This window comes from Halococcus saccharolyticus DSM 5350, from assembly GCF_000336915.1.
Taxonomy (GTDB): domain Archaea; phylum Halobacteriota; class Halobacteria; order Halobacteriales; family Halococcaceae; genus Halococcus; species Halococcus saccharolyticus.
Genome location: NZ_AOMD01000002.1, coordinates 108,746 through 153,638 on the forward strand (window position 1 = coordinate 108,746; position 44,893 = coordinate 153,638).

The 44,893-nt window shown below is 62.3% G+C and carries 63 protein-coding genes and 1 pseudogene; 27 read left to right on the top strand and 37 right to left on the bottom strand.

Annotated elements, in window-relative coordinates:
- Nucleotides 1-26: 26 nt before the first annotated feature.
- Both C449_RS00725 and C449_RS18770 read right to left on the bottom strand, forming a co-directional pair.
- Complete coding sequence (locus C449_RS00725; protein ID WP_006075946.1) at nucleotides 27-233, bottom strand: hypothetical protein; 207 nt, start codon at nucleotides 231-233, stop codon at nucleotides 27-29.
- A gap of 259 nt (nucleotides 234-492) precedes the next feature.
- A complete protein-coding gene (locus C449_RS18770; protein WP_006075947.1) occupies nucleotides 493-621 on the bottom strand; it encodes a hypothetical protein in 129 nt (42 codons plus the stop codon).
- 138 nt (nucleotides 622-759) lie between these two features.
- Between C449_RS18770 and C449_RS00730 the strand changes: the two genes are divergently transcribed.
- Nucleotides 760-957, top strand: a complete 198-nt coding sequence (locus C449_RS00730; protein ID WP_006075948.1) for a hypothetical protein — start codon at nucleotides 760-762, stop codon at nucleotides 955-957.
- Here C449_RS00730 and C449_RS00735 read toward each other — a convergent pair.
- Nucleotides 954-1,211: a hypothetical protein gene (locus C449_RS00735; RefSeq protein ID WP_241430048.1), complete on the bottom strand. Its 258-nt coding sequence runs from the start codon at nucleotides 1,209-1,211 to the stop codon at nucleotides 954-956. The genes C449_RS00730 and C449_RS00735 overlap by 4 nt on opposite strands.
- A 176-nt stretch (nucleotides 1,212-1,387) precedes the next feature.
- On the opposite strand from C449_RS00735, the gene C449_RS00740 reads away from it, so the two are divergent.
- The 9 genes from C449_RS00740 to C449_RS00765 are packed head-to-tail and all read left to right on the top strand — an operon-like array spanning nucleotide 1,388 to nucleotide 4,408.
- Nucleotides 1,388-2,308 carry a hypothetical protein gene (locus tag C449_RS00740; protein WP_006075950.1) on the top strand — a complete coding sequence of 307 codons (921 nt, stop codon included), beginning with the start codon at nucleotides 1,388-1,390 and terminating at the stop codon, nucleotides 2,306-2,308.
- Nucleotides 2,308-2,643 carry a hypothetical protein gene (locus C449_RS00745; RefSeq protein ID WP_006075951.1) on the top strand — a complete coding sequence of 112 codons (336 nt, stop codon included), beginning with the start codon at nucleotides 2,308-2,310 and terminating at the stop codon, nucleotides 2,641-2,643. The genes C449_RS00740 and C449_RS00745 overlap by 1 nt, the downstream gene beginning before the upstream one ends.
- Nucleotides 2,640-2,789, top strand: a complete 150-nt coding sequence (locus C449_RS17990; protein ID WP_161606415.1) for a hypothetical protein — start codon at nucleotides 2,640-2,642, stop codon at nucleotides 2,787-2,789. Before C449_RS00745 ends, C449_RS17990 begins: the two co-directional genes overlap by 4 nt.
- Nucleotides 2,789-2,926 carry a hypothetical protein gene (locus tag C449_RS17995; RefSeq protein WP_161606416.1) on the top strand — a complete coding sequence of 46 codons (138 nt, stop codon included), beginning with the start codon at nucleotides 2,789-2,791 and terminating at the stop codon, nucleotides 2,924-2,926. Before C449_RS17990 ends, C449_RS17995 begins: the two co-directional genes overlap by 1 nt.
- Nucleotides 2,923-3,108, top strand: a complete 186-nt coding sequence (locus C449_RS00750; RefSeq protein ID WP_049913788.1) for a hypothetical protein — start codon at nucleotides 2,923-2,925, stop codon at nucleotides 3,106-3,108. Before C449_RS17995 ends, C449_RS00750 begins: the two co-directional genes overlap by 4 nt.
- Nucleotides 3,092-3,268, top strand: coding sequence for a hypothetical protein (locus C449_RS18000; protein ID WP_161606417.1), 177 nt, complete (start codon nucleotides 3,092-3,094; stop codon nucleotides 3,266-3,268). Before C449_RS00750 ends, C449_RS18000 begins: the two co-directional genes overlap by 17 nt.
- A 54-nt stretch (nucleotides 3,269-3,322) precedes the next feature.
- On the top strand, nucleotides 3,323-3,640 hold the full coding sequence (locus tag C449_RS00755) for a hypothetical protein (RefSeq protein WP_006075953.1): 318 nt from the start codon (nucleotides 3,323-3,325) through the stop codon (nucleotides 3,638-3,640).
- 22 nt (nucleotides 3,641-3,662) lie between these two features.
- Nucleotides 3,663-4,139, top strand: a complete 477-nt coding sequence (locus C449_RS00760) for a hypothetical protein (protein WP_006075954.1) — start codon at nucleotides 3,663-3,665, stop codon at nucleotides 4,137-4,139.
- Between the two features lie 23 nt (nucleotides 4,140-4,162).
- Nucleotides 4,163-4,408 (top strand): hypothetical protein, encoded by a 246-nt coding sequence (locus C449_RS00765; protein ID WP_006075955.1) that lies wholly within the window; start codon nucleotides 4,163-4,165, stop codon nucleotides 4,406-4,408.
- 149 nt (nucleotides 4,409-4,557) lie between these two features.
- Here the strand turns inward: C449_RS00765 and C449_RS00770 are convergent, their stop codons facing one another.
- Nucleotides 4,558-4,851 (bottom strand): MarR family winged helix-turn-helix transcriptional regulator, encoded by a 294-nt coding sequence (locus C449_RS00770; RefSeq protein WP_006075956.1) that lies wholly within the window; start codon nucleotides 4,849-4,851, stop codon nucleotides 4,558-4,560.
- The gene (locus tag C449_RS00775) at nucleotides 4,851-5,051 is read right to left on the bottom strand and encodes a ribbon-helix-helix domain-containing protein (RefSeq protein WP_006075957.1); all 201 of its coding nucleotides are present in this window, start codon (nucleotides 5,049-5,051) and stop codon (nucleotides 4,851-4,853) included. Before C449_RS00775 ends, C449_RS00770 begins: the two co-directional genes overlap by 1 nt.
- Before the next feature lie 157 nt (nucleotides 5,052-5,208).
- Here C449_RS00775 and C449_RS00780 point away from each other — a divergent pair, with 157 nt between their 5' ends.
- The 15 genes from C449_RS00780 (at nucleotide 5,209) to C449_RS00835 (ending at nucleotide 10,657) form a co-directional block, all read left to right on the top strand.
- Complete coding sequence (locus C449_RS00780; protein WP_049913796.1) at nucleotides 5,209-5,484, top strand: PadR family transcriptional regulator; 276 nt, start codon at nucleotides 5,209-5,211, stop codon at nucleotides 5,482-5,484.
- A complete protein-coding gene (locus tag C449_RS00785; RefSeq protein WP_006075960.1) occupies nucleotides 5,477-5,857 on the top strand; it encodes a hypothetical protein in 381 nt (126 codons plus the stop codon). Before C449_RS00780 ends, C449_RS00785 begins: the two co-directional genes overlap by 8 nt.
- On the top strand, nucleotides 5,850-6,146 hold the full coding sequence (locus C449_RS00790) for a hypothetical protein (RefSeq protein WP_006075961.1): 297 nt from the start codon (nucleotides 5,850-5,852) through the stop codon (nucleotides 6,144-6,146). Before C449_RS00785 ends, C449_RS00790 begins: the two co-directional genes overlap by 8 nt.
- The gene (locus tag C449_RS00795; protein ID WP_006075962.1) at nucleotides 6,139-6,366 is read left to right on the top strand and encodes a hypothetical protein; all 228 of its coding nucleotides are present in this window, start codon (nucleotides 6,139-6,141) and stop codon (nucleotides 6,364-6,366) included. The genes C449_RS00790 and C449_RS00795 overlap by 8 nt, the downstream gene beginning before the upstream one ends.
- Nucleotides 6,359-6,529 (top strand): hypothetical protein, encoded by a 171-nt coding sequence (locus tag C449_RS18005; protein ID WP_006075963.1) that lies wholly within the window; start codon nucleotides 6,359-6,361, stop codon nucleotides 6,527-6,529. Before C449_RS00795 ends, C449_RS18005 begins: the two co-directional genes overlap by 8 nt.
- The gene (locus C449_RS00800; protein WP_006075964.1) at nucleotides 6,522-7,232 is read left to right on the top strand and encodes a DNA cytosine methyltransferase; all 711 of its coding nucleotides are present in this window, start codon (nucleotides 6,522-6,524) and stop codon (nucleotides 7,230-7,232) included. The genes C449_RS18005 and C449_RS00800 overlap by 8 nt, the downstream gene beginning before the upstream one ends.
- A 28-nt stretch (nucleotides 7,233-7,260) precedes the next feature.
- A complete protein-coding gene (locus tag C449_RS00805) occupies nucleotides 7,261-7,593 on the top strand; it encodes a hypothetical protein (protein ID WP_006075965.1) in 333 nt (110 codons plus the stop codon).
- Nucleotides 7,586-7,933: a hypothetical protein gene (locus C449_RS00810; RefSeq protein WP_006075967.1), complete on the top strand. Its 348-nt coding sequence runs from the start codon at nucleotides 7,586-7,588 to the stop codon at nucleotides 7,931-7,933. The genes C449_RS00805 and C449_RS00810 overlap by 8 nt, the downstream gene beginning before the upstream one ends.
- On the top strand, nucleotides 7,926-8,111 hold the full coding sequence (locus C449_RS00815) for a hypothetical protein (protein WP_006075968.1): 186 nt from the start codon (nucleotides 7,926-7,928) through the stop codon (nucleotides 8,109-8,111). The genes C449_RS00810 and C449_RS00815 overlap by 8 nt, the downstream gene beginning before the upstream one ends.
- 22 nt (nucleotides 8,112-8,133) lie before the next feature.
- Complete coding sequence (locus C449_RS00820; RefSeq protein ID WP_006075969.1) at nucleotides 8,134-8,358, top strand: hypothetical protein; 225 nt, start codon at nucleotides 8,134-8,136, stop codon at nucleotides 8,356-8,358.
- Nucleotides 8,348-8,665 carry a hypothetical protein gene (locus tag C449_RS00825; protein ID WP_152415613.1) on the top strand — a complete coding sequence of 106 codons (318 nt, stop codon included), beginning with the start codon at nucleotides 8,348-8,350 and terminating at the stop codon, nucleotides 8,663-8,665. Before C449_RS00820 ends, C449_RS00825 begins: the two co-directional genes overlap by 11 nt.
- A 73-nt stretch (nucleotides 8,666-8,738) precedes the next feature.
- A complete protein-coding gene (locus C449_RS00830) occupies nucleotides 8,739-9,299 on the top strand; it encodes a hypothetical protein (RefSeq protein ID WP_006075971.1) in 561 nt (186 codons plus the stop codon).
- A gap of 227 nt (nucleotides 9,300-9,526) precedes the next feature.
- A complete protein-coding gene (locus tag C449_RS18010) occupies nucleotides 9,527-9,682 on the top strand; it encodes a hypothetical protein (protein WP_161606419.1) in 156 nt (51 codons plus the stop codon).
- The gene (locus C449_RS17650; RefSeq protein WP_152415615.1) at nucleotides 9,675-9,956 is read left to right on the top strand and encodes a hypothetical protein; all 282 of its coding nucleotides are present in this window, start codon (nucleotides 9,675-9,677) and stop codon (nucleotides 9,954-9,956) included. Before C449_RS18010 ends, C449_RS17650 begins: the two co-directional genes overlap by 8 nt.
- Nucleotides 9,957-10,327: 371 nt before the next feature.
- Nucleotides 10,328-10,657: a hypothetical protein gene (locus tag C449_RS00835; protein WP_152415616.1), complete on the top strand. Its 330-nt coding sequence runs from the start codon at nucleotides 10,328-10,330 to the stop codon at nucleotides 10,655-10,657.
- Between the two features lie 225 nt (nucleotides 10,658-10,882).
- Here the strand turns inward: C449_RS00835 and C449_RS00840 are convergent, their stop codons facing one another.
- Entirely contained in the window at nucleotides 10,883-12,091 is a 1,209-nt protein-coding gene (locus C449_RS00840; protein WP_006075973.1) for a hypothetical protein, read from the bottom strand.
- 2 nt (nucleotides 12,092-12,093) lie between these two features.
- Nucleotides 12,094-12,645 (bottom strand): hypothetical protein, encoded by a 552-nt coding sequence (locus C449_RS00845; RefSeq protein ID WP_006075974.1) that lies wholly within the window; start codon nucleotides 12,643-12,645, stop codon nucleotides 12,094-12,096.
- A gap of 76 nt (nucleotides 12,646-12,721) precedes the next feature.
- On the opposite strand from C449_RS00845, the gene C449_RS00850 reads away from it, so the two are divergent.
- A complete protein-coding gene (locus tag C449_RS00850) occupies nucleotides 12,722-14,044 on the top strand; it encodes a right-handed parallel beta-helix repeat-containing protein (protein ID WP_049913789.1) in 1,323 nt (440 codons plus the stop codon).
- A gap of 8 nt (nucleotides 14,045-14,052) precedes the next feature.
- Here the strand turns inward: C449_RS00850 and C449_RS00855 are convergent, their stop codons facing one another.
- Nucleotides 14,053-15,756, bottom strand: a complete 1,704-nt coding sequence (locus C449_RS00855) for a hypothetical protein (protein ID WP_006075977.1) — start codon at nucleotides 15,754-15,756, stop codon at nucleotides 14,053-14,055.
- Between the two features lie 117 nt (nucleotides 15,757-15,873).
- Nucleotides 15,874-18,549: a right-handed parallel beta-helix repeat-containing protein gene (locus C449_RS00860; RefSeq protein ID WP_161606420.1), complete on the bottom strand. Its 2,676-nt coding sequence runs from the start codon at nucleotides 18,547-18,549 to the stop codon at nucleotides 15,874-15,876.
- A gap of 63 nt (nucleotides 18,550-18,612) precedes the next feature.
- On the opposite strand from C449_RS00860, the gene C449_RS18015 reads away from it, so the two are divergent.
- The gene (locus tag C449_RS18015; protein ID WP_161606421.1) at nucleotides 18,613-19,407 is read left to right on the top strand and encodes a hypothetical protein; all 795 of its coding nucleotides are present in this window, start codon (nucleotides 18,613-18,615) and stop codon (nucleotides 19,405-19,407) included.
- Here C449_RS18015 and C449_RS00870 read toward each other — a convergent pair.
- The 28 genes and pseudogenes from C449_RS00870 to C449_RS01000 form a co-directional block, all read right to left on the bottom strand.
- Nucleotides 19,377-20,981: a hypothetical protein gene (locus C449_RS00870; protein WP_006075980.1), complete on the bottom strand. Its 1,605-nt coding sequence runs from the start codon at nucleotides 20,979-20,981 to the stop codon at nucleotides 19,377-19,379. The genes C449_RS18015 and C449_RS00870 overlap by 31 nt on opposite strands.
- 179 nt (nucleotides 20,982-21,160) lie before the next feature.
- The gene (locus C449_RS00875; RefSeq protein ID WP_006075981.1) at nucleotides 21,161-21,466 is read right to left on the bottom strand and encodes a hypothetical protein; all 306 of its coding nucleotides are present in this window, start codon (nucleotides 21,464-21,466) and stop codon (nucleotides 21,161-21,163) included.
- A 93-nt stretch (nucleotides 21,467-21,559) separates the two neighbouring features.
- Nucleotides 21,560-22,192 (bottom strand): hypothetical protein, encoded by a 633-nt coding sequence (locus tag C449_RS00880; protein WP_006075982.1) that lies wholly within the window; start codon nucleotides 22,190-22,192, stop codon nucleotides 21,560-21,562.
- Nucleotides 22,193-22,195: 3 nt separating this feature from the next.
- Nucleotides 22,196-23,716 (bottom strand): baseplate J/gp47 family protein, encoded by a 1,521-nt coding sequence (locus C449_RS00885; protein WP_006075983.1) that lies wholly within the window; start codon nucleotides 23,714-23,716, stop codon nucleotides 22,196-22,198.
- A gap of 37 nt (nucleotides 23,717-23,753) precedes the next feature.
- Nucleotides 23,754-24,263, bottom strand: a complete 510-nt coding sequence (locus C449_RS00890; RefSeq protein ID WP_006075984.1) for a hypothetical protein — start codon at nucleotides 24,261-24,263, stop codon at nucleotides 23,754-23,756.
- A gap of 3 nt (nucleotides 24,264-24,266) precedes the next feature.
- Nucleotides 24,267-26,354 carry a Kelch repeat-containing protein gene (locus C449_RS00895; RefSeq protein ID WP_006075985.1) on the bottom strand — a complete coding sequence of 696 codons (2,088 nt, stop codon included), beginning with the start codon at nucleotides 26,352-26,354 and terminating at the stop codon, nucleotides 24,267-24,269.
- A gap of 2 nt (nucleotides 26,355-26,356) precedes the next feature.
- The gene (locus C449_RS00900; protein ID WP_006075986.1) at nucleotides 26,357-26,896 is read right to left on the bottom strand and encodes a hypothetical protein; all 540 of its coding nucleotides are present in this window, start codon (nucleotides 26,894-26,896) and stop codon (nucleotides 26,357-26,359) included.
- A gap of 2 nt (nucleotides 26,897-26,898) precedes the next feature.
- Nucleotides 26,899-28,041, bottom strand: a complete 1,143-nt coding sequence (locus C449_RS00905; RefSeq protein WP_006075987.1) for a hypothetical protein — start codon at nucleotides 28,039-28,041, stop codon at nucleotides 26,899-26,901.
- Nucleotides 28,041-28,373, bottom strand: coding sequence for a hypothetical protein (locus tag C449_RS00910; RefSeq protein ID WP_152415617.1), 333 nt, complete (start codon nucleotides 28,371-28,373; stop codon nucleotides 28,041-28,043). The genes C449_RS00905 and C449_RS00910 overlap by 1 nt, the downstream gene beginning before the upstream one ends.
- A 210-nt stretch (nucleotides 28,374-28,583) precedes the next feature.
- Nucleotides 28,584-29,789, bottom strand: coding sequence for a hypothetical protein (locus C449_RS00915; protein WP_006075989.1), 1,206 nt, complete (start codon nucleotides 29,787-29,789; stop codon nucleotides 28,584-28,586).
- 132 nt (nucleotides 29,790-29,921) lie between these two features.
- Nucleotides 29,922-30,293 (bottom strand): PH domain-containing protein, encoded by a 372-nt coding sequence (locus C449_RS00920; RefSeq protein WP_006075990.1) that lies wholly within the window; start codon nucleotides 30,291-30,293, stop codon nucleotides 29,922-29,924.
- 32 nt (nucleotides 30,294-30,325) lie between these two features.
- Complete coding sequence (locus C449_RS00925) at nucleotides 30,326-32,833, bottom strand: hypothetical protein (RefSeq protein WP_006075991.1); 2,508 nt, start codon at nucleotides 32,831-32,833, stop codon at nucleotides 30,326-30,328.
- A 30-nt stretch (nucleotides 32,834-32,863) separates the two neighbouring features.
- Entirely contained in the window at nucleotides 32,864-33,037 is a 174-nt protein-coding gene (locus C449_RS18020; protein ID WP_161606423.1) for a hypothetical protein, read from the bottom strand.
- A complete protein-coding gene (locus tag C449_RS00930) occupies nucleotides 33,027-33,632 on the bottom strand; it encodes a hypothetical protein (protein WP_006075993.1) in 606 nt (201 codons plus the stop codon). Before C449_RS00930 ends, C449_RS18020 begins: the two co-directional genes overlap by 11 nt.
- A gap of 44 nt (nucleotides 33,633-33,676) precedes the next feature.
- Entirely contained in the window at nucleotides 33,677-34,066 is a 390-nt protein-coding gene (locus C449_RS00935) for a hypothetical protein (protein ID WP_006075994.1), read from the bottom strand.
- 51 nt (nucleotides 34,067-34,117) lie between these two features.
- Nucleotides 34,118-35,587 carry a hypothetical protein gene (locus C449_RS00940; RefSeq protein WP_006075995.1) on the bottom strand — a complete coding sequence of 490 codons (1,470 nt, stop codon included), beginning with the start codon at nucleotides 35,585-35,587 and terminating at the stop codon, nucleotides 34,118-34,120.
- Nucleotides 35,588-35,688: 101 nt separating this feature from the next.
- Entirely contained in the window at nucleotides 35,689-36,027 is a 339-nt protein-coding gene (locus tag C449_RS00945; protein ID WP_006075996.1) for a hypothetical protein, read from the bottom strand.
- A gap of 11 nt (nucleotides 36,028-36,038) precedes the next feature.
- Entirely contained in the window at nucleotides 36,039-36,677 is a 639-nt protein-coding gene (locus tag C449_RS00950; RefSeq protein WP_006075997.1) for a hypothetical protein, read from the bottom strand.
- Nucleotides 36,677-37,156, bottom strand: a complete 480-nt coding sequence (locus tag C449_RS00955) for a hypothetical protein (protein ID WP_006075999.1) — start codon at nucleotides 37,154-37,156, stop codon at nucleotides 36,677-36,679. Before C449_RS00955 ends, C449_RS00950 begins: the two co-directional genes overlap by 1 nt.
- Before the next feature lie 2 nt (nucleotides 37,157-37,158).
- Nucleotides 37,159-37,533, bottom strand: coding sequence for a hypothetical protein (locus C449_RS00960; RefSeq protein ID WP_006076000.1), 375 nt, complete (start codon nucleotides 37,531-37,533; stop codon nucleotides 37,159-37,161).
- A gap of 39 nt (nucleotides 37,534-37,572) precedes the next feature.
- Nucleotides 37,573-37,947: a helix-hairpin-helix domain-containing protein gene (locus tag C449_RS00965; protein ID WP_006076001.1), complete on the bottom strand. Its 375-nt coding sequence runs from the start codon at nucleotides 37,945-37,947 to the stop codon at nucleotides 37,573-37,575.
- A 4-nt stretch (nucleotides 37,948-37,951) separates the two neighbouring features.
- Entirely contained in the window at nucleotides 37,952-38,383 is a 432-nt protein-coding gene (locus C449_RS00970) for a helix-hairpin-helix domain-containing protein (protein ID WP_006076002.1), read from the bottom strand.
- A gap of 4 nt (nucleotides 38,384-38,387) precedes the next feature.
- The gene (locus C449_RS00975; protein WP_049913790.1) at nucleotides 38,388-39,476 is read right to left on the bottom strand and encodes a major capsid protein; all 1,089 of its coding nucleotides are present in this window, start codon (nucleotides 39,474-39,476) and stop codon (nucleotides 38,388-38,390) included.
- Nucleotides 39,476-39,961 carry a hypothetical protein gene (locus C449_RS00980; protein ID WP_006076004.1) on the bottom strand — a complete coding sequence of 162 codons (486 nt, stop codon included), beginning with the start codon at nucleotides 39,959-39,961 and terminating at the stop codon, nucleotides 39,476-39,478. Before C449_RS00980 ends, C449_RS00975 begins: the two co-directional genes overlap by 1 nt.
- Complete coding sequence (locus C449_RS00985; RefSeq protein WP_006076005.1) at nucleotides 39,961-41,886, bottom strand: DUF2213 domain-containing protein; 1,926 nt, start codon at nucleotides 41,884-41,886, stop codon at nucleotides 39,961-39,963. The genes C449_RS00980 and C449_RS00985 overlap by 1 nt, the downstream gene beginning before the upstream one ends.
- Nucleotides 41,887-41,890: 4 nt before the next feature.
- Nucleotides 41,891-42,817, bottom strand: a complete 927-nt coding sequence (locus C449_RS00990; RefSeq protein ID WP_006076006.1) for a hypothetical protein — start codon at nucleotides 42,815-42,817, stop codon at nucleotides 41,891-41,893.
- A complete protein-coding gene (locus tag C449_RS00995) occupies nucleotides 42,814-44,442 on the bottom strand; it encodes an anti-CBASS protein Acb1 family protein (protein WP_006076007.1) in 1,629 nt (542 codons plus the stop codon). The genes C449_RS00990 and C449_RS00995 overlap by 4 nt, the downstream gene beginning before the upstream one ends.
- Before the next feature lie 19 nt (nucleotides 44,443-44,461).
- Nucleotides 44,462-44,893: pseudogene (locus tag C449_RS01000) on the bottom strand (hypothetical protein); the annotation flags it as partial.

Sequence of the window (44,893 nt, forward strand, 5' to 3'; positions counted from 1 at the left end):
TTGAATTATTCCAGTGGATCGTTCCGCTAGGCCTCTTCGAGTACGTCGTGGTGGTTGACGGTCTCGCCAGTCCGCTTGTCGTGGAGTTCCCAAAACTCCGGATCGACCTCGGGATCGGAACTCCGCGAACACGTCGCACACCAGAGATGGTTGTTCGTCGGTTCCCAGCTCGTATGACCGCGCGGGCAGGTGTACCGCCACGGCTGGCGTCGTGGGGCGCTTGCCAGTGACATCCCATCACATCCCACGCACATCCGCCCATAAACTGTTGTTCTGATCCGGAGTGAAAGTAATACAGTTCTGGAAATCGACATCCGGCGACGGTGTTCGACTCGAACCGATCGGGGGTTAGATGAACGGGCACGGGGTAGTGGCCCGAAGCAAGCCACGGTGATTCTTCCATCATCCTCCGGGCCAAGTCAACAGTACGCATGATAAAAATTGTGGCCGAAACGGGGGAATTACCCGGCTTCCGGAAATCGACGGAACTGTCTACTCCAGTTCGTCGAGGCCGGCCGAAAGCACCTCCTCGTAGGCGGCGTCGAGATCGAGATCGTGAGCTTCGGCATAATCTTTGACACGCCCGTGCGTGGCATGGCTAATATCGATATACGGTCTCATCGTCCCAATGTCCCACGCGACGTTTATCTTACTTACTGACGTTTAGACAATTATGCCATTCCGTCGTCTCAGACGATCCGGCAATAGCGGCAATATCGGCGGAAGTCTTTCACGAAGAACTGCCTAAGTATGGTGAGGATGTCGAGCGATAATCCCACACTCGAAGGCAAGTCCCGCCACGAGGTCACGATCACGGAAGAACACCGCGAGCGAATGCTGGAGTTGTTCGACTCGCCGAAGATCACCGACGCGATCCGACAGTCGTCGCTGCGCGGGATGGAGTGCAAACAGCAGACTCGGGAATGCAACTGCGAGTGTGGGGGTGAAAGCGGTTAATCCTCTGGTTCAGAAACCAACTCGTAGAGTCCGTCGTCGTAGAGATTGCGTGTGTGGCCATGTTCCGTCAGCCGCTGTAACCGCTGGCTGATGTAGGTGCTGGTGATCTCTTTCCGACGGCCTTCATCAATCACGCGATCACGGGCGTACACTGGTGTCACACGTCCTTCTTTGAGATACCCGACGAGAATCGCGTCGATCTCACGGAGGTCGTTCTTCGAGAGCGCCATACCGACTCTTTCCTCGGCTTGCATTACACGCTTTTGCTACGAACCCGCCGCATAAAGTGTTTGTGTTGCAAGCGTGAGATGGTGGTTTGAGTCACAAGTTTTATTAGCACAGGGTCTAACGGTTAGGTATGAGCGGGATGCCGACGCGAGAAATCGGCCGGGCGGTAGGACGCCCGACCCCGCTCCCAGGTAATGGAAGCATGTCCACATTCGCACCCACCGCTGAAAACTCCAGCGACACGACGGCCGCACAGCCCACGACCATCCAGACGGAGCGCGCGACCCCTGTAGCACTCGACGGTGCGACGGCCATCTTCGTGCCGGCATACACCCGCACCGACGACGGCCACGCACTCGAACAGACCCGCGACGAACTCACCCACCTCGTCGGGGTCTACTCGGAACCCGATGTCCGCAAGCAGCTCGGCGAGGAGTACGAACCCTACGAGATTGAGCGAGCGATCGAGCGCGGCGAGCGCATGACTCAGGAGCACCAGGAAAACGTCTTGGCGGCGATCCGAGTCGCAGAACAGAACGAAGAGCGCGATCTCGACCGCGGCGAGGGCGTCATGGCGGACGGTGGGGCGCTCACGGTCCACGACGGCGACACCGACACCACCGAAACCATCGAAGCGGACGGTGGCGAGGGCGACTCGGACAACGCCGAACGCCTCGCCCGCGGCGAGGCTCCACTCCCCGACGCCGTGAATGGCTGTCAGTATTGCGGCGCGGATCGAGACGCCATGCACTGCACGGAGGAGGACAGCCACGTCGCGCCCCACAGCCACCACGGGGCGCGGCACACTGTCATCTCGTGCGACGAGTGCGACGGCGCGCACATCACGGTCTCGCAGGTTCAGACGCGGGTCAACCGCCCATCGCGGCCGACGCACACGAAATCGATCTGGGTCATCCCCGACGAGTTCGTCCTGTGCGTGTGCATGGACGGCCACATCGTCGACCGCGTCGAGAAGGTCGGCCGCGGCGAAGAGTTCTACACCGCGTTGCTCGACGGCGAACTCAACTGTGAGTGTGGCGCAACCGTGACCCACGTCGAGGGGCGCTTTGAGCGCAACGCGGACGGAACGCCCGTCGAACCCCTGCCGGAGCCCGATCACTGATGACGGACCCTCTCAACGCCCGACAGGCCTTGGAGGGCATCGAACTCCCGCAGCCGACTCGCTGCCGTGACTGCCACGTCAAACAGTACGAGACGACTCCGATCTCGGTCGTCGCGGAACGACCCCACGACGCGGCGGAGTGGCATGTCGTGTGCGCGATGTGCGTTGCCTGCGCAGGCACCACAGTTCGACCCTCGCCAGCGGCCGATCGGATCCTCGCGGAGGGCGAGATCGCCATGACGGCTGACACTGGTGCGCAAGAACATTGGCCGGTGCTCATCCGCGTGGACGTCGTCGAGACGCACGAGCTGGCGGCGCGAGGGGTGGAGGTATGATGCCCACCTCGCTCCAGCGCACGCGCGATGAGTGCCCCGACTGCGGCGGCAGTACGAACGTCTGTCGCCTGCGCGACCTCGTGACGCCCGAGACGAAAACCGTCACGTACTGCGAGGATGGGTGCACCTGGACGGAGGCCGCGTGATGGACGACATCATCGAAGGGAACGGCAACCGTGACATGACGGTGGCCGACGCGGTGCTCGATCCCGACGGCCGGCTGTTGATCGATACGGACGCCCGCCGAGACGGGAACCACGACCTGCGGGAGTGGTCGGAGTGAGCCAGCGCGTCACGTCACCGGACCCGTGTGACAACTGCGGTGAGAACGACAACATCACCGTGTCGCGGTACGTGCCGTGGCTCGAAGCCCACCGGATGGTCTGTGAGTCGTGCCTGTTCGGCAACTGCGACCTCTTCGGCCGGTCGCGATCGGGTGCGCACTGGAATGGAGCGGAGCACTGATGACTGCGAGACCATCGACTGGTGCGGCTCGGCGTGGGCGATCGTCGGCCGCGAAGATGGTCTCATCCGACTGCGGCGCACGCACGACAAGAACGCCCTCGCCCGGCAGGGCGACGAGGTGCTGGTCCTGCCGGGAATGGTTGGTCTCGACCCCGACTGACGACATGCCCCTCCAGGCACCAACAATTATCCCGGCACGACACGGAGTGAACCCATGACACAGACGACACCATTCGAGAGCGGAGACACGAACGAAGTGCCCGCGGCGGTGTTCCGCGCGATGGGCGCGATCGTCCAGCAGATGCCGGAGTGTGAGTTTGACCGCGTAGCGTTCGCGCAGATGGCCGGCGGCGCGGAGATCGAACTGGAGATCACGTCCACCGAGAACGCGACGTGGATCACGAACGCGCTGGAGGAACACCTCACGCGGTGCCACGAGCCCGACATGACGTACACGGGTGAGTCGATTGAGACCGAGGTGCGTGGCTACCTCTCGGCTGAGGATGCCACGGCACTCATCAACGACTGCTAGATCTGGAACTCGTCTCTAGCCCATGAACACGACAATCAAAACAGAAGACTTGACTAAGACGGATCGGCCAGCGCACTACAACTATCACACAGAAACCATCTGTACCCTATACTTGGGGTTCGAGTATCGGCCCGGAGAGGGGCTTGTGCTCCCCGAGTATCAAGAGGGTACGGACGAACTCCAAAAAGCGATTGAGGGTGACGACGAGCTGACTTTCCGATTCACCGAGAATCGGCATGGCGAGCCAGCACTCAGAGTCAGTCGTCTCAAAGAGGGGTGGCGCGACTGCCCGTTTGACGGCCTACCGACCCCGGAGCGGGTTCGTAAAGCAAGGGAGTATTGGGAAGAGGGCAAGTCTCTGGAAGAGATCGACTCCAAGCCCGAAGAGGTCACACCCACGATGACGTGCAAGTGCGGGAATGAGATCGAGTACCGTGGAGACGGCGAGGTCCGCTGCGGACAGTGTGGGAAGAGACTGGCCGTCGAAACGCCGCGATAACTCCGAACTACCTCTAGAACACCATGAACGAAGAACTACCAGACCCAGAGCAGTACCGGATGATCCGGATGACCGCGCACCAGTACCTCGATCGTGCGCGTCAAGAGACGGACGAGCCGCTCGGCATGAGCATCGAGTTGAGCGTCGAAGACGACGAACTGTGGGCGTACCGCATCCACGTGTACGAGCGGGACCAGCCCGATCATGAAGGCCGTCACTGGCACGCTGAGGGAACCGAGCACGAACTGGAAGATCCGAAGCTACCCTGACGACCTCGTACATCAGACTGCTCGCGGCGAAGGGCTTTTACTAGCGAGGGTCGTTGTGTGAAACGGATAGGACTGCGGTGGGCACTTCCCCACTGCGTTCTTACTACATTCCTTAGCCGCGGCCATGCACAGTCCCGCGCCCAAGGCCGTCAGTCGAAGTACGAAAGTACCTGTTCCTGCCGCCACTCCATATCCTCGATCACCATCTCCTCGCCCTCGTCCGTGAGGGTATAGACGTTCTCCCGCTTCGAGGCGTCCGGTCTGTTTTTGTTCACCATGCCGCGGTCGACAAGCTTGTCCAGATTGCGATAATAGGCGTCTCTGCGATTCTGATGCCGGCCCTCCAGATGATCGGCAATGTCCGCTCCGGACGGATCATCGAGGCCGGCGATGCCGAAGAGGATGCTAATCTGGAGTCGTGTGGGGTCGTCGTTTCGTGGCATTAGCCGTCCTCCAGCTCGCCGATCCGTTCCTCCACTTCGTCCAGCCGCTCCTTTAGCGACTCGGCAGTAGTGGGCGAGACCTCGGGGCGCTGCGTGAGTATCTGGCGGATGTACGCCGAGCGCGTCATGCCCTTCTCGTCGGCCTCGTCGTCCAAATCCTCGATCAACTCCTCGTCCAGCCGGATCGTGGTCTCTCTCATGCCCCGCTAGTCCACAGACCGGCTACAAAACGATACGGATACGGCGGGATGACTGACACTGACGCCTCGCGGATGTATCGGTTCCCGATACGTTTATTGAGATGGAGATGTAAGCGTACTGTGTATGGCAACCACCGAGGAGGCTGCCGAACTGGCGTTGAGCGACGAAACTGGTTTTCAGCGCGACCTGCTGACGGTCATCGCAAAACTCGGCGATCCCCACGGTCTCGGGATCAAAGAGGAGTTGGAGCAGCACTACGGCAAGGAGATCCACCACGGCCGGCTGTACCCGAACCTTGACGACCTGATCCAGCGCGGGCTGGTCGAGAAGGGCGTGGTCGACCGCCGGACGAACTCCTACGAGCTGACCGAGCGCGGCCGGCGCGAGATTGAACTCGACCTGCGGTTTCGGGAGGCGTTCATCGATGAGTAAGTCCGCCGACGCGCCGATCACGGAAGACCTCGATTGGCGGGAGGTCCACGAGCGCCCCTCGCCGTCGACGATGGCGATCGAGCCGATGCGCCGCGAGGCGAAAGAGGTCACGACGGCGGTCTTTGAGAACAACTTCAACGTGGATCTTGACGACGCTCTCAGTAGCCGATCTCGGAAGCTACAGCGCGAACTGGAGCGCCGCCTGGGGATCACCTACCCGGACTGTCCACAGTGCCAGACGGAGGGTGAGTGGGGACAGGAACCCGGCGAGCCGCTAATCTGCTACGTCTGTTGGGAGGGTCCGCCCGAGGACATCCGGCACGAGGTCCACCGGCAGTGGAAGCGGATTTTTGAGGTGCGTGACGATGAGTGACTCCGCTACAGAGCTAACCGAGAGCGTTCGCGACCAGAACGTCCGGCGACCGCATGAGAGGGTGAAATGCGAGTTGCCGCGCTGGGTGCTAACTGAGACGATCGCCTTTGCGGAAGTAGTGGAGCGCGACCGGGAGAACCCCAACTCGCTTCGAGAAAGCGCCGGGGCGGTCCAGAAGGTGCTCGACCGACGTCTCACACGCTATGACGCGGACTGCACCTGTGGCCCCGACGAGGCGTGCGACAGTTGCCCGCCGGACAAATTCGGCCAGGAGTCCGCCGATGCCTGAGTCACGCGACGGTTCTCTGAACGAGAGCCGGCACGAGGAAATCGAGATCGTCAACCAGCGGTGGAAGTGGCAGGTGGTAGCCTCTGCTCTCCGCGCGCTTCTCGAAGACGAGGAGGCAGATCGGCTGCTTCAAGCGGACGCGGAGCCGGTACTCCGCACAATAGAGAACGGGCTCGAACTGGATGAGGACGAGCGCACAACGGAGACATTCGATGACTGAGCAATCGCAAAACGAGAGCCACCACTACCCGGACGGCGTACTGAAATCGTACTGTGGCGACTGTGGAGAGCGGTTCTACGCTCGCCGCCATCCGAGCTACTGTCCGTACTGCGGGCATGACAAAGTGTTCAACGAGGGGCACGGCGAGGTGGGCCATGCCTGAAACAGAGGCAGATGAGAGCCGTCACTGTCTCGATCTCTTCGCCGGACTCGGTGGTTTCTCGGCGGCGTTCGAGGACTCGCCCGACTGGCGCGTGACGACGGTCGACCTCAACGACGAGTTCGATCCGGACATCTGCGCGGACGTGATGGAGCTCCAGGCCGACGACCTCCCCGACCCCGACCTGGTGCTCGCGTCCCCGCCATGCACGGACTTCTCGGTTGCGTGCATCACGCAGAAGTGGGATCATAGCGAGCGACGGCGGCCGAAGCACCTACCGGAGTGGGAGAGTATCGCTGAATCCGTTGCGATCGTCTACCGGACGATGTGGCTGGTGCAGGAACTCTCCCCGGACTGGTGGTTCATGGAAAACCCGCAGGGGATGCTCGGGAAGTTGATCGGCCCTTCGGTCGGAACGGTCCACTACTGTCAGTACGGCAGCGAGTTCAAGAAACCGACCCAGTTGTGGGGTCGACACCCGCCGATGGAGTATCGGAAGTGCGGCGGCGCTCCTAACTGCCACGTCTCGAACGCACGGGAGGTCAACACGTTCCGGGACGAGAGTCGCACGCGCGCCGTGGGCGTCGACAACAGCGCCGAGCGAGCCAAGGTCCCGCGGGAGCTCTCCGAGAACATCCTCGACGCGGTGGAGTCGGCATACCAGAACCCCCCGCCGAAGCAGTCGCTACTCACGGAGGCAGCATGAGCGATACAGAGCCAACAGGGGGCCGTCGATGAGCTTCGAGGAGTTCGGCAAGACGATGGACAGTCTCATGGACAACATGCTGTCGTCGTTCACACGCGCGACGGCCCGCCTCAGCCGCACGATGCAGATGCTCACAAGCCCCGGTCCGTCGGCTGAGGGTCGTCGTCTCACGGAGGACCTGTGCCGCGAGGACTACGACCTCGTGGAGCGCAACAGCGTGCGCGTCGACCGCGTTGATTCCGAGCAGCACGCCGGCGACGCGGCGGCCGTGGCCTACCACGACGGCACGGACTGGTCGGACGTGACGCGGTACGACCTGAGCGAGATCGAGGACTACCTGGAGCTGGTGAACGATGAGTGACGGTGCGAACTCCGTCGAAGAGAGGCTGCACGACGGGTATCCGGTGCGAGAGCGGTGGGAAGGTGATTACGACGCCCTCGGATACCAGATCGTCGGGGACCTCTCGGGGCACGAGACCGACCCGATCACGATCCACTACGACGATGCCTACGAGCCCGTCCTCGGGACCTTCGAGGGGATCTCCAAACACAACAGTTGGCTGAGTTTAGCCAACGACGGCGACTGGGTCACGCTCAGGCCGGACGGCCACCTCAGCAGAGGAGAGCCCGACAACGAGGGATCGATGACCGTGCTCGGGGTTGCCGAAAAAGTGGTGGCGTGGGAGCATCCCGATGAGTGACGATCTCGTGAAGGAGGTGTATCTGCTGTTCCTATGGGATGGGAACAGCCAGGGGACCCACGACGTCATCGGTGCGTTCACGAACGAAGATGCAGCCAAGCAGGCAGCCGAAGACGTCGACACGTTCGGAAGCGTTCACGTCGATTCGGTCCCGTTGAATCAGGTGATCGACCTGTGACAGAGGGGACGGGGACCTACCGATGACCGAAGAGTACGCCCTCAACCAAGGCAACGACCTCGCGGACGACGACCCGGAGAACCAGTCGAGCAGACACACTCTCCGGGGCTGTCTCAAGCTTCATGACTACGAGACGACAGTGGAGTATCTGAGCACTCAGAAGGTGCAAATCAAGCTTGAGTGTCCCAAATGCCCGGACCGGCGGTTGCACTATGGGAACTGGAGGTTCGATGACGATGACGAGTGACCCTGCTACACAGCGAAGAGAGCTAGAACAGTTGGCCGCGGAAGTGGTCGACGAGAACCGCCACATGGCCAGCGGTGTGCTCACCGACGATTTGGAAGAGCGCCACGCCCACCTCGATGCCCTCGCAAACGAAGCGTTAGACATGACGGACGGATCGCCGCTGTTCCCGGTCCTCAAACGTGCGATCCGCGACGAGGTCCGCGATCGAGAGGGCGTATCGGCGTGCTGTGGCGCACTGATCCGGACGACGATGTACGGCCTGCGAGTGTGCTCGCGGTGCCGGCGGGAGGTAGACGATGCCGACTGACAACCCTTCGGCAGAGAGCCCTCAAATCCTCCGAGAGCACTGCGTGTTCGGAGAGAATCGGGCCTATCTGCTCATGGCGATCGCCCGCCGCAAGGAGAACAAGCACCTCTCCAGCTCCGGCGAGATCGTGTTTCGAGAGGTCGTCAAGGATGGGCGAGACATCCGGCGGAAGTACGACAAACTCCGCGCCCTCGCGCGTGGCTACCGTACCGATAGCGGCGAGGGGGCTAACTTCCGCCTCTACGTGACGGTGAACGCTCGGGATATGCGCTCAGGGTACTGGAACTTCCGCGAGCGCATGAACGGCTGGTCTCGGGACATGGTGGCCGGCGACGACGCCGTGGCCCGGAAGCTAAAGCGTGTAGGAGGTCACTGGATGTCGGATCTCCAGAAGTCGGAGAACGCCGATGATCCATGCCTGTTCCTGTTCGACGTCGACGACACGAGACGCTTCGCGCTGAACTCGATCACCAGCGGGCTAACCGACCACACGGAGCTGCGGCGGGTCCAAGAGACGCCCAACGGCTACCACCTGATAACGGAACCGTTCAACCACACCGAGTTCGAGAGTGGCATTGAGCACGAACTGAAGACGGACGGGATGCTATTCGTGGAGTACCTCAACGATGACTGACAACGCACAATCTCAAGAGAAGAGTCCTCGATGCGCGAGTTGTCGCGGTGATGTCGACATGAGAGCACACACGAAAATCGAGGTCGTTGGGAACGACGGAACGAAGACCGCCCGGTTCTGTCTCGACTGTCAGAACCAGGGGATATTAGTAAAAACAGCGAGCGACGTACCGGCAGCAAAAGAAGATTACTCAGGCAACCCTGGGTCCGTTGTGAGAGTGGAAAACGATGGCTGAGGACTCCCCGGGAGCTATGATGCAGTGGCGAATCTTCAACCCGCTCACCGTCGAGCTGACGCGAGAGCAAATTGAGCAGGTCGGTGTGATCGTGAAGAGCCGGAAGCCCCGACACCGCCTCGATGGGAGGCTCTACGACGATGCCTGACGGTAGCTCTCCCGAAGGGACTTTGCGAATCAATGACGAGACATGGGCGCTAATCCGCGAATCACAAACCGTCGAGAATATCGGGCTAACCCAATGGTCGCCACCTGATTACAGCCACTATCGCCACCATTTGCCCGACGATTTGACGGATTCGGAGCGTGAACTATGGGAAAACGCCGAAGGCGTGGCGAAAAAGTATGCCGCGAAGCAGATACAAGCATGGCGGAAGGTTGAACGAACGGGCGAGTACGAACCCTTCGTTCCCCCCTGTTAGATAGGACGGGCTAATATACCAATGAGTAAACAAAACGACGACTCCCCCGAAGAAATTGCTCACCGGATCAAAAAAGAGTTAGAAAAAGATGAACCGTTGTCTCACGACGAACTATCCGATAGACTGGACGTGAAGTGGTATGAAGTAACTAAAGGGATGCAACACCTTAGAACACCACTCCGTTCAAAAAAGGTTGCTATTCGGTTGGATAGGCGATACGAACTTTGCTAAATCCGACGGACTACTAGATCAATGATAAAAGATTGTCCCGAGTGTGGAGGCCCGATGGAACCAGGATCGGACTTCGGCGATTACTGCATGGACTGTAAAATATGCTGGATGGGCGACGGCGCTGGCGAATGGGAGTTCCGATGACAGACGACGATGGAATCCGAACGTTCGGCGGTGGGATGCACGAATCCGATGCCAACTACCGCGAGTGCCCGATCTGTGGCGGACCGGCACGGCGGCTCACGGGTGATGGTGTCTACACCACTGGCGAGCACATCTGGGACGAACACCAGGACGTCATCGAAGGGATCGCCGAAGCACGGTATCGCTTCCGAAAGGCTGCGAAGATGCTCAACATGCTCGGGGCGGATGGCGACGCGAGCGTGCGTGCCGCATTACTGCAAGGTCACGACGCTCTCGGTGGCGACCGTGTGGAGATCGAGCCGATTCTCGACCAAGACGATGGGTAGCGAGAACTCCGCTGAGGGCTATGTCACACCTGATAGGGTTGCTGTTTTACGTCACCTATATCCTCGTGGGGGCGGGTGTGTTGCTACTAATTGCTGAGTTGCCACGATTGATCTGAGGAACGAGGCCGTCAGTGTTGCCACTGGTTGTTAGCGCGTTCTGGAGTACCATTCTCCGGCCCAAAAGGTGGGGGTTAGACCGGGGAAGACGGGTTTGCTAAGAAGGAGTCAGCGGATGTCGACGTAGTTGCTTTCGTCCACGTTCGGGAGGTCGATCTCAGTGTCCACGACCTTCGACCCAGGCCGATTTTTGATGAGCACGCCGTCGCGGGTGGGGGCGTCTCCGTGGATGCGGGAGTCCCGCACCGTCACCGACACGTCACCCGTCCGCCGTGCCCGGTCGTCGGGCGAGAAGGCGAGCACGCCACGGGCACGATAGTCCGTCCCGCGAAGTTCGATGTCGATGTCCTCGATCTCGACGGCCGCCGAACTCGACTGGACGCGGATCGCCGACCCCGAATCCGAACCGGGGAAAGTCTTGATCGAGCCACCCGTCACGCGAGCGCCGTTGGCAGCCTTGAACCAGATGCCGCGGTGGTTGTCGAAGCCTGGCTTGGACTCGTCGACGTAGAGGGTGGGGTTCTCGATGATCGAGGGGCCGCCGACGCGGAGCTGGTCTCTATCGCTATTGTAGCCGACGTGATCGTAGACTTTTACGTACCCGTCATGGTTTTTCTTCCACGGCTCGCCGTAGAGACCATTATTCGGAAACCCGCCGAACTCGCAGTGGTGTAGTTCAAGGACACCGTTGGACTTGGCGTTCAGAAACGCACCGATCGAGTCGTGGGTCGAATCGGTGGCAGTGTTCCGCGACGCTCCGCCGGGCTGGTTGACGTTTTCGAGGACGACCTTCTGCCCCCTGGGGATCTTACAGTAAATGCCACAGCCCCAGTCGGTCGTTGCGTCGCCCTCGCCACGGACGGTGACGTCGCGCATCCGGCCGCCGCGGTTGAACGAGAAGTTGACGCCCTTGCCATCCTCGCGGGCATCGATGCCGAAGCCACGCAGCTCGACGCCCTCGGCTTCGTCCTCGGTTTGGAGGAGGCGTCCCGCCCCGGCGAAGTGATCGCCGAGCGAGAGTTCCATGTCGTCCGACGAGCGGGCAAAGACCGCGTTCGGGTCGGACATCTTCCACCCGCCGCGCACCTCGTCGTCATCGACGATGCAAAAGGCCACCTCCTTGCGGTCGTTGGAGAGGTCGGCGATCTCACTCGCCGCGACCTCCACGATTTCAAAACCACTCCTCTCGAAGTGCTTCTCGTTCGGGTCGGTCTGGCGCGGCGACCCCGAGACGCCGCCAGCGCCGCCGCTGTCCGACGTGCGCTCACCACCCAGCGCCGAGTGGGGGCCACCGATCAAGCGGTCGTTGATGGGCATCGTCAGAACTCCATCGGCGGGCTGAATACCTCCACGTCTTGCCACCCTCGCTCGGAGCCCTTGAACCGCGCTTTGGCGGGTTGATCGGCCACGACGCTCACCTGCGTGAACGGCCAGATGCGGTAGGAGTCGGCGTTACCGCCCTTGACGTTGCCCGCCGCGAGCGTGTTCGACTGCGTGAGCACGTTGTCGTTCCACTCCGCGCCGCCGCCGCGGAGGATCATGCCCGGTTCGGCGACCGAGAGCATGTAGTGACAGCCCTGCGATTTGATTTCGAACTCAGCGGCGTTGAGAAACGGCGGCACCACCCGCTCGGCACCGCCGCCCATATTGAGGCGACAGTCGAGTTGCCAGGGCTGGTCGGCCGCGAAGTCCAGCGGGACGCCATCGAAGACGATTGTGTCCTTGCCAGAGCTGACCTGTCCTTCGATCTCCGTGCCGTCGACCTCGTCGTGGTCGTTGAGTTGCGATGCCTCGGCGTCGATCTTGCCAGTGGCGCGGAATCGGTAGCTGTTCCACTCGTCGGTTCGGGTGCTAATGGTGATTTTGGGCATGATTGGATTCGTGTTTGGCCGTTGGTGCTGGCCGCCGTTCGGTAGTATTTAGTGCAACACGCACCTGTTAGGAAACATGCAACGGCGGTCGGTTCTCGCGTCGATGGGGCTTGCGGCGGGATCGCTTCTCGGCGGCACCACGATGGCGCAGTCGAGCGGTAGTGCAGACGCAACCGCAACCCCCGATCGCGTCATCACGACGCTCGATGAGTTACAGTCGACATTCCGGCCCGATGGCACCCTCAAACCGGGAGATCGCGTCCGCATCACCGACGAGAACGCCCCGTATCGTACGACGCAGTGGCTCGATATCGACCAGTCGGGCGTCACCGTCGTCTGTGATGGTGCCTTCCCACTCGTCAAGCCCGCCGGCGGGGCGAACGTTGGCGGCCTCCGCGTCGGCAAGCACCGCCGCGTCGAGGACGTGACGATCGATGGCTACTCCCACCACGGCAACCCCTCGGAACAGTCCATGTCAGAGGGTGGGTTCGGCATCGGTTCGTTCGCCGTCGATAGCATCACGATCCGGAACTGTGACATCCGACGGACGACGCCGTATCACAAACACAACGCCCGCAACTCGGGCGTCATCATCGGCCGCGATACCGACGCCTACGACGTTCTCAACAACGACTTCGACCACATCGGCGATCGAGCCATCAACGCTTGGGGGGAGTACGGGTACGTCGCGCACAACTTCTCAGAGAACGGCTTCGATCGGATGATCTCGGTCGAACCCGGCGAGGACATCGCCATCGTCAACAACCGTTGTGCCGGCAACGGCCGCGGGTCTGTGATCGGCGTTGGCCGGAAGATCTCCGCGCCCAAGCGCATTCTCATCGCCGGTAACATCGCCACCGGAACCCACCGCCGGTTCATCTACTGTAATTCGACGGCTGAGTGGACGAATACGATGGTGAGGGGGAACATCGGCGACGGGTCGGATTCGACGCACCCTGGCATCGAAGTGCGAGCGCCCCACTCGACGGTGGCGGGCAACCACCTCGCCGGGTATGGCGGGGCTGGCGTGCTCGTGAACGCCCCGCGGACGTGGGTGCGCGGGAATCGCGTCTGGGACTGTGGCGGACCGGGCGTCCAGTTCGACCCAATAGAGTCGCCGATGAGATACAAAGCGGCGGGCCTCAACGGGGCCTTCAAGTCTGTCGCGCAGAACAACCACCTCTGGCGGAACTGCCGTCAGCGCGGTGCTGCGGAACTCCAGACGGCGGCGAAGCGCACTCGGCTGCTGAACAACAACGTCATCGGCACTCGCAATGGGATCGCAGGCATTGTCGCCATTGGCCGCGGGCGATTCTCGACGGCGGCGTGGAACGTGACACCGCATGGTGCCGACGTGTTCGCTGACGGTGGGCCGACGCGAACGCAAGCCAACCTCTGAGAGCTAACTCAGATATTCCGCGCGAGAAGCTTTATCTCGCCGCCGTTGACTTCACCGCCTGACAGGAGTGTGACTATGTTGATGTCATCATATGCCTCTTCGAGATGGCCACGCACGCCCTCCTCGCGGCCGGAACCAACGAGATTGCCCTGATGCGACATCGTGATCCAGTCGGCATCGCCGCCGGTCGAGGCACTCAGGTTGACGCGGCCGGCAACATGGTGAGAGTTCTCCGCGTAGGCGAGATGCCACGTCGTCTCGGAAAACTCTCGGAGGCCCGATGTCTGCCGAGTGAGATTATAGTAGTTCTGCGTGCTGTTTAGATTTGCCCGCAGGGAGATGACTTGTGTGTTTGAGGTCGTCTCGACACGGTAGAGCAAGCGATACTCGTTCGCGCCGACGCCACCAGTCACACGCTGGTCGGCTGGCGCTCCTGACGCTAGTGACGCCTCATCAACCACACGCCACATGCCGGTATTCGCCTGCCATTGCGTCCCGCCAGAGCTGTTCGGTGTGAGAATGTCGCCCGCCGACGTGCCCGAGGAGTCCACGCCCTGAGCGGTTGTGGCCGCATCTGCCGATGCGACGGACAGAGTAGACTCGTCGGATTCATCGATGAACTGATTGTTAGCCTCCGAGCGCGGGTAGTACGCCGTATCGTGGTCGTGATCGAGCACCGCCGAGCGTCGCAGACCCGCCGCATACGTCGCGTTGTAGTCGTCGAACAGTATCGACGCATTGCCCGAGCCGACAGTACCACGCGAAGCCCACATATCGTTGTTGTCGGCAGTCTGGATGCGCACTTCAACGAAGGTCGCCTCGGCAGGCAGCGAAGCCGTATGCGTCAGCGACACCCACGTCGACCCCGAGAGACTCGTGGTGTTGCCGGCGGCGAAGTATTGCTCGGACGCTGTGGCCGAATACTGCGTCGTCGTGGCGAGCGAGAGCGGCTGAAGCGAACTGTCGTAACACCGCACGTCGATGAAGGCATCGTCCTCACCGGTGAACGTCTCACTATCACTGTGTGTCTGGCCGTCGTCGTATGCGGTGTAGTCGGCCGTCGGCCGGGCGTAGACAGACACCGAGAGATCGTGCCCGCCCGCACCCACCGCGTACTCCGTCGCAAGTGCCCACGTGCTGGATGAGATCGTACTACCGTCCGGGGCAGTCGTGTTGACGAAATCGCAGCCAAACGACTGCGTGGACGTGATTGTGTCGGGTGAGTCGGCGTAGAAGTAGCCACCCTGCGCGGCGGCCGACGCCGGCCCCGGCTCGAAGCGGAAGCCCTGCGGTGTGGCTGGGGCGTCCGAGCCAGGATCGCTGAGGGGGTGCACCTCGAAGTCCTCGCTGACGCGCTTGAGGTAGCGCGTGTCGAGGGTGCTGGTGTCGACATCGAGGTTGACACGCTTCGGGTCGCTGGCGTCCTCGGTGGCCGTAAGATACTCCTCGAAGGTGTAACTCTCGGTGTTTGCGACGGTGGTTGATTCGTCGATAATACTGTCGGGGAGATTTGAGGGGCCGCCGTGAGGACCACTCCATTGCCCGCCGATGTAGTCATAGATGCCGGCAGGGTCCGCGCCGCTGCCGTCGATCGCAACGGTGATGCCCTCTATACTTGGCGCGTCTGATAGCGCAGGATAGACTGGCGCGTAGAACTCTTCTTTCGGTCGAAGGACGATCGGCCGGCTTTCGTCAGGATCTTCAGATGGCATTGGATGGATGTGAATGAGAATCGCGTCGGTGGTTCGTGGCGCTATTCGACGGCGATCGCAGATTGATTCCAGAGAACGGCAGGACGGTTCGATTGTCAGATACGTCCCAACTATCGGTCAACGGATGATGTTGCCAACATCCTTGCTGTTCGTTCCGATTGTGCCTGTAAAATTCGTGAGAACGTTCCCGATGTAGGTCGTGTAGTCGCCAGCGCGTTTTATCCCCGCATTCGTCTGCCCTCGGATGTTGTTGAATCCAACAATGCAGTACTGGGACTCCCCGGCGAAGCCAACCCCATGCTTTCCGGTTCCGTTGATGATATTCGATGCGATAGCCAGATTCGACATTCCCAGATCAACCGTAATACCGTTTTTCCCGGCGTTTTTCACATGATTGCCTGTGACGGTCTGCCCCCCAGCAGCACATCCGAGACCATGCGCACTTGCCCCGACAACATAATTTCCAGTTATCGAAGTATCAGAAGCGGCCGACCGTATGCCATCGGACCCTGGATCTTTGACGGCATTGCCAGATATGACCACTCCTGTTGCCCCCGATTCGATCGATATTCCCCGGCCGCCACATCTACTGAGTTGATTGTTCGATACCGTGAGGTTCTGGATCTCACCACCTCCGGTATTGGTGGCGATAGCGTGGCCAGTGCCGTCGGTGCTAACATTCCCGTCGATGGTGATGTTGCGTCTGACAACCCCCGACGCGCCGGGGCGGATTCTAACGAGGGTCCGATGCGTGTCATACCCGACATTCTCAGCGATAGAAATGTTCTCTTGGGGCGAGTTTGAACCGCCGCCAGAGAGGCCTATGAATGACCCTTCGGAGTTATTATAACAAACATTACCCGTAACGATGGTGTTGGAACCACCGTAGCTATCGCCCGCCGCCCCCTCCTCCATATCGAGCGCGATTGACCTATCAAACCCGTTCGAGAGGTAGTTCCCGATGACTGAGACGTTCGTCGCCGCAGTCTGAATCCCACGGTCGCCCACGTCGTCGGTCCAGTTGTCGGCGATTGTGATACGGTCGCAATTGTGAGCGGCAGCAATGCCACTCCCGCCGTCGTTGTGGACGTGGTACGGGGAAGTTCGTGTTGCGAAGCACTGCTCAACCCGTGAGTCGGCGGCGTTGACGAGGAAAATCCCGTGAAGGTGGATTACGGTCTGGTCTTGGTTTGTGTCATTACCATGAACACCGACGCCACGGATTTCCACATCGCTCACGGCAGTCGAGTTTCCGACACGGATTCCGCCGACGTTGGCGTTATCCGCAACCTTGATGCACGGCTGTCCGTCTTCGGCAAACTGATTTTGTGCAATGACCGTCACGCCATCGACGTCGATGTCTAACCACTGTGAGGGACGATAGGGGGTTGCTGGCTGGGCGATATAGACAGTCTCGCCGTATGCGAGGTTGTTGAATGCCGATTCGAGTTCGGACGTGGAACGGACAATAGTATCTGCAATCCCGGCGAGTGTGTCGGGGTTGATCGTCTCGCCACTGTGATCATGCCCTTCCGACGAGTACGCCGTTGAGTGTGCGCCATTGTCGTGGGTCTTCGGGTCCTGAGCGTCGGCGAGATCGCCCGATAGTCCCGTGACTGAGAGTTCGTTTGCACCGCCACTCTGGAGCGACGTGGGATCGAGTTGGGTGTCCGTATCGGTGGCCGAGACTTCGATGCTCACAGATCCATCACCGTCGTCCGTGACTGAGACGGTAGCGGCGTTCGCTTCAGTAAAGTTGAGGTCAGTGGCGTTGGCAAGCACCTGAGCGCCGTCTTCGGAGACGTTTACACGGGAGTCCGTTCCAGACCCACTCCCACCAACCTGAGTTTCTGTGCCACCACTTTGTTTTTTGTAGAGGATACCGTCGTCTCGGACGTAAAAGACAGTCTCGCCAGTATCTATCTCACTGTCGGGGACTTCTGAGGAGCGGTGGCCGATAAATAGCTCCCCCGCATGAACCGACGGGCTGTCGATCGGCGCGTCGATCGTGCCGTCCTCGTCGCTGTCGTAGGTGGGGTTGGTGTGGTCGTTCGGATTTGAGCCCGCGGGCAACGGGTCGGTCCGATCACCGCGTTCGATAACGTCCACGGTGACGGGGACATCGTTGCCACTGCCAGGGTTCACGCCCCATGAGACAGTGATCTCGACATCCCATGCACTCGCCGAGTCGTCCCAGATCTGCTCGAACTCCGTCGAGTAACCGTAGTCAGCCGCAAAACCTGGCTGTGAGGGGACGCGAACCTCGACATCAAGGTTTGCGTCGCTAACGGGCGTCACTTCCTGTAGCGTGATTTTCAGAGCGGGATCAGTGCCGCCAGTCAGCGTTTCGTCGCTTGAGGTAACGACCTCTCCGAGCGTCTGGAGGTACTCCGAATAGGTGAACGGGTCGAAATTCAGATTCGATTCGGCGACGGTATCGTTGGCGTCGTTGAGATACCGTGAGTCGTGATTGTGGCCAACCTCTGCGAGGTCGCGGCCGTGCAGCCCGTCCACCATATCCGCATCGCCCGTAATATTGACCGTCAGCTCGTCCTCGTCGTTGATCGTTGCAACGGTTTGGAGTGCGTCCCAGTAATCGTGACTCGCACCGACGCCCGCCGTCCGCGAGCCGTGATCCGCGTCGTCGTTGATGACGCCCGTAATCTCGCTGTCCGTCCGCACGTCGGCGAGATCGGCGAGTGCCTGATCGTGCGTGACGCCAGCCCCATCGATGATGCTATCGGTCGTGATACCCGCCGCCACCAACTCGCGCACCCGGAGGTCGGGCGACACGCGCCGGTCGCGGAAGATGTCGTTATCGTCGATCGCCGTCGTGTTCGCGCCAACCCACACCTCGTGGAGTGGGATGACATCGTTCCGGCTGGCGAGGTCGGGCGGTGCGGGCCGGTTGGCATCGCCACGGATCGCATCCGGCGGGTCCGGTGGCTCGGCCGTGCCTGCTTCGACGGTGAGCGCGCCCGTATCCTTCAGGCAGATGAGCACCTTCCGTGGCTCATCCGCGACGTACTCTTGCAGGTTGACGTTCTTCGCGTCGGCCGAGGCTTTCGACCCCGCGAAGAACCCATCCACCTGCGTGATCGTGACTTCATACCCGCCGGCCGCCTGCGCTTCGCCACCCGAGATAACGCCGTAGCCCGCAAGCCGGAGATCGATGAGATTCGGGTCGAGTGCGTTCGCGGCAGTCTGGTCGAGATAGTCGTCGCCCATCGATTATCGGCCCCCGCGGCCCTGCTGACCGCCGTATTTCGCCTGCTGGTGGGCGATAAACAACTCACGCTCGGCTGGCTGTTCGAGAGCTTGCGAGAAGAGCCGCTCGACGGAGACGCCCGCATCGCGGAGGGCGGCGACGTGCGCCGCAGCAGGGTTATCGAACGTGAGTGTCACGGTAACGCGGTGGTCGTCGCGCTCTTGTCCGTCAGCGCCGCCGCTCTCGGCGTCGGGCTGGTCACTGTCCGCCGCGGCGTCTTCATCCGGGGTATGAATCTCGCCGTCGCTGTGCGCCTGTCTGCGCCCGCTCTCGGCGCGCGTGGTGTCATCACTGTCGGCAGCGGTGCTATCGCTCTCTGGGTCGGTAGCAGTCTCAGGAGGCATAAATTCAGTCAGGAGAAGTTGGCGAGCGTCGATTCTTGATCGCCGTCGAACGCGAAGAACCGGCCCGTTTGCATATTTATCGTGAACCCGATCGTCTGTGCTTTGTTCTGGATCGAGACCCGGCCCTCTTGGTTCACGATCTCGATCTCGTTGCCGCGCGGCGTCCCGCTCGACGAATCGTTCATGACGAGATTCGGCCGCGGTCCTTCAAGGTGGACGTTGTGCCCGTCCGTGCCGAAGCCCGGAACGTCGGACTGGATCGGGCCTTCCGGAGCGTCAACGCCAGCGGTGATCGTATAGGCTCCCGAGATATGGCCGACATGCCCGAGACCGTTGCGGTGCATGGTGACATCATCGCGGATATCGATCGTATCGCCCGCGGCCTGGAGCCCACCAACGCCCGTGAACGGATTGCCCTCCATATCGAGCGGGCCAGTCATGGAGTCGCCCTTCGCATTGACCATGTTCTGGTTGGTCCATGTCTGCGATGCGAGGCGGCCCTCCTCGCTGAATACGTGCCCTTCGTCGGCGTGAACGTTCCCACCGACCTCGACACTCAAGAGAGTCTGCGTCTCGGCGAGGTCGGTCCGGGCGATGGCGAGTGGGCGACCCATGTCGGCCCGCGAGCGCCACTCGTAGGTCTGGCCGTTATCCTCGTTGTTGTCGACGACGACGGTCTTCCTGCCGTTCGGCACGCTTCGGAGGTCAAGCAGTTTGTCGGCCGCCGCGTTCGGCGTGAGCTTGCTGATGTTATCGATGCCGTAGCCATTCCAATTGGCGTCGGCATCCATCCGGTCTCGTGTGTCAGTGCGAAGCAGATTCGGGCCAGGGATGCCACCCACCGCGTCGGCGTTGTCGGCCGCAGCGGCGTGGTCGGCCTCCGCAACGGCCCCCGAGACATTGCTGCCGGCCACCGACCCCGCCTCGCCCGACACACTCACATCGAGTGAGGTCTCGGCGTTGACGGCCGCGACTGCCTCGGCCGGCTGGAGATAGTCGTGTGGCGCGTCCGACCCGTGGCTGGCGTTCTGATTGACAGCCGTGTTGATCTCGTCGTCCGTTCGGATGTCCGCCGCGCCGGCGAGTTCGCCCGTGTGGACTCTTCCGGACGGGTCCTCGAACTGGTCCTGAACGGTGAGATTGCTAAACTCGCCCGAAGGGTACTGGTTGCGTGGTTCGGCGGTGCCGGCCTGTGGGTCGATCCGGGAAATCTCCACCGCGTCGTCAGCCGACGACCCGCCAGTCGTGACCTCGATCAATGGGTCGTCGTTGATCTCGTAATTCAGGTCGGCATAGACGTGGTTAGTCTCGGTCGTACTAGCGAGTGCGACCCCCGAGCGAGCGTCGTAATGGCTGGCGACGAGGGCGTTGTGGACGGTCTGGCTGTGAGAGGTTCCGTCATCGGCTTGCCACTCAGCTAGAGCTGTGTCAAGTATAGCGTAGACTTTTCCCTCAGTCAAATCGAAAGTACCGGCGCTAGCGTCAATGCTTGTCTCTGGGACTTTGAGGCCGAAGTCGACGTACTCGTCGATCGGCGCTGCCGCTGCCAGTACAGCAACATGTTCGGGGGCGTATAGGTCATCCCCTGATTGCAGGACGGTATAATCAACCATTGAGAACTTGTGTTTCTCGTGTCATTTTATATGATCAGTCTTGATAGTCTCTGTCCGCCGTGGATTACTTGAATTGGCCCCAAAATCGGCGCAACATCCTCGCCCGCCGTTCGCGGCGGGCCTTCCGCACAGTGGAAGTCCGGCCGGCCCGGAGGGGTTTCAGCCCCACTCCGCGAGCGTCACACTGGGCCGAGAATCGGCATCGTACTCGTGACACTCTCACCAGCACCCGGCTCCTTCACGCCGAACACATCCCGCGAGTAGAGTTGGCTCTCAGAGCCGATGATGAGTGCCGCCTCAGTAATCTGTGTTCCGGCAGGCACCTCGTCACCCCCCGTCACGCTGAGTTTTGCCTCATACCGGCCGGGTGTGTCGGGATCGTCGACCCAGTTCAGCGGCGCGTCACCCGTCGTGGCGCGAAAGACCTCGTTTTCGAGTTGGGTATCGGAGGCTGTCGGGGCCGTCGTGCCGGTCCCGATCGCCATCACATTGACATACCCGCCCACGAGGTGGTCCGATACTGCTTCTAAACCTGCGTCAGTTTCAACCATAGGAGAAGTCTGAAGGAGTGTTGATCGTCAGTCGTCAGAGAAGCCCGCGCCGTAGCCCGTCGTATCGGTCGTCACGACATCGACATCGCCCGTCCGGATGCCGAGGCGCGTCGGTGCCGTCTCGAACTCGAAACTCGTCGCCGACGCCTCGCCGGTTCGGATGCCGAGTCGTGCCGAGTCGAGTACGTACTCGATCGGGCCGGTGAGTTGTACTGTCGATGGATCGGCCAGTTCCGCGAGTTCATGCACCAACGATACTTCGTGATCGCCCCACTCGTGGACCGTCAGCGAGTATTCGTTACTCGTGAAGTTCTCGCGCACGTCCACCGTGTCGGGTTCGGCGACGAGGCCGCCCGAGACGGCGACTTTGATGTCTTGGCTCGTCCCGCGGCCTGAGTAGGCGTTGACGAGAGCTTTGAGGTACTGGCGATACGCACCGTCGCCGCGGCCGAACCGCTCGCCGAGAACGCCGAAGTCCCACGCCAACTCATCGAGATCCTGGCCATCCGCCCGCTCGATTTGCTGACTCGCGATGACGTATTCGAGGTCGTCATCGAACTGGTCGAACAGCGTCTGGTGAGCGCGTGCCCAGCCCTGAACATTCGACGGGAGTTCGGGCAACGGCCGCGGGAGGTGATCCGCATAGTCAGTGGTGAACACGGCCTACGATCCCCCACTCTCGACAGTGACGGTGATATTGCCGGGGTCGGCCACTTCACGCTGTGCGATAACTACGTCATCCGCAACGGTGTAATCGACGGTGAACGTCGTACCGTTGTCGGGATTCGACCCGCCGATGGACCAATCGATCGTGTCAATCGCGCCGTCGCCCGTCGTGTCGGTCGTGGTGTAGTCCGTCCCCGCCACGAATGTAGTCTGTGAGCCGCCGGCCGTCCCCGTCACGTCGCCGACGTTCGCTGCCGCACTATCGAGTTGGTACTGCGCCGTCCCGCTGGTGTAGGTGTGCGGTTCGTCAGATAGCGAGAGCGTGGCGTCAACGTCCGCAAGGTCCCCCGGGGCTGCATCCATCACCTCGTAGGTGATGCGGCCGTCAGCGACGTTCTCGCCGAGCGTGAGACTCGCCAGATACTCGGCCAGCGTGTTCTCAATCGCCGTCGTGTCGAGGTCGGTGCCATCGAGCGTCAGATCGACATCCACGACCCGCCGGGTGGCGCGGAGGAGGCGGTGATAGACCGTCGACGGGAATACGTCATCGCGGTCGAAGAACGTCTCGAACTCGCTATCGGTCACGTCGGGCGCATTCACGAGCACGCGGCCGTAGGGCGCGCCGTTCGTGCCACTGATGTCGGGGTCGGTCTCGGGATCGTAGGTGTCGATCTCGCTACCGGAGACCGAGAGCGTGGGCGTGCCGTCGTAATGCTGGATGATCTCTACGTCGCCGTCGTCGATCGAGGCGAACGCCGAGATGAACTGGCCTTCAATCCCGCCCGTCGTGCCGCCACCCGAGCGATTGACGAGTGCGTTGCGCGTCCGCTGGCGAAGCGACTCGTTGCCCTCCTCCCCCTCACCATCATACGTAGCGTTCGGGTTCGTGACGGTGAGAATGTCCGACGTATCCTGTTCCTGTTCGTCGGGGACGTATTCGATTATATTCGAGCCGACGTTGTACTCCGCCCCGACGGCCGCCTCGTTCTCCTCACGGTTCCACGCCGTGATGGGGAGCGTGACGGTGGTGCTCGCGCCCGTCGGCGACCCGTTATCGGTGATGCGATAGGCGAGATAGTCGCCTGCGGCATCCGGCGTTGTCCCGACGATAGTGCCTGCCTCGACGGTGGCGTCCGGGCTATCGACGGTGACGAGAATCTCGCCGATGGCCGGCGAGCCCGGATCGCGGACCACGCCGTTCTCGATCGCCTTCTGGTCGAGGTCGAAATCGACCATCAACGAGTTCAAGTATGGCAGGTCGATCCGGGCGATCTGCTCTTCGGTAAAGAGGGTGGAGAGTTTGTCCTCGGTGACGGGGCCGCCGGCGAATCTGAGCCACCCGGAGAGCTGTGCGGCCAGCATCCCGTGCTGGATGTCGCTCAGGTACTCGGCCTCACCATCGAGAAGGATGTACTCGGGCGAGTGCTGCGAGAAATTCGTGAGATCGGCTATCTCGCTGGACGTGAGACTAATCAGTCGTTTGCGGGTCGTGTCCGCAGTTTCGATTTGGAGCGGCATAGGTAGAGATGGGGGTTGAGAGCGTCGGAGCCGAGTGTTAGCCCGTCGGCTGCACTGGAATCACCACGTCGTGATACTCGTCGTCGGCCGCAAGGATCTGCATTTCCGCGCCGATCGTGTCGACACCGCTGCGATAGACTTCGGGCGGTTCAGGGACTCGATAGACTCGTGGGTCGCGGGTGACGACGTTGCTGTACTGGTTGGCGAGATCGGCAAACGTCTCCGGCGTGGGCTGGCCGATCACGGGGTCAGTCTCGCGGGAGATAGCAAACGCGAGGTCTTGGCCAAGCATCTCCACGCCCGAGGTGGTGGCGAGCGACCCCTGTTCGTTCACGACGAGATCCCATGCCACCTGCCCGTCGTCGGTTTCGCTGGGTGCCCCCGCGAGTTTTAGCCCCGCCCCGAATGCCTCGCGTGGCGTGGGCCGGTCGGCCTCCTCGCGGCCACGCTGCTCGGCGAGCTGGGCCGCGCGTGAATCTTCCGGTTCGGGGGATTCTTCGCCTTCGCCCCATCGAAACTCGCCATATCGCGTTTCGCCATAGACCATAGATTACGCCCGATTGATAGGACCGCTGTAGTCGGACCGCCCGCTCGGATAGTCAATAGAGACATCGGCAACGGCCATCTGCGGGCCGTTGTTGATGACGGCCGTCCCCGACGACGCACTGCCACTCAGCGCCGTGCTTTGGATCTGCTCACACCGGCCGTCGACGATAATGTCCGGTGCGCCGCCGACATTGCCCATGTGGACCTCGGTGTTCTTGATCGCGTGGAGAACGCCCGAACGCACGTCGATCCCGCCACCACACTTGGCGACGTTTGCGAGTTCGACCGTACAGCCGGTGATCGTGACACCGCTGCCTTTGCCCTTGTCTTCGACGGCGAAGCCCTGCACGCCGTGAGCGCCTGCATCGGCGTTCGTGAGTTCCGTGTTCTCGTAATCGAACGCCGCCGTGCAGTTCTCGAAGCGGCCGTGCGCGATCCGGCCGTTCGACACGCCGTTATTCCGGAACGTCGTACCCGTGGCGACGACGGAACCGCTCGTGTTGGTGGCGTACAGGCCATTATTGGGGAATGAATCGAACACCGAGTCGACGATATTGAGCGTACCCTCGTGGTCGTCAGCGAGGAACACGCCGATCGGACGGTCCCCCTCGTGATCGTTGGCCATCACGCCCGCGTGGACCGACCCGACGTTTTTGATGCGATTCGCGCCGCCCGAGCTGGTGGCGGGCATCGATATCATCGGCCCGGACTTCGCGCCGAGCGAGGCGGACGGGTCGGGATTCGCCCGTCGGCCTGAGCCGAGCGTCTGGAAGTATTCGAGAAAGCCACGATCGCTGGTGTTGACGTTCAGCCGACCCCACGCGCCCGAGGCGGTCTGGTCCATGTCGATCCCGCTCCACATGAAGCCAGAGCCACCGGAGACCGTCACCGCATAGTCGCGGTAGCCAGCCGGGATCGGAACGGAGGCGTCACCCGTGCCGCAAATGGCTACATCGGAAGCGTTGCCGATGTTGATCTGCCCATCCCACGAGAGTTCTCCCTCAACCACATAGAGCGTATTCGACGCGCCGCCGATATCGCCCGTTGAACTCGCGGTGACGGTGTTCTGAATATCGAAGCCAGCCTGCGAGGCGCGTTCCTCGGGCGTGGCATCGGGATTCGTCGATGGTAGCGTCTCGGTCGGTCCCGTGCCACCACCTACCGTCACCTGCTTGTCGGGGTCGAACGTGTCGACGTAGGCTTTCGTATCGTGGGCGTCGGTATCGTAGTTTTTGATATGCCCGCCGGCAACGTAGATCGTGCCATCGACGACGCCCGACGCGCCGACGATCCGGGCGCGATTGCTCGGTATCTGTGGCATCTCCTCGTCCCACGAGTCCGTCTCAACATCGTACCGGAAGACGTTCGGCTTGAAATCGTCGTTCGTGCCGATGCTCCCGACGTGGCCGTAGGCGATGTAGACCTTCCCGTTGATGACGGTATCCGAGAGCGCCTGCCGGAACGCCATCGGCGCGTCGGCCATGCTCTCGGGTTGACCTTCGTTTGGCCCCGAGAGCGGGTAGCGCGTTGTGGTGGGGACGATGTTACCCGACGAGACGTTGTGTCCGCCGAAGTGATAGAGGTAGTCCGTGCCGTCGACGTTCGCCATTGCGACTGACGACCACCGGACGGGCTGGGGGAGTGTCGCCCATTCGGACGATTCGACGCTGTTTGACGAAGGATCGAATCGCCAGATGCGATCGGTGTCGGTTTGAGCCTCCGCCCCCGTCGCCCCTCCTGCAATGTAGATCAGTCCATCCGGCCCGAGCGCCCCGCGGACGGCGTAGACTGGCTCAGGACACGTCGCGCCCAGGGTACTCCACCCGCTACCGGGCGTGAACGTGTAGATCGAGTCTTCGATATTCCCCGAGCCGAACACGTCCGTCTCAGCGCCGCCGAAAAGGTAGCACGTTCCGTTGGCAACGACGCCAGCCTGCCCCCACAACGCTTTCGGGAGGTCGGGGCCGCTCGACCACGAGTCATTCGCCGTATCGTAGGCATACGTGTCCGCCGTTGCGCGGTCGTAGTGACTGTCGAGATCGGTATCGTCGCGGATACCGCCGAACGAGTAGATTGTACCGTTGACGTTCATGTCTAAGGCGGGTCTCCTCGGCCACCGTCCGGCATGTCCGATCCCTCACCCCACGTCGGCTGTTCGACAGTGCGTGTGCCGTCGCTACTCCCGTCGCTCGTGGTGAGCGTGCCTTCGCTATCAGTGATCGTGATGAGACCGGCGGCGTCGATGTTGATGTCGCCGTTCGGTAGCATCTCGATCCGCGACCCGCCGAGATTCCACGAGAGTTCGCCGTCCGAATCCGGTGCGGCATCGTCTGCGTTATAAAAACTTCCCGAGATGTACGGCTGTGGAGGGGTGCCCGCAAACCAGCTAATGATGACGGGATCGTCTTCGACAAGCGGGCGTGTCCCACCGAGGACGCTCGGGTGGACTTCGACATTCGTGAGATCTGCGCCTTCGCTGTCATCATCACCCTTCGCGAAATCCACCTCGGCGACGGGGCCAGGGAGATCTGTCTGATAGTCGATCGAACGAATGACGGCCTGGCGATCGAGATGTTTGGAGCGGTTGACCGTTTGGTCTTGCGCGCCACGATCCGTGGGGTCTGTATCCGTCATAGTCAGGGAGTTGGCGTTCCGGGGCCGCGAACGTCTCCCTCGGCGTCTACCGCCCCATCGATGAGCGCGCCGACTTGGACTGTTGTGACGAAGCCCGAATCCGAACTGAGTTCGTGCGTCACTTCGCTCACGAGGTACTCCTGGCCGCCGAGACTGTCGGGCATAATCACCGTGTCGAGCGGCTGGATGCGCTCGTCGCCCACGAGTTTGATCTGACCCGTGCCGCTTTGGCGCTCGAACTCGTCGAGTAGCGAGTGGGCCGTCTGCTGGGCCGTCTCGACGTTCGTGATCGACTTGTCCTCGTGCTCGTACACCCGCGCGCCACTCCCCGTGTCGCCAGCCACCGCCCGCACAGGGTCTTTCGAGGCTGAATACACGCGAGAGGCACCCGTCGCCTCGCCGCCGCCGATCACCACCACCCCATCATAGGGTGCGGTCTGGAGGCCGGGATCGGTATCGGGCAGGATGTGCTCGATCTCGTGTTGCGTAACCGCGAAGTTCGATCCGTCGGTGAACACGGGGAGCCCACCCGGCGTGGACGGATCGACGTACCACGCCCCGCGGACGCGGTTGGCCATGTCGTCGAGCACGCCCGCACACGAGCGCCCCTCGTAAGCCGTGAACGTGCTCGCGTCCTCATCGACATCCACACGAGCGGGTGCAACGTCGGCGAACGCACAGACCGTCGTGATTACCGTGTCGAGAGGGGCGTCGTCGAACGATGCCGTGACGGTGCCTTGTTTGAGTTTGCGAACGGAGTCATATGAGTCGATGACCACCAGCCCTTCATCGTTCGGTGCCGATACATCAACACGGCCGGAGCCGATGGGCGTCCCGTTGATCCGAGCCATCACGATCTCGTCCTGCTCGGGATACCTGTCGGCGAGGATCTTCGTGACGAGGAGTGCCGATTGATTGTACCGCGAGGATTCGTATGAAATCTCCGTGACGGGGTACACTTCGCCGTCGTCGAACTCCGCCTCGCCCGTATCGGCCGCCGAGGCGGGCAGGACCGCAACGTCCGCAGTGATCTCTTGCTGGAGGGCAGTCCCGTCGAAGTCGACGTCCGCCGTCTCGGCGGGTTCGCTCTCGGTGCCAGTCCCGCCAGGGTTGATCGGCCGGAGCTGCTGTGGGACGTCCGGCATTACAGTGAAGAGGGCGTATCCGGCGTGGGGTTGATGTCGCTCGATCCACCGCCACCGCCGACGGGGCTGTCCGCACCAGTCGGACTCGTCTCTTTGAGTGTGAGTGAGAACTCCTTGAGGAAGACCGTCTCGGGATCGTCGTCACCGTCCACGTCGCGGGAGTAGCGTGTCCGTGTCGGGCTGATGTCGTAGTCCTCGACAGTCACGTCGAGCGTGCCACGATCCGGCAGGCGAGCCTTGATCTGTGGCACTTCATACAGCCGTTCGACAGTCGTCTCGTCGCCGGGAAAGCACGCACCGTCGACGGTATAGGTGCGTGATCCAGGCCCCATCCACTGCGTGACGTCCTCCGTGTCGATCGGTTCGTGCGTCGTGCTCTTACTCGAACCGGAGGAGCCCACATCAGGGCGATCGAGTTCAACGGGCAGTTCTACGCGCAGGTCGAGTGGGCTGGACCCAGGGGTCCAAAAGGCCGCAGACAAGTTTCTCGGAGGCATAGTATGTAGAGAGTGTCGGCCGTCAGTCGAACCGCAGAGATCGCGTTAGTCGTCAGCGAACGCGGCAAACGTCGATTGTTCGGGCGTGGGTGTGGGGTCTTCGGGCGGCGTCCAGCGTTCGCGTCCGCCGGGCAGCTCGTCGTCGGTCCAATCGCGGAGGAGTAGGTCTACTTCGGGGAGTGCCCGAACGTAGGCCTCGGCTTTGTGGTGGCACTCGTCGCAGACCGTGAAGAGCACATCGTCGTTGTTGCACCCACCATCGAGGAGTGCCGGGAGGTGATTGACTGTGAGCGCGCGGTCCTGTTCGGAGGTGTGCTTACCGCAGACTTGGCACTCGTGGTTATCGCGCTCGCGTATTCGGGGCGCGGTTTGAGTCTCCCACGTCTCGGCACGGATGAGCTTCTTCACCGCCTCCCGGGTGCAATATCCGCCACGCCATTGGTGGTGGTCTTGGCCGAACACGTTTTCCGATTGCCATCGATCCTTACACCCCCGTGAGCAAAACCTGGCCCTCCCCAACCGCGCTGGTTTTACTGGTTCGATCTTACCGCATTGCTCACATTCTATTTCGGCCTTGCCACCCTGCCAGCGTGGGTTGTCTTCCCCCTCTCCTATGTGGGCCGTATCAGACCGGGTTTCAATACCGTGGCTGAGTAATGCTTGCCGTACTGTTGAAAAAGAGAAGCCGAGGTCCTCAGCTATTGTATTTATTGAGTGTTTTTTACCGACGTATAACCGTTCCATCTCCTCGGGGTTGTCGAGAATCTCATACCCACCTGGGTTTTGCGGCTTCCGGTAGTCTTCGCCGCCGATATCATGCTCCCTGAGGCGGCTTCTGATTGTTTGCCGGCAACACCCTGCTTCGTTGGCGATCTCTTGTAGCGTCTTCTGGCGATTTATGAACAGTTCCCAGAGAAGGTGTCCGTTGTCGTACTCGGGAGCGGCCTTCTTTTCCTCTATCGTACTCTCACGCCATCCGTGGCCTCTGCGGTTGATGTCGTTCTTGTCCAACCCACCTTGGATGGCTGTGTAGGAAGCGTCCCAATGGGCCGCTATCTCATTTATCGACATTCTCTCTTCAATGTATGCCTCACGCAGGAGTTTCTCGCTATCCCACGGGGCGCAGACATCGCAGTCTGACTTGTTCCCGTGCATAGCGCGCGACCGGTTGGATGGGAACTCCCTGCCACAGTCAAGGCACTCGTATCCCTCACCGTCAGTGCTATTGTCATCGGCGTCGTACTCTGTCATGCTTGGACCCAACCAAGCACGGTCGGTGTCTGACCACCGGCCGTTTTCTCCGAACGGCGATACCGTGCTTCGTTGGAAAATAATAGACGGTGGTCCCTTATAGTAGTGCCGAGAGCATGGTGAAAGTGTTTGTCACACCGCTTCTTTTGGGTGGTCGAGTTGGGCGCGGATCGCGTCGGCGAGGATACGTGCGTCGCCTCTCTCGATCTGGTATTCTTCGTCTACGCCGCTCCCTTCAAGGACGAGCTTGCCGAGTGAGTATTTCGACTCGTATTCGACGCGGGAGAGGTTTGCCATCCGAATCTCGGACAGCTTCTCGTTGAATGGCGACTTGTTCAAGACGATGAATCGGCGATCGGTGACGGCGAACACCAGCGAGTTTAGTTTACTGACTAACCCTGTGTTGTGGAGTGCGAGGATGAACGACTCGTCGTTCCGTAGTAACCCTTCGAGACGGTTGCGGAGTTTTTGCGGGAGTTCGTCCACGCTGGCGACTTCTTCCATACTCTTATTTCGTGGGCTACTTGTTTAAATCCCTACGTCGATGGGTAGTTGCGCTTCCGATTGCGCTGGTTGCGGCGGTTGTCTTTGTCGAGTGCGCGCTCGACGACGGACTCGATCTCGCCTTCACTCATGTCGCTGCCACGAGCGTCGACAGTCACCTCGCGGTTATCCTGATAGACCGACGTAGAGCCGCCACCTGCACTCGCGGGCGGGGGCGACTGGCCGCCGCCTGCTGGGGGCGGGGACTGGCCGCCGGAGCCCGACCCGCCACCCTCGCCGCCGGAGCTACCACCGCCACCGCCGCCACCAGTCTGCGCCCACGAGAGATCGACACCGCCGCCAGAGCCGCCACTGCCGACTTCGCCGAGGTCGACCGGCTCTAAGGTGGTCTTGATATTGACACCGGGGATCTTGTTCGCGGTGTCGATCATCGAGTTCAGCACCCCGATAGCGTCGTTTATCATCCCCTCGAACCATTTGGCGACGTCGTCGATCAGCCCACCGATGAATTTGGTCGTTTTCTGCCACCCCTTGCCGAGCCACGACATCAGTCCGGCAAACTTCCCACCGACCCAGTCGACGATCCCGCCAAGGTTGTTGAACGCCCACATGAGACCTTTGACGGCTGCGATTCCCGGCATGAGGAGCGGCCCGAGTGGCCCCAATACATCGTAAATTCCAAAGAGGGTGTTGATGAAACCTTCTGTGAGGCCGATCGCGGTGTTCCATGTGCTCGCCAGAACTCCGCCGAACCAGTTGAAGGTGGCTCCGACAGCATTCACGATCGGTTGGATGAGGCCGAAGTGGTCGGCGAGTAGGTAGGCCGCTCCAGCGAGCGCACCCACGGCGACGATCGGCCAGCTAATCGCCCCGAGGACCGCCGACAGAGAGATCGCGCTTAGTGTGACGCCCGAGAGGGCCCCGCCGAGAAGGTACATCCCCCCGGCGGCGATCCCAGCGACGACGCCCGCGTTCTGGATCGGCTGCGGGAGCGAGTTGAACACACCCAGAACGCCCGTTGCCGTGTCGAACAGGAAGCCTAGCGCCGGGCCGATCACGTTCCAGATCGCTGCACCTGCCTCGGCAAGTCCAACGGCGAGGTCGAGTGTACTGAGCGCGAAGCTACTGATTACTGGTATCAGCGCGAGGCCTTCCTCGCGGACCCACTTGAGCCCGTCGGGAATCGCCCCGAGGAGCCAGATGCCGAGGTCGCCGAGTGGGCCGAGCATGGACTCGGTAGTCGCCTCCAACTCCGCGAAAAAGCGCGGCTCTTCCATTGCGAACGCCTCGCCGAGACGATCAGTCATGTCGAACAGCGGCCCCATCAGCCGCTCCGTCATCGTCACGAAGTCCTGAAATACTGTCAGTCCCGTGTCAAGGACGTTCTGGAAGAACGTGGCCGTCTCGGCAGTTTGGAGTGGGGCAAGCATCTCCCCGGCACGGTCTTTGACGTTGTCGAAGATTGCCTCAACTGCATCGCCTTTGTTCTCCAGCTCGGTCATCTCGCCGCCGACTTCGGCTGTCGTGCCGACCATCGACTCCGCCTCGGCCATGAGGCCAGCGCCGAATAGCCCGGCAAGACTCGCACCTGCACCACCGGCTGCGGCACCTACCGCGCCGAGCGGGCCGACGAGTGCGCCGAGCGTGGCGATGAGTGGGCCGGCGACTGCGGCCACCGACCCGAGGCTACCGTGTAGCCCGAACATCTCGGTTCCGAGGCCGCTCGCCGCGCTGTCAGTGGTCTTGAGAGCGCCAGACAGAGCAACACTCTCGGCGGCCGCCTCGGACATTTCATCGCCCGCTTCGTCGGCGGCGTTGCCAGCCCCCCGGAGGCCTGGGATCGCGCCCATCGCCGAGTTGCGGACGCTATCCAGTGCGCCCGACATGGCCTCGCCACCGGGCACCGCGCCCCAGAGACTATCACCCGTTTCGTCGGCACGCGAGGCCGCGAGTGCCGAGCTGGTGGCGGCGGAGATGGACGAACTCTCGAAGGCGTCGAGACCCTCGGCGGCGATGTGGCCCGCACCGCCCATTGCGGTGAGTTCATCGGTGCCGTCGACGTTCAGATTCAGCGATTGATCGCCGCCGAAGTCCAGTCCGGACGTGTCGGGCATCGACGCGCCGATGTCCATCACGCCGCCGTCGGGCATAGCCGGTGCATCGACATCATCGGGCACGTCCACGCCGGCCGACATAGTGCCGACGGACATCCCCGAGACGCCCGCGAGAGCGGCCGAGAGACCCGCTGCTTCGGCCGTGGTTTCGGTGAACTCGTCGCCGGCTTCGTCGGCCGCCTGTTCGCTCGCTTCGAGACTCGCCGCTGCCGTGGCGGCATTGTCACTAATGCCCGATAGCGAGCTGCCAGCGTCGTCGGCCTCGTCGGCGACATCGTCCAGCGAATCGGCGGCGCTCTCTGCGCTTTCATCTAAGTATTCAAAGTTCGTCGCAGCACCGAGTGCGGATTCGGCGATCGAATCTAAGGAATCCGTTACGTCCTCGGTTGCACTCAGGGCGGCAGAGAGCCTTTTGTCGGCTGGCATAGATGTATAGAAGTGTGTATGAAAACTGCGTCAGTGGCTACGTTGCGCGCGGCGCTGGGCCTTCTCCTGGGCCTCTTGCTTGCGTTCGGCTTTGTCGCGTTTCGACGCGAGGACAAATTCATACTGCGTGGCAGTCATGTCCCCGACGCCGTCGACGCCGCAGAACCCTTCCTCCAGATAGACTTCGTAGAGGTTACGCCCCAAATCCGTCGACGCGAAAGTTTTGGACTTCGCGCGACTCCTGGGAGACGGCCATTGCGAGGACGGCAGCCTTATTCACGGCCATCTGCCCCCACCGCTCGTCCATGTCCTGCTGGAGTTGGTGCGGCGAGATCTTCGGATGGTGGAACGATCGCTTGATCGTCGTTTCGAGAGCATCCGTCTCGTCCTCGGTCGGATTGGTGTCGCGGGCGATCTCGGGTTCTTCGTCGTTGGCCATCTGCTGGATCGCGCGGAGGAGTCCGGGCGGGAACCGCCGCTTGAGCGAACTCATCTTCCGGCGCTCAATCGGCCGGATCTCGAACTCGATCTCGTCGTGGCCCTCAATCGGGAAGTACGCGGTGGGATTGTCCGGCGAGCTATCGGTCCCGCGGACGGTCTCGTCCCACATTCGCTCTTGCTCTTCGGGCGAGAGGTCGCCATCGACGGGTTCGGGCTCTTCGGTGAGTGCGGAGCCACCGCTGGTATCAAAGTCGTCAGACTGGGATTGGGCACCGGCATTCGCGCCGTCGATGTCGGTGTCGCCGTCGCTGTTCGGGCCGCGATCCGGTGCCGCGCCAGTGGAGTTAGATTCAGACATTGGAGTAGTAGGGATACGTCAGGAGAGGAGGTGGTTCGGCTGCGCTATGGCAGCCGGGCGATGTCAGCTTCCCACTCGACAGAGCCTTCCGCGAACGAACTCATGTCCCACGACGGAGCCACGCTCGCGGGGTAGACCTCGCGAAAGACATACGAGCCGTTGGGGTTGTTGAACTGGATCTCGGCGTCCTCTTCGAGCGGGTGGCCATTGGTATCGACGAGTGCCGTCTCGGCCTCCGACGAAACACCCTCCCACTCGTAGGTGCCGGTCGTGTGAACGGAGGTCCAGCCCGTGTACTGTTCGGGCCGGTTACTCCAGTCCGTCGAAGAGAGACTGATTTCGATCGTTGCTTCGACGTTCGTCACGTCGATGTCTTGGTTGCCGATGGTGAGCGTCCCTTCCTTCGAGCGGACGGTCTTCTGGTTACGTGCCATAGGTGTAGATGAATCTCAGAGTGTCGGTCGTCAGTCAGTCAGAATCGCCACTTACGAGGTTGCGCCGCCCTGAATCGCCTGCGAACCGCGGGCGATGCTCAGATCGATCTGGGCGTCCTTCACGATGCCCGTCGGCGCGACCCGCACGGACAGTCCCACCGTGTCGACGCCGATCTTCGAGGCTTCGACGAAGTACGCACCGTCCTCGCCCGTCCGAGAGGCCTGTGCGTTCGGATCGCCCGAACTCTGCGTGCCGGCCTCCGTGTTCTGATCCTCGTTGCTCGCCCGCTGGAGGAGGCCGCGACTCTGCATCCGCGAGATTTCGGTGACGTATGCCTCGCGGATCATCTTGAGCGTCCGCTCGGGCTCGGAGATGACGCGATTCTCGCCCACCTTCCCCGCGGCGTGGCCGTAGGAGATGAGCTGGTCGACGATCCGGCGGCGGTAGTAGTCCCGCGTCCACGTCGGCAGCGAGTCGGGGTCGTTCGCCGTCCCGCTGTCGTACTGGTACGTCGAGTCGTTCCCATCGAGATAGATGGTGTCGTTGGACTGCGCGACGGGCATGACACCCTGGTCGCGGAGCGGGTTGTCCTCGTTGAACAGGAGGCCGTGTTCCGGCCCCTCGGCGTAGCCGTGGATGGGTTCCTCGCGCCCGAGGATCGGGTCGGTCATGTCGTTGCCGGCCATCTTCCCACCGATGCCCCCGAGGATCGTCCAGCCGTTCGGCCGGATGACAGGCCCGGCGACGAACAGGGCGTCCGAGTCGAAGTTGTGCGAGTAGGTCCCGACATCGATCTCGGGGTCGCCACCACTGGTTGTGGTGTTGGGTTCCGCGCCAAGGAGGCCATTCAGGAGTCGCCAGTGCGGCCGGAGTTCCTCGATCTTCGCGTCGAGCAGCTCGCCCACCGTCGTCGAGCAACTCTCGACTTGGTAGAGTGCTGCCTCGTCCTCTTGGACGATTGGGTCGGCAGCAGCCAAGGCGGTTTGCCAGTCGAGATACGCGTAGTCCACCTCGTAATCGTCGGACGTGGTGGCCTCGAACTCACCCGTGTAAGGGTTGATAACGACCTCGGCGTTCGACGAACTCGTGACGGGAGTAGAGCTATACCCGAAGTCCACGTCGACGGTCGCACTCTGCGTGACGTTCGTCGCCGTGATCTGACTCGGGTCGTTGATCGGTGCGACGGGGAAGTTCGTGAGTTGGCCCGACCCGCCGGCGATAGACTCGGCCGTGACGGCGATCTCCTCGCACATCACGCCGTACAGAGAGTCCCGATCCGCGCCGTTGCGTGAGGCTTTGCGCATCGCCTCTTCGAGGCGCGTCCCCTCGCCGAACTGCGTCTCGGCGTTGACGGCATTGCTGAGTTTCGTCGGGTCGTTGACGCTCGCCGCGCCATTTGCGGGGTCGCCGCGCCCGAAGATGACGTGCGTAATCGCTTCGCCACTGCCGGCCCCGGCGTAGGGATACGAGCTAACGCTGAGGCTCGTGCCGGGGGTCGTTCCGTACTGTCGTGCTGACATGAGTGTCGTGAGTGTGTGAATCCCGGTCTGAGTGCCGGGTGTGGTAGTCGCTAGGCGATGCTCGCTGCTGTCAGAAAGCCGGAGAAAAGCCTCAGAAGGAGTCAGTCGTCAGTGAATCGCGCGAGCGTGAGCGTGGCCTCGTACATCCCATCGTAATCCTCCTCATCAGACGCCTCGAATCGGAAGCCGTCCTCGAAGAACGCGAACTCGTGATCTTCGAGCGTCTGTTGGAGGTTTGCTTCGGCCGCGTCGAGGTCGGTGTTCATGTACCGCTCGGCATTTTCCTGCCACCCACCGACGAGCGTCGCCTCGAACTTGCCGCCCTGCCACTCGCTTCCGTGGCCGGTGAACTCGACTCTCGTGAACCCGTGGTCCGCTTCGTTGAGGATGTTGATGAGGTCGCGGAACGCTTCGTGCGGTTCGATTGCTGTAGAAGGCATAGTAGATCAGATCAGTTGGTCGTGTAGTGATCGCGGGCGTCGAACTCGACTTCGTTGCCATCGCCCGTCGCGTCGAAGTCGCCGTACTGCGGGGAGATGACCTCAGAGACATACTCCTGCGGCCCAAAGACCTCGGTCGAGTCGAGCGTCTTATTGTAGTCGACTTCGATCGTCGTGAGCCACTGCCGGATGCCCGGCGAGGTATCGAGGTCGTCACGCGCCGCCTCGGGATCGATCCGCACTTCGTTGATCTCGACGAGAGGGTTGCCCTCGGCATCCATGAAATCCGTACCGCGAATCTCCGCGTCGTAGCGATAGAGTTCGTCCTCCATTGCCTCGCCGAGCGTGGTCGCATCGTGCGTCCCTGGCCCGGCGTCCGTCCGAACCTCGATTTGGACATCCATCGAGATTGGTACTCTGTAGAACGTGCCTATCCTGCCACCGGAGTCGTCGGTGATCGGCGTCTCCTCGGGCGTCTGGCTCCGGCGATTGCGATCGGTGGCCTGGATCGTGGCGTTGGGGAGGCCCTGTGCCGAGTCGTTGTTGTCACCGTCGAGTTCCTTGACGACGTATTCGATGTCGTCATCCACGCCGTTGGCACTCCGGAGTGCGCGGGCGATGGCGTGCAGGATGGTGTCGGCGTTGACCATTAGGAGAAGACCTGCTCGTAGACCCGATCGAGTTCGGCGTTGATGTTTTCTTCCAGCTCACTCCGAACGTCATTAAACGAAGGGCGGACAAACGGGGAGGGCTCCACTCCAGGGTGCATCACTTTGTCCGTGACCACCGTCTGGCCGTCTTCACCCTCGAAGACGAGCGGGTCGCCCTCAATGGGGTACTTCTCGCCCTCGGGGCCGTGGAGTCCCGACCCGTACTCTTGGGGCGGGCCGTGTTCGAGATCGGTCCCCCAGCCCCACGACATGAGGCCGCGGCGATAGGCTTCGATGTCGCGGGCGAGTTCGCCAGTGTCCTGTGGGGCGTAGTAGGCCGCCTGTGCGCTGCCGTGGCGGGCGGTGGTAGCCACCCCTTCGTCCACCGCTTCGGGCGTCTTGGCGGCCGCCTCGGACGCCTCCTCGGCGAACTCTCGAAGATCGTCCGCGAACTCCTCGAAGCCAGAGAATGAGGTCACTGTCAGTAGCTCTCGAAGCCGAAGGCGACTGCATACGACTCGGGATCGGCGTCCTCGCCTTTGTCGACATCCAGAATCATCTGGATAGTGTCCTCGTACCGGGATCGGTACTCCTTGGCGACGGCGAGGCGGCGCTGGCCGTCGTCGGCCGCGTCACCCTCACGCCGCGATCCGGGCGAAGCCGCGGGGAGTTTGAGGTCGTAGGTTGCGTACTCCCGCACGGCCTTCGCGTGGATACCCTCGGGCGTCTGGATCTTCTCGCCGCTATTGACATCCCATTCGAGTTGGTCCTCTGCCGACTCGATTGAATCGAGGACGATTTCCGGTTGGTCGGCGAATCGGGAGGGATCGGTTAACGGTAGTTCCTCCGGGCTCACGCCATACTTCGGCGAGTAGCTACTGCTCGACACGAGCAGTCACCCCTCCGCGCCGCCAGTCACGAGGTCGTTCGCTTCGACGATCAGTCCCGTGGCCTTCTCGGCCGTGATGCCGCCGATTTCAGCGAGGGCGTCGTTGTCCGACGCACGGATGTCCTCGAACGTTCGGTAGCCTCGCTCGTTGAGGTCATCCGCTCGCTCCGAGCCGATGCCATCGAGTCGCGTGAGGTCGTCGGGCTCGGCGGGTTCGGGCTCGTCGTCGGCCTCGTCCTCGATCTGGTGGAGTTCGACACCCTTGCGATCGCGGAGGTGGTCCGCCGACGTGACAGGGATGACGAGTTCGTCGCCCGGCCCGTAGCGTTCGCCGTCGTGTTCGATCGGCGGTGAGTCGGACTCGATCAGATAGCGTGGCATGGGCTTAGACCTCGCCGTCGGCCAGTTGCTCGTGAATCTTCTCGGCGTTCGCTTCCGAGACGTTCTGGACGCCGGCCAGCTCGTCGACACTCGCGTCACGCAGGTCATCGAACGTCCGGTAGCCCGACTCGTGCAGGCGATCGGCCGTCGCCGGGCCGATGCCCTTCAACGCGGTGAAGTCGTCGGGATCGGCGGCGTCCGCGCCGTGGCTGTCGTCCTCGCTGACGGCCTCGGTGGTCTCGTCGGTGGCGGACGAGGTGCCGGCGGAGTCAGCGGTGGTGTCCGCGCTCTCGTCCGACTCAACAGGAACGAGAACGTCGCCGAGGAGTTCGCGTTCGGTTTCGGTCGGCGTGAACGGCTCGCCGGGTTCGACCGGCTCACCATCGCGGTAGTGGTTCGTGGCCCCTTCGGGGAGAGTGAACCGATCGTCAGCCATTGGCTTACGGTGCCGTCGCGTAGACGATTCCGCTCTGACCCTGCATCGTCACCTTCGGCATCGGGCTGAGTGCGGCGTGGGCCTTGAACTCGTCCGTGTAGGCGTGGTCGCCCCACTGCGTGTTCTGGGGGTTCTGGGCGACGCCCAGTTCGAAGACGTCCTGGGTCGGCCGGAGCATCAGCATCCCGTCGCTGGGGAAGAAGTCGAGTTCCTCGATCTCGTTGATGTTCGAGAGTTCCTCGACCCGGTCGCGGACGAGCATGTTCCCGTTGCCGCTCGGGTCCGGTTCGTCAAGGAGGTCGTAGTAGTCCTCGCCGAGGAAGACGTCATAGCCGACATCGCCGGCCTTGACGTTGTTGTCGTTCTTGAGGATCGCTCGGAGGTTCTTGAACGACTTGCGGATCTGCGCGAGATCGGTATCCCACGCCGCGTCGAAGGTGGTCGTGTTGACGCGCTCGGCGTCGGTGAGCGACGAGACGCCGAAGCTGGTGCCGCGCCAGTCGACGCTGATGTGGTCGGCCGGGCTGGTTCCGCCAGGGTTGCCGGAGATGATCTGCTCGGCCGTCTCGGCGATGATGCGGCCACCGGCACCAGCTTTCTCTTCGTCGACGTCAACCTGCGACCCCATCGGCGCGTCCGGCGAGGGACGCTCGCGGAAGCCGGTCTTGTAGTCGACCTGGATGAGCGGCATTGCGGCCGCGTCCTTGCCGAACTCCAGTGAGAGGTTGCTCGACTCCGTGTTGAAGTCCATGTCGACGGTCGAGCGGCCCGCGTCGTCGCGGATGTTCCACGAGATGAGCTGGCTGCGGATGTCGAACTCGCGGGTGAGGTTCTTCCGCCGGCAGTACGACCACAGCTTCGTCATCTGGCGGAACGGGCCGTACATGGCGTTGTCCATGTCGGCGAAGGCGTCCTCGGGGAGGGCACCCTCCTGAATCGCGTTCTGCCGGGCGTTGTTCCGCCCCGCCCGCGCGTCGGCGATCTGAGCCGCCGCGTGCCGGGGGATGTCGATGTCGCCGTTCCGAACGACGCCGCCGGAGATGCTACCGTCGCTCGTGCTGTTCATTTCGCCGTTGACCATTGCTCCAGACATTAGTGAGTCACCTCCATGTGGACGAGCTGCGCATCGCTCGCCCCGGTCGTATCGATACCGTAGGACTTGTTCACCGGCTCATCGCCGGGGACCTGGAATACCGCAGTGTCGCTGCCGTCGCCAGTCATCGCCCGCACGGTGCCGTCACCCGCGGACGTGAGGTCGTCGGTGAGCGAGACGTTGTTGCCGGTGGCGAGGAGGCCGCGCACCGCGCCGCCAGTCACCTCGGCGTACTCGATCGTCTCGCCTTCGGGGAACGCATCGCCGTGCTGGTAGCCACGGCCAGGGAGGTCGAGTGCGATGAGGATGCGGCCGGGTCGCGAACCGTCGACCGAGAGCGGCTGGACGCCGTTCGCCGTCTCTTCGACGAGGTGGCCCGCTCGGACAGTGCCCACCGTCTCGGCCTCGTGCTGGGCCTTGAGGTGGTGTGCGTTGACGACGACGCGCTGGGGGTCGTTCTGGGTTTCGTAGCCGTTCTGAGTCATTAGTCGTCAGCCTCCGTGTTGCCGCCCGAATCGCCCCACGGGTCGCCCGCAACGGGCGTGTCAGGCGCGTTTTCGGTGTCGAGTTCCGCGTTCTGCCGAACCGGACCCTGCGTCTGGATCGGCCCCATGTCGGCAGACGAATCGCCCTGGGCGTTCTCTCGCTCGTCCACGACCATCTCGCGGATCGACAGGAGAGTGGGCTTGTTCGCCTCAACGAGGTCGCCCTCGCCGAACTGTTCGGAGTTGGCGCGAATCTCCTCGCGGATGTCGTCGCACTCCTTGCTGTTCTCGCGCCGTTCGATCTGCTCGTCGACGAAGTCGGCGAGTTCTTCCTTGCTCTCGAAGGTCACAGTTGCATCCTCATTATCGGGTTCCTCGGACGTGCCGCGGCTCTCCTCGGCGTCAGCCTCGTTGCCCTCGGTGTCGTCAATCGAGGGTTCGCCCGGGGAGTCGGTGGTGTCAGCCTCGGTCGTGTCGCCTTCGGTGGTCTCGCCGCCGGCGTCGGCCTCGGCGTTGAATCGCTCGTAGGTCAGGCCGAGGCAGTCCTCACCGCGGAGTTTCTCCGCGTTCTTGCGGTCGAACTCCGTCTCGTTGGCGAGGTAGTCGATCATGTCGTCGTCGCTCGGGAGGGTGTCGGTCATGGTATCAGAAGTGGTGTCCGTGGTGTCCGCAGTGTCGGTATCCGCCGACTCGTCAGAGGATTGTTCGTCGGGGGCGTCCCGCGACTCGCAAGCGTTCTGCCGGTCGTCGTCGCCGTCGTCGTCGAACTCCTCGTCCAACAGGCGTTGGGCTTCTTCGCGCGCCGACTCGCGGACGGCTTCGGGGAGCGTCTCTCGTGCGCCATCAGATCCAAGCACGTCGCGGAGTTCTGATTCGTGGAGGACGCCGTCCGGGGAGACTACGTTGAAAACGAGGAGGTTGGACTCGGTGCCAGCATCAGCATTGCCGAGAAGCGTGTGGCTGGTGATCCACTCTCGGGCTTCATCCGACAAGCCGGGCGAAAGTGCTGAATGGACGTCCGCAGGGACGTCCTCGTCAGACTCCTCGGCGTAGGCATCGATGTAGTCATCGAGCATCCAGTGGGTGCTGACGAACTCGCCGTCATCGATGTCGTCCTCCGCGAGTGTCGAGTCGTACTCCGGCGTGCGCGCTTCGGATCGCGCATTCACTCGTGTCTCAACACCAACGCCGATTGCCGAACCGAGGGTTTCGAGCGCGCCTGCAATGCGGCCCTTGTCCCGCTCGATAGTCTGCTGATCGCTCATAGTTAGACTGTCGCCCGTACCGATAGGCGTGCCGCGGGCGGCCTCGGTCCACTCCTCGGGTTGGGCGTTTGCGCGTCCGGCCGCACACCCAGCGTCCACCGAACACCGCGCCTTACCGTTCATCACGAGCGCGAGGTGGTCGAGAGTCAGAGACTTCTGGACGGCGTCGTAATCCTGCCCGTTGTACCGCCCTCCGGACGCATCTATTTCGCCGATACTGTACCCGAGTGAGACGGGCCACTCACCACCGTCTTCGAGCGTGTCGAACGCCTCGGTGTACTGCTCGCCGTGCGAGTCGCGCTGGTCGGTCGGCAGCCACAGCTCACCGAGCGCCTTGTTGCCCTCGCTGTTCGTCCGGAGGTCGCGATACTCGCCGACAGTGGTCGGCCCCGAGTCGGGCGTGGCTGGTGACGGCGGTGTTGCCGGGGCGGCCGTCGGGTGATCCAGCGAAATCGGGAGTGAGTTCGTCCGCCCCACCGCCTCGTCGAGTTCGTCGCCCGGCAGGAACTCGCGATCGTAGGCGTTCGGGTCGTCGGGGTACGATAGCACCTGCTCCTGCGAGGAAGCCACCGGCACCACGAGGTAGTCGGTGCCGTCCTCAGTCTCGTGCCGGGGTTCGCCCGTGACTGGGTTGCCGGCGCTGTTGAGTCGCAGAGTCATGGTATCAAAGCGGCAGGAGGAAGCACCGGCAGCCGAGATGCGAATCGCGGATCGGCCGCGGTGCGTCCCCACTCAGGACGTTTTCGAGGAGGTACGGGCCGTCGACCGACAGGCCACGACATTCGAGACAGACGCGCCAGTCGCCCGCCGTCACCCAGTCGAGGTCTTGTTCGCCGGCTTCGTCCGGAGCTTCGGGTTCGACGCCCACCTGTTCGACACCGGCGCGCTGATAGGCCGTGAGTGCCGCCTCGTTGGCCGCATCGACGGGTTCGATGGCCGCAACCATCCGGATGCGCGTGCCGAACTGCGCCTCGATCTCCGTGTTGATGTCGGCAATGAGTTCGCGCTTGTTGAACTCGCCCGACTCGGCCTCGATATACCCACCGTCGGCGATGGTGCGCGTGACCTGCTGTTTCGTGTTCTCGACGGCGTCTTCGAGGTCGTAGTAGGCCTGCTCGTACTGCCGCTGGAGGGCTTGTTCGTGGGGCTGGTCGGTGATGGCCGCACTCGCCCCCCGATCGCCGATGTCGTACTCGCGGGTGCGGAGGGCCGAGCGTGCCTGCCGGAGCCCCGTCTCGTAGGAGTGGTGCGTGTACGATGACGTCCAGTGCTGGCCGGCCTGGACCTGCCGGCCCGTCGCAGGTTCGAGAAGGTACTCGTCGAACAGCCGGGTGAGCCAGTCCCGCAGCGCGCCGATCGAACGGAGTGCTGCGAGGCCACCCGCAGCGCCCACGAGGCCCGCTGCGACGGGGCCAGCACCCGCGCCGGCCTGTGTGGCCTGTGACTGTGCGTTCTCGATCTGACGGCGGATTGCGCCCCGCACGTCGCGCGTGCGACCCGAGAGGTCCTGCCGGAGCGTTCGTCTTTGAGTGGTCGTCTGCGTGGGGTCCTGGCGTGGCCCCTGCGCCGGCCCATTCGCAGAGGTACTCATTCTTCCTCGTCGTCAGTAGTGTCGTCGGAGGTGTCCCGCCACTTGCCGTCAGGTTCGTCGGCGTTGGCGCGGACGGTGCCGGCCATTCCGCTCGGTGCCGTGGCCGGGCTGGCTGTTCCCTCGGAGGCGGCCTCAGCCTCGGCGTCGAGATTTATCGCCGCGTCCAGCTCGCCGGGCGAGCGTTCGTCTTGCGCTTCGACGTGATCCGGGGCCTCCGAGCCGCGTTCGGGACTCCAGTCGTAGATCTGCTTGCGGCGTTCCGCGGTGGTGGTGTCCTGCTGGGGGTTCTTGCCCGTCGCCGTGTTGATGGCGTTGGCCTTGCGCTCCATGATCTCGGCCTCTTCCTGCTCGGAGAGTTCGCTCAGGGCCGGCCACTCGATCGTGTACGTCTCGCCGTCGGGTTCGGGAAGGATGCCCGCCCGGATGAGGAGGTCGAGCAGTGGGCGGAGGATGCGCGCTTCGAGATAACTATCCCGATCGCCGGCCACGCTCGATCGCCAGTCGGCGTTATCCTCTGTGGTGGCGCGCTCGCCCGTCTCGTTGCCTTTGATGATGCTCTGGGGGATGTCCTTCGCGGCGGCGATTGCCTCCCACTGGATGTCCATGTGGTCGGCGGGACTGGCGATGTCCGCGCCAAGAGTTTCGATCTCGCCGTTCGAGCGAATCGTCCGGTCGAAGCGATCGACGTAGTTCGAGATCTGAGTGGCGAGGGCATCGCCGCCGTCCTGAAACTCCGTCGGCACGCGCTGCGTGGTGCCGCCGATCTCCTTGATCGCCTCCGGCGGCTTCATGACGATCCCCTGGTAGCCACCGCGCCAGTAGCCCTCGCCACTCGCGCCGTAGATCTTCGTCATGTCCGTGATCCGATTGATGATGTTCTTGTAGAAGGGGATCGAGCGGTAGGGGTCGACGAGCGTGTTGCTCGCGATGTGGATCACGCGGGTATGGTGGACGTCGCTCGTCTCGGTGTTCGCGTCGGTGATGGTGTACGAGTCGGGGCGGCCGTACCGATCGTCATCGAGGTCCTTACTGACGGTGAAGTCGATCTTGTTCTGAGGATACAGTTCGATGTAGGCGAGGTCCGAGAGGTCGCGGCTGTCGTCGCTGTCGAGTTTCTCGGAGACGCTTTGGTCGTCCTTGATCCCGACGACGATCACCGAATACTGGCCGAGGCGGGCGAGGAGATCGGCCGCCATCAGCCGCGGCTTGAGCGCCTCGCGGAGGAGTGTGCGCCGCGGGTTGTTCGGGGCGTTGTTGTCGAAGAGGTTCTCGACGGCCGTCTCGAAGTCCGTCTGATCGTCCTCGTCGTCGCCCTCGGTGGGCTCGTCGTCGACGATGTCCGGGCGGCCCTGCCAGGCGTCGTTGACGAACTTGTCGAGCAGGCCCGAGACGGGACCGCCGCGCAGGTAGTACGTCAGCCACGTGTTGAACGTGAGCTGGTTCTCGCGTGGATACCCGAGCGCGTCCCACATCTTCGGGGAGCGCGCATCGTCGAGCAGGCCGTCGAAGTTGCTGCGCGAGAGGACACCCGAGCGACCGCCGTACATGGCGTTGGTGCGGGCCTGCGGGAGGTCCGGCCCGCGCCACACCTGCGGCTCGCTCTCGTCGTCGGAATCAGAACTCATGAATTGGAGGGAACGTTGATTACCAGGCGCTCGGGACGGAGACGCGGCCAGTTTCAGTGCTGTCGTCGGTGAATAGCGCGTACCGAAGGGCGTCGAGACAGTGGTCGACGGCAGCCTTCTTGCCGACCTGCTCCTCTTGGTAACTCAGGAACTCCTGAATCAACTCGGTGCACTTGTCGGAAACGAGGAGTCCAGGGCGGCGCTCGTCGTCGAGTTCGAGCCGGCTACGGACGTGAGGGATGCCCTCGTCAAGCGACTTGTTCGCTTTCATGGTATTCCAGCCCGCCCGTTGGAATTTCTGCATGTGCGCCGGCTCGTGCTCACAGTAGAGCATCCCTTTGGGCTTGCCGGCGAGCCACCCGCCGCCGGTCTTGGGGTTCAAGATGTCTTCAGGGTGGCTCTCCGAGCGGTGGGTTGGTCGCACGTCGACTGGGGGTCGAGCGTCGGCCTC

Excerpts from the sequence above, each read along its gene's own strand:
- C449_RS00725 (WP_006075946.1), bottom strand. The coding sequence starts at position 233 with ATGTCACTGGCAAGCGCCCCACGACGCCAGCCGTGGCGGTACACCTGC.
- C449_RS18770 (WP_006075947.1), bottom strand. The coding sequence starts at position 621 with ATGAGACCGTATATCGATATTAGCCATGCCACGCACGGGCGTGTCAAA.
- C449_RS00730 (WP_006075948.1), top strand. The coding sequence starts at position 760 with ATGTCGAGCGATAATCCCACACTCGAAGGCAAGTCCCGCCACGAGGTC.
- C449_RS00735 (WP_241430048.1), bottom strand. The coding sequence starts at position 1,211 with ATGCAAGCCGAGGAAAGAGTCGGTATGGCGCTCTCGAAGAACGACCTC.
- C449_RS00740 (WP_006075950.1), top strand. The coding sequence starts at position 1,388 with ATGTCCACATTCGCACCCACCGCTGAAAACTCCAGCGACACGACGGCC.
- C449_RS00745 (WP_006075951.1), top strand. The coding sequence starts at position 2,308 with ATGACGGACCCTCTCAACGCCCGACAGGCCTTGGAGGGCATCGAACTC.
- C449_RS17990 (WP_161606415.1), top strand. The coding sequence starts at position 2,640 with ATGATGCCCACCTCGCTCCAGCGCACGCGCGATGAGTGCCCCGACTGC.
- C449_RS17995 (WP_161606416.1), top strand. The coding sequence starts at position 2,789 with ATGGACGACATCATCGAAGGGAACGGCAACCGTGACATGACGGTGGCC.
- C449_RS18000 (WP_161606417.1), top strand. The coding sequence starts at position 3,092 with ATGGAGCGGAGCACTGATGACTGCGAGACCATCGACTGGTGCGGCTCG.
- C449_RS00755 (WP_006075953.1), top strand. The coding sequence starts at position 3,323 with ATGACACAGACGACACCATTCGAGAGCGGAGACACGAACGAAGTGCCC.
- C449_RS00760 (WP_006075954.1), top strand. The coding sequence starts at position 3,663 with ATGAACACGACAATCAAAACAGAAGACTTGACTAAGACGGATCGGCCA.
- C449_RS00765 (WP_006075955.1), top strand. The coding sequence starts at position 4,163 with ATGAACGAAGAACTACCAGACCCAGAGCAGTACCGGATGATCCGGATG.
- C449_RS00770 (WP_006075956.1), bottom strand. The coding sequence starts at position 4,851 with ATGCCACGAAACGACGACCCCACACGACTCCAGATTAGCATCCTCTTC.
- C449_RS00775 (WP_006075957.1), bottom strand. The coding sequence starts at position 5,051 with ATGAGAGAGACCACGATCCGGCTGGACGAGGAGTTGATCGAGGATTTG.
- C449_RS00785 (WP_006075960.1), top strand. The coding sequence starts at position 5,477 with ATGAGTAAGTCCGCCGACGCGCCGATCACGGAAGACCTCGATTGGCGG.
- C449_RS00790 (WP_006075961.1), top strand. The coding sequence starts at position 5,850 with ATGAGTGACTCCGCTACAGAGCTAACCGAGAGCGTTCGCGACCAGAAC.
- C449_RS00795 (WP_006075962.1), top strand. The coding sequence starts at position 6,139 with ATGCCTGAGTCACGCGACGGTTCTCTGAACGAGAGCCGGCACGAGGAA.
- C449_RS18005 (WP_006075963.1), top strand. The coding sequence starts at position 6,359 with ATGACTGAGCAATCGCAAAACGAGAGCCACCACTACCCGGACGGCGTA.
- C449_RS00800 (WP_006075964.1), top strand. The coding sequence starts at position 6,522 with ATGCCTGAAACAGAGGCAGATGAGAGCCGTCACTGTCTCGATCTCTTC.
- C449_RS00805 (WP_006075965.1), top strand. The coding sequence starts at position 7,261 with ATGAGCTTCGAGGAGTTCGGCAAGACGATGGACAGTCTCATGGACAAC.
- C449_RS00810 (WP_006075967.1), top strand. The coding sequence starts at position 7,586 with ATGAGTGACGGTGCGAACTCCGTCGAAGAGAGGCTGCACGACGGGTAT.
- C449_RS00815 (WP_006075968.1), top strand. The coding sequence starts at position 7,926 with ATGAGTGACGATCTCGTGAAGGAGGTGTATCTGCTGTTCCTATGGGAT.
- C449_RS00820 (WP_006075969.1), top strand. The coding sequence starts at position 8,134 with ATGACCGAAGAGTACGCCCTCAACCAAGGCAACGACCTCGCGGACGAC.
- C449_RS00825 (WP_152415613.1), top strand. The coding sequence starts at position 8,348 with ATGACGAGTGACCCTGCTACACAGCGAAGAGAGCTAGAACAGTTGGCC.
- C449_RS00830 (WP_006075971.1), top strand. The coding sequence starts at position 8,739 with ATGGCGATCGCCCGCCGCAAGGAGAACAAGCACCTCTCCAGCTCCGGC.
- C449_RS18010 (WP_161606419.1), top strand. The coding sequence starts at position 9,527 with ATGGCTGAGGACTCCCCGGGAGCTATGATGCAGTGGCGAATCTTCAAC.
- C449_RS17650 (WP_152415615.1), top strand. The coding sequence starts at position 9,675 with ATGCCTGACGGTAGCTCTCCCGAAGGGACTTTGCGAATCAATGACGAG.
- C449_RS00835 (WP_152415616.1), top strand. The coding sequence starts at position 10,328 with ATGACAGACGACGATGGAATCCGAACGTTCGGCGGTGGGATGCACGAA.
- C449_RS00840 (WP_006075973.1), bottom strand. The coding sequence starts at position 12,091 with ATGCCCATCAACGACCGCTTGATCGGTGGCCCCCACTCGGCGCTGGGT.
- C449_RS00845 (WP_006075974.1), bottom strand. The coding sequence starts at position 12,645 with ATGCCCAAAATCACCATTAGCACCCGAACCGACGAGTGGAACAGCTAC.
- C449_RS00850 (WP_049913789.1), top strand. The coding sequence starts at position 12,722 with ATGCAACGGCGGTCGGTTCTCGCGTCGATGGGGCTTGCGGCGGGATCG.
- C449_RS00855 (WP_006075977.1), bottom strand. The coding sequence starts at position 15,756 with ATGCCATCTGAAGATCCTGACGAAAGCCGGCCGATCGTCCTTCGACCG.
- C449_RS00870 (WP_006075980.1), bottom strand. The coding sequence starts at position 20,981 with ATGGTTGATTATACCGTCCTGCAATCAGGGGATGACCTATACGCCCCC.
- C449_RS00875 (WP_006075981.1), bottom strand. The coding sequence starts at position 21,466 with ATGGCGATCGGGACCGGCACGACGGCCCCGACAGCCTCCGATACCCAA.
- C449_RS00885 (WP_006075983.1), bottom strand. The coding sequence starts at position 23,716 with ATGCCGCTCCAAATCGAAACTGCGGACACGACCCGCAAACGACTGATT.
- C449_RS00890 (WP_006075984.1), bottom strand. The coding sequence starts at position 24,263 with ATGGTCTATGGCGAAACGCGATATGGCGAGTTTCGATGGGGCGAAGGC.
- C449_RS00895 (WP_006075985.1), bottom strand. The coding sequence starts at position 26,354 with ATGAACGTCAACGGTACAATCTACTCGTTCGGCGGTATCCGCGACGAT.
- C449_RS00900 (WP_006075986.1), bottom strand. The coding sequence starts at position 26,896 with ATGACGGATACAGACCCCACGGATCGTGGCGCGCAAGACCAAACGGTC.
- C449_RS00905 (WP_006075987.1), bottom strand. The coding sequence starts at position 28,041 with ATGCCGGACGTCCCACAGCAGCTCCGGCCGATCAACCCTGGCGGGACT.
- C449_RS00910 (WP_152415617.1), bottom strand. The coding sequence starts at position 28,373 with ATGGGGCCTGGATCACGCACCTATACCGTCGACGGTGCGTGCTTTCCC.
- C449_RS00915 (WP_006075989.1), bottom strand. The coding sequence starts at position 29,789 with ATGACAGAGTACGACGCCGATGACAATAGCACTGACGGTGAGGGATAC.
- C449_RS00920 (WP_006075990.1), bottom strand. The coding sequence starts at position 30,293 with ATGGAAGAAGTCGCCAGCGTGGACGAACTCCCGCAAAAACTCCGCAAC.
- C449_RS00925 (WP_006075991.1), bottom strand. The coding sequence starts at position 32,833 with ATGCCAGCCGACAAAAGGCTCTCTGCCGCCCTGAGTGCAACCGAGGAC.
- C449_RS00930 (WP_006075993.1), bottom strand. The coding sequence starts at position 33,632 with ATGTCTGAATCTAACTCCACTGGCGCGGCACCGGATCGCGGCCCGAAC.
- C449_RS00935 (WP_006075994.1), bottom strand. The coding sequence starts at position 34,066 with ATGGCACGTAACCAGAAGACCGTCCGCTCGAAGGAAGGGACGCTCACC.
- C449_RS00940 (WP_006075995.1), bottom strand. The coding sequence starts at position 35,587 with ATGTCAGCACGACAGTACGGAACGACCCCCGGCACGAGCCTCAGCGTT.
- C449_RS00945 (WP_006075996.1), bottom strand. The coding sequence starts at position 36,027 with ATGCCTTCTACAGCAATCGAACCGCACGAAGCGTTCCGCGACCTCATC.
- C449_RS00950 (WP_006075997.1), bottom strand. The coding sequence starts at position 36,677 with ATGGTCAACGCCGACACCATCCTGCACGCCATCGCCCGCGCACTCCGG.
- C449_RS00965 (WP_006076001.1), bottom strand. The coding sequence starts at position 37,947 with ATGCCACGCTATCTGATCGAGTCCGACTCACCGCCGATCGAACACGAC.
- C449_RS00970 (WP_006076002.1), bottom strand. The coding sequence starts at position 38,383 with ATGGCTGACGATCGGTTCACTCTCCCCGAAGGGGCCACGAACCACTAC.
- C449_RS00975 (WP_049913790.1), bottom strand. The coding sequence starts at position 39,476 with ATGTCTGGAGCAATGGTCAACGGCGAAATGAACAGCACGAGCGACGGT.
- C449_RS00980 (WP_006076004.1), bottom strand. The coding sequence starts at position 39,961 with ATGACTCAGAACGGCTACGAAACCCAGAACGACCCCCAGCGCGTCGTC.
- C449_RS00985 (WP_006076005.1), bottom strand. The coding sequence starts at position 41,886 with ATGACTCTGCGACTCAACAGCGCCGGCAACCCAGTCACGGGCGAACCC.
- C449_RS00990 (WP_006076006.1), bottom strand. The coding sequence starts at position 42,817 with ATGAGTACCTCTGCGAATGGGCCGGCGCAGGGGCCACGCCAGGACCCC.
- C449_RS00995 (WP_006076007.1), bottom strand. The coding sequence starts at position 44,442 with ATGAGTTCTGATTCCGACGACGAGAGCGAGCCGCAGGTGTGGCGCGGG.